Source organism: Cytobacillus spartinae, assembly GCF_042865285.1.
GTDB lineage: Bacteria > Bacillota > Bacilli > Bacillales > Cytobacillaceae > Robertmurraya_A > Robertmurraya_A spartinae.
This window is the reverse complement of sequence record NZ_JBIACK010000008.1, coordinates 171,400-224,965: the sequence shown is the minus strand read 5'-3', so window position 1 is coordinate 224,965 and position 53,566 is coordinate 171,400. Positions and strand designations below refer to the sequence as shown.

At 36.6% G+C, this 53,566-nt stretch carries 56 protein-coding genes and 2 pseudogenes (1 of these 58 cut by a window edge); 48 read left to right on the top strand and 10 right to left on the bottom strand.

The window, feature by feature from the left end:
• The first annotated feature begins 261 nt into the window (after positions 1-261).
• The 7 genes from folE (at position 262) to ACFYKX_RS16680 (ending at position 5,605) form a co-directional block, all read left to right on the top strand.
• Positions 262-828 carry a GTP cyclohydrolase I FolE gene (gene folE, locus ACFYKX_RS16710; protein ID WP_389362199.1) on the top strand — a complete coding sequence of 189 codons (567 nt, stop codon included), beginning with the start codon at positions 262-264 and terminating at the stop codon, positions 826-828.
• A 197-nt stretch (positions 829-1,025) separates the two neighbouring features.
• The gene (mtrB, locus tag ACFYKX_RS16705; protein WP_389362198.1) at positions 1,026-1,262 is read left to right on the top strand and encodes a trp RNA-binding attenuation protein MtrB; all 237 of its coding nucleotides are present in this window, start codon (positions 1,026-1,028) and stop codon (positions 1,260-1,262) included.
• 221 nt (positions 1,263-1,483) lie between these two features.
• Positions 1,484-2,311, top strand: coding sequence for a heptaprenyl diphosphate synthase component 1 (locus ACFYKX_RS16700; RefSeq protein WP_389362197.1), 828 nt, complete (start codon positions 1,484-1,486; stop codon positions 2,309-2,311).
• 4 nt (positions 2,312-2,315) lie between these two features.
• Entirely contained in the window at positions 2,316-3,017 is a 702-nt protein-coding gene (locus ACFYKX_RS16695) for a demethylmenaquinone methyltransferase (RefSeq protein WP_389362196.1), read from the top strand.
• A 95-nt stretch (positions 3,018-3,112) separates the two neighbouring features.
• Positions 3,113-4,075 carry a heptaprenyl diphosphate synthase component II gene (hepT, locus tag ACFYKX_RS16690; protein WP_389362195.1) on the top strand — a complete coding sequence of 321 codons (963 nt, stop codon included), beginning with the start codon at positions 3,113-3,115 and terminating at the stop codon, positions 4,073-4,075.
• 89 nt (positions 4,076-4,164) lie between these two features.
• Positions 4,165-4,611, top strand: coding sequence for a nucleoside-diphosphate kinase (ndk, locus tag ACFYKX_RS16685; RefSeq protein ID WP_389362194.1), 447 nt, complete (start codon positions 4,165-4,167; stop codon positions 4,609-4,611).
• A 220-nt stretch (positions 4,612-4,831) separates the two neighbouring features.
• A complete protein-coding gene (locus ACFYKX_RS16680; protein WP_389362193.1) occupies positions 4,832-5,605 on the top strand; it encodes a CheR family methyltransferase in 774 nt (257 codons plus the stop codon).
• Between the two features lie 265 nt (positions 5,606-5,870).
• Here ACFYKX_RS16680 and ACFYKX_RS16675 read toward each other — a convergent pair.
• Together ACFYKX_RS16675 and ACFYKX_RS16670 are read right to left on the bottom strand one after the other, a co-directional pair.
• Positions 5,871-6,098: pseudogene (locus tag ACFYKX_RS16675) on the bottom strand (transposase); the annotation flags it as partial.
• Positions 6,076-6,310: pseudogene (locus tag ACFYKX_RS16670) on the bottom strand (IS5/IS1182 family transposase); the annotation flags it as partial. The pseudogenes ACFYKX_RS16670 and ACFYKX_RS16675, both read right to left, overlap by 23 nt.
• A 541-nt stretch (positions 6,311-6,851) precedes the next feature.
• Here ACFYKX_RS16670 and aroC point away from each other — a divergent pair.
• From aroC to ACFYKX_RS16590, 16 genes are all read left to right on the top strand, one after another.
• A complete protein-coding gene (aroC, locus tag ACFYKX_RS16665) occupies positions 6,852-8,024 on the top strand; it encodes a chorismate synthase (RefSeq protein WP_389362192.1) in 1,173 nt (390 codons plus the stop codon).
• Positions 8,024-9,112, top strand: a complete 1,089-nt coding sequence (gene aroB / locus ACFYKX_RS16660) for a 3-dehydroquinate synthase (RefSeq protein ID WP_389362191.1) — start codon at positions 8,024-8,026, stop codon at positions 9,110-9,112. Before aroC ends, aroB begins: the two co-directional genes overlap by 1 nt.
• 2 nt (positions 9,113-9,114) lie before the next feature.
• Entirely contained in the window at positions 9,115-9,480 is a 366-nt protein-coding gene (gene aroH, locus ACFYKX_RS16655) for a chorismate mutase (protein WP_389362190.1), read from the top strand.
• 200 nt (positions 9,481-9,680) lie between these two features.
• Positions 9,681-10,778, top strand: a complete 1,098-nt coding sequence (gene hisC, locus ACFYKX_RS16650) for a histidinol-phosphate transaminase (protein WP_389362189.1) — start codon at positions 9,681-9,683, stop codon at positions 10,776-10,778.
• Between the two features lie 186 nt (positions 10,779-10,964).
• The gene (locus tag ACFYKX_RS16645) at positions 10,965-12,071 is read left to right on the top strand and encodes a prephenate dehydrogenase (protein ID WP_389362188.1); all 1,107 of its coding nucleotides are present in this window, start codon (positions 10,965-10,967) and stop codon (positions 12,069-12,071) included.
• A gap of 24 nt (positions 12,072-12,095) precedes the next feature.
• Positions 12,096-13,385 (top strand): 3-phosphoshikimate 1-carboxyvinyltransferase, encoded by a 1,290-nt coding sequence (gene aroA, locus ACFYKX_RS16640; RefSeq protein WP_389362187.1) that lies wholly within the window; start codon positions 12,096-12,098, stop codon positions 13,383-13,385.
• Between the two features lie 138 nt (positions 13,386-13,523).
• Entirely contained in the window at positions 13,524-14,429 is a 906-nt protein-coding gene (locus tag ACFYKX_RS16635; RefSeq protein ID WP_389362186.1) for a hypothetical protein, read from the top strand.
• 19 nt (positions 14,430-14,448) lie between these two features.
• Positions 14,449-15,714, top strand: a complete 1,266-nt coding sequence (locus tag ACFYKX_RS16630; protein ID WP_389362185.1) for a tetratricopeptide repeat protein — start codon at positions 14,449-14,451, stop codon at positions 15,712-15,714.
• A 50-nt stretch (positions 15,715-15,764) separates the two neighbouring features.
• Positions 15,765-16,328, top strand: a complete 564-nt coding sequence (locus ACFYKX_RS16625) for a ReoY family proteolytic degradation factor (RefSeq protein WP_389362184.1) — start codon at positions 15,765-15,767, stop codon at positions 16,326-16,328.
• Positions 16,329-16,495: 167 nt separating this feature from the next.
• Positions 16,496-16,960: a YpiF family protein gene (locus tag ACFYKX_RS16620; protein ID WP_389362183.1), complete on the top strand. Its 465-nt coding sequence runs from the start codon at positions 16,496-16,498 to the stop codon at positions 16,958-16,960.
• Positions 16,961-17,111: 151 nt separating this feature from the next.
• Entirely contained in the window at positions 17,112-17,618 is a 507-nt protein-coding gene (locus ACFYKX_RS16615; RefSeq protein WP_389362182.1) for a QcrA and Rieske domain-containing protein, read from the top strand.
• A 3-nt stretch (positions 17,619-17,621) separates the two neighbouring features.
• A complete protein-coding gene (gene qcrB, locus ACFYKX_RS16610) occupies positions 17,622-18,296 on the top strand; it encodes a menaquinol-cytochrome c reductase cytochrome b subunit (protein WP_389362181.1) in 675 nt (224 codons plus the stop codon).
• A 53-nt stretch (positions 18,297-18,349) separates the two neighbouring features.
• Positions 18,350-19,117, top strand: coding sequence for a menaquinol-cytochrome c reductase cytochrome b/c subunit (locus tag ACFYKX_RS16605; RefSeq protein ID WP_389362180.1), 768 nt, complete (start codon positions 18,350-18,352; stop codon positions 19,115-19,117).
• 153 nt (positions 19,118-19,270) lie between these two features.
• Positions 19,271-19,864 carry a DUF1405 domain-containing protein gene (locus tag ACFYKX_RS16600; protein WP_389362179.1) on the top strand — a complete coding sequence of 198 codons (594 nt, stop codon included), beginning with the start codon at positions 19,271-19,273 and terminating at the stop codon, positions 19,862-19,864.
• Between the two features lie 522 nt (positions 19,865-20,386).
• The gene (gene ypjB / locus ACFYKX_RS16595) at positions 20,387-21,196 is read left to right on the top strand and encodes a sporulation protein YpjB (protein WP_389362178.1); all 810 of its coding nucleotides are present in this window, start codon (positions 20,387-20,389) and stop codon (positions 21,194-21,196) included.
• Positions 21,197-21,260: 64 nt separating this feature from the next.
• Positions 21,261-21,938: a zinc metallopeptidase gene (locus ACFYKX_RS16590; RefSeq protein ID WP_389362177.1), complete on the top strand. Its 678-nt coding sequence runs from the start codon at positions 21,261-21,263 to the stop codon at positions 21,936-21,938.
• A 36-nt stretch (positions 21,939-21,974) separates the two neighbouring features.
• Here the strand turns inward: ACFYKX_RS16590 and ACFYKX_RS16585 are convergent, their stop codons facing one another.
• Positions 21,975-22,847: a YitT family protein gene (locus ACFYKX_RS16585; RefSeq protein ID WP_389362176.1), complete on the bottom strand. Its 873-nt coding sequence runs from the start codon at positions 22,845-22,847 to the stop codon at positions 21,975-21,977.
• A gap of 339 nt (positions 22,848-23,186) precedes the next feature.
• Here ACFYKX_RS16585 and ACFYKX_RS16580 point away from each other — a divergent pair, with 339 nt between their 5' ends.
• The 19 genes from ACFYKX_RS16580 to ACFYKX_RS16490 all read left to right on the top strand — a co-directional run bounded on the left by ACFYKX_RS16580 (position 23,187) and on the right by ACFYKX_RS16490 (position 41,100).
• Entirely contained in the window at positions 23,187-23,510 is a 324-nt protein-coding gene (locus tag ACFYKX_RS16580; protein ID WP_389362211.1) for a nucleotide pyrophosphohydrolase, read from the top strand.
• Between the two features lie 5 nt (positions 23,511-23,515).
• Positions 23,516-24,319 (top strand): 4-hydroxy-tetrahydrodipicolinate reductase, encoded by an 804-nt coding sequence (dapB, locus tag ACFYKX_RS16575; protein ID WP_389362175.1) that lies wholly within the window; start codon positions 23,516-23,518, stop codon positions 24,317-24,319.
• Positions 24,320-24,334: 15 nt separating this feature from the next.
• Positions 24,335-24,754 carry a methylglyoxal synthase gene (gene mgsA, locus ACFYKX_RS16570; RefSeq protein WP_389362174.1) on the top strand — a complete coding sequence of 140 codons (420 nt, stop codon included), beginning with the start codon at positions 24,335-24,337 and terminating at the stop codon, positions 24,752-24,754.
• Positions 24,747-25,460 carry a bacillithiol biosynthesis deacetylase BshB1 gene (gene bshB1 / locus ACFYKX_RS16565; protein WP_389362173.1) on the top strand — a complete coding sequence of 238 codons (714 nt, stop codon included), beginning with the start codon at positions 24,747-24,749 and terminating at the stop codon, positions 25,458-25,460. Before mgsA ends, bshB1 begins: the two co-directional genes overlap by 8 nt.
• On the top strand, positions 25,460-26,605 hold the full coding sequence (bshA, locus tag ACFYKX_RS16560) for an N-acetyl-alpha-D-glucosaminyl L-malate synthase BshA (protein WP_389362172.1): 1,146 nt from the start codon (positions 25,460-25,462) through the stop codon (positions 26,603-26,605). The genes bshB1 and bshA overlap by 1 nt, the downstream gene beginning before the upstream one ends.
• Complete coding sequence (locus ACFYKX_RS16555) at positions 26,602-27,801, top strand: CCA tRNA nucleotidyltransferase (protein WP_389362171.1); 1,200 nt, start codon at positions 26,602-26,604, stop codon at positions 27,799-27,801. Before bshA ends, ACFYKX_RS16555 begins: the two co-directional genes overlap by 4 nt.
• Positions 27,786-28,766 carry a biotin--[acetyl-CoA-carboxylase] ligase gene (locus ACFYKX_RS16550; RefSeq protein ID WP_389362170.1) on the top strand — a complete coding sequence of 327 codons (981 nt, stop codon included), beginning with the start codon at positions 27,786-27,788 and terminating at the stop codon, positions 28,764-28,766. The genes ACFYKX_RS16555 and ACFYKX_RS16550 overlap by 16 nt, the downstream gene beginning before the upstream one ends.
• A gap of 321 nt (positions 28,767-29,087) precedes the next feature.
• A complete protein-coding gene (panB, locus tag ACFYKX_RS16545; RefSeq protein WP_389362169.1) occupies positions 29,088-29,924 on the top strand; it encodes a 3-methyl-2-oxobutanoate hydroxymethyltransferase in 837 nt (278 codons plus the stop codon).
• Positions 29,921-30,778 carry a pantoate--beta-alanine ligase gene (gene panC, locus ACFYKX_RS16540; RefSeq protein WP_389362168.1) on the top strand — a complete coding sequence of 286 codons (858 nt, stop codon included), beginning with the start codon at positions 29,921-29,923 and terminating at the stop codon, positions 30,776-30,778. Before panB ends, panC begins: the two co-directional genes overlap by 4 nt.
• Positions 30,779-30,795: 17 nt before the next feature.
• Positions 30,796-31,182: an aspartate 1-decarboxylase gene (gene panD, locus ACFYKX_RS16535; protein WP_389362167.1), complete on the top strand. Its 387-nt coding sequence runs from the start codon at positions 30,796-30,798 to the stop codon at positions 31,180-31,182.
• 332 nt (positions 31,183-31,514) lie between these two features.
• Positions 31,515-34,319, top strand: coding sequence for an ATP-dependent DNA helicase DinG (dinG, locus tag ACFYKX_RS16530; RefSeq protein WP_389362166.1), 2,805 nt, complete (start codon positions 31,515-31,517; stop codon positions 34,317-34,319).
• Between the two features lie 118 nt (positions 34,320-34,437).
• The gene (locus ACFYKX_RS16525) at positions 34,438-35,286 is read left to right on the top strand and encodes an ATP-dependent DNA helicase (protein ID WP_389362165.1); all 849 of its coding nucleotides are present in this window, start codon (positions 34,438-34,440) and stop codon (positions 35,284-35,286) included.
• Positions 35,287-35,568: 282 nt separating this feature from the next.
• A complete protein-coding gene (locus ACFYKX_RS16520) occupies positions 35,569-35,739 on the top strand; it encodes a YpmA family protein (RefSeq protein ID WP_389362164.1) in 171 nt (56 codons plus the stop codon).
• Positions 35,740-35,749: 10 nt separating this feature from the next.
• Entirely contained in the window at positions 35,750-36,223 is a 474-nt protein-coding gene (locus ACFYKX_RS16515) for a cell wall elongation regulator TseB-like domain-containing protein (protein WP_389362163.1), read from the top strand.
• A 26-nt stretch (positions 36,224-36,249) separates the two neighbouring features.
• Positions 36,250-37,443, top strand: a complete 1,194-nt coding sequence (locus ACFYKX_RS16510; protein ID WP_389362162.1) for a pyridoxal phosphate-dependent aminotransferase — start codon at positions 36,250-36,252, stop codon at positions 37,441-37,443.
• Between the two features lie 247 nt (positions 37,444-37,690).
• A complete protein-coding gene (gene asnS, locus ACFYKX_RS16505; RefSeq protein WP_389362210.1) occupies positions 37,691-38,983 on the top strand; it encodes an asparagine--tRNA ligase in 1,293 nt (430 codons plus the stop codon).
• Positions 38,984-39,165: 182 nt separating this feature from the next.
• Positions 39,166-39,876: a DnaD domain-containing protein gene (locus tag ACFYKX_RS16500; RefSeq protein ID WP_389362161.1), complete on the top strand. Its 711-nt coding sequence runs from the start codon at positions 39,166-39,168 to the stop codon at positions 39,874-39,876.
• Positions 39,877-39,938: 62 nt separating this feature from the next.
• Positions 39,939-40,604, top strand: a complete 666-nt coding sequence (gene nth / locus ACFYKX_RS16495) for an endonuclease III (protein WP_389362160.1) — start codon at positions 39,939-39,941, stop codon at positions 40,602-40,604.
• Positions 40,594-41,100, top strand: coding sequence for a YpoC family protein (locus tag ACFYKX_RS16490; protein WP_389362159.1), 507 nt, complete (start codon positions 40,594-40,596; stop codon positions 41,098-41,100). The genes nth and ACFYKX_RS16490 overlap by 11 nt, the downstream gene beginning before the upstream one ends.
• 41 nt (positions 41,101-41,141) lie before the next feature.
• Here the strand turns inward: ACFYKX_RS16490 and ACFYKX_RS16485 are convergent, their stop codons facing one another.
• The gene (locus tag ACFYKX_RS16485; protein ID WP_389362158.1) at positions 41,142-43,760 is read right to left on the bottom strand and encodes a transglycosylase domain-containing protein; all 2,619 of its coding nucleotides are present in this window, start codon (positions 43,758-43,760) and stop codon (positions 41,142-41,144) included.
• Positions 43,761-43,879: 119 nt separating this feature from the next.
• Positions 43,880-44,500 carry a Holliday junction resolvase RecU gene (gene recU / locus ACFYKX_RS16480; RefSeq protein WP_389362157.1) on the bottom strand — a complete coding sequence of 207 codons (621 nt, stop codon included), beginning with the start codon at positions 44,498-44,500 and terminating at the stop codon, positions 43,880-43,882.
• Positions 44,501-44,610: 110 nt separating this feature from the next.
• Between recU and ACFYKX_RS16475 the strand changes: the two genes are divergently transcribed.
• From ACFYKX_RS16475 to ACFYKX_RS16465, 3 genes are all read left to right on the top strand, one after another.
• A complete protein-coding gene (locus ACFYKX_RS16475) occupies positions 44,611-45,591 on the top strand; it encodes a DUF2515 domain-containing protein (RefSeq protein WP_389362156.1) in 981 nt (326 codons plus the stop codon).
• A gap of 450 nt (positions 45,592-46,041) precedes the next feature.
• Complete coding sequence (locus ACFYKX_RS16470) at positions 46,042-46,311, top strand: hypothetical protein (protein WP_389362155.1); 270 nt, start codon at positions 46,042-46,044, stop codon at positions 46,309-46,311.
• A 164-nt stretch (positions 46,312-46,475) separates the two neighbouring features.
• Positions 46,476-46,841, top strand: coding sequence for a YppE family protein (locus ACFYKX_RS16465; protein ID WP_389362154.1), 366 nt, complete (start codon positions 46,476-46,478; stop codon positions 46,839-46,841).
• 113 nt (positions 46,842-46,954) lie between these two features.
• Here the strand turns inward: ACFYKX_RS16465 and ACFYKX_RS16460 are convergent, their stop codons facing one another.
• On the bottom strand, positions 46,955-47,161 hold the full coding sequence (locus tag ACFYKX_RS16460; protein WP_389362153.1) for a YppF family protein: 207 nt from the start codon (positions 47,159-47,161) through the stop codon (positions 46,955-46,957).
• A 291-nt stretch (positions 47,162-47,452) separates the two neighbouring features.
• Here ACFYKX_RS16460 and ACFYKX_RS16455 point away from each other — a divergent pair, with 291 nt between their 5' ends.
• Complete coding sequence (locus tag ACFYKX_RS16455; RefSeq protein ID WP_389362152.1) at positions 47,453-48,091, top strand: YppG family protein; 639 nt, start codon at positions 47,453-47,455, stop codon at positions 48,089-48,091.
• 372 nt (positions 48,092-48,463) lie between these two features.
• Here the strand turns inward: ACFYKX_RS16455 and ACFYKX_RS16450 are convergent, their stop codons facing one another.
• Positions 48,464-48,934: an Hsp20/alpha crystallin family protein gene (locus tag ACFYKX_RS16450; protein ID WP_389362151.1), complete on the bottom strand. Its 471-nt coding sequence runs from the start codon at positions 48,932-48,934 to the stop codon at positions 48,464-48,466.
• Between the two features lie 214 nt (positions 48,935-49,148).
• On the opposite strand from ACFYKX_RS16450, the gene hcp reads away from it, so the two are divergent.
• Positions 49,149-50,450 carry a hydroxylamine reductase gene (gene hcp, locus ACFYKX_RS16445; protein WP_389362150.1) on the top strand — a complete coding sequence of 434 codons (1,302 nt, stop codon included), beginning with the start codon at positions 49,149-49,151 and terminating at the stop codon, positions 50,448-50,450.
• 68 nt (positions 50,451-50,518) lie between these two features.
• On the opposite strand, the gene ACFYKX_RS16440 is transcribed toward hcp, so the two are convergent.
• The 3 genes from ACFYKX_RS16440 to ACFYKX_RS16430 all read right to left on the bottom strand — a co-directional run bounded on the left by ACFYKX_RS16440 (position 50,519) and on the right by ACFYKX_RS16430 (position 53,096).
• Complete coding sequence (locus ACFYKX_RS16440; RefSeq protein WP_389362149.1) at positions 50,519-51,211, bottom strand: Crp/Fnr family transcriptional regulator; 693 nt, start codon at positions 51,209-51,211, stop codon at positions 50,519-50,521.
• A gap of 74 nt (positions 51,212-51,285) precedes the next feature.
• Positions 51,286-52,197, bottom strand: coding sequence for a peptide ABC transporter permease (locus ACFYKX_RS16435; RefSeq protein ID WP_389362148.1), 912 nt, complete (start codon positions 52,195-52,197; stop codon positions 51,286-51,288).
• Positions 52,198-52,202: 5 nt separating this feature from the next.
• Positions 52,203-53,096, bottom strand: coding sequence for an ABC transporter permease subunit (locus ACFYKX_RS16430; protein ID WP_389362147.1), 894 nt, complete (start codon positions 53,094-53,096; stop codon positions 52,203-52,205).
• Positions 53,097-53,342: 246 nt separating this feature from the next.
• Between ACFYKX_RS16430 and ACFYKX_RS16425 the strand changes: the two genes are divergently transcribed.
• On the top strand, positions 53,343-53,566 hold the beginning of the coding sequence (locus ACFYKX_RS16425) for a DEAD/DEAH box helicase (protein ID WP_389362146.1). Its footprint extends 2,056 nt past the window's final position; the window shows 224 of its 2,280 coding nt (coding positions 1-224); the start codon lies at positions 53,343-53,345; the stop codon falls past the right edge of the window.

Genomic DNA, 53,566 nt, shown 5'->3' with positions numbered 1-53,566 from the left:
TTGGTTTTAGGAGTTTTAAGCGTTTTAGAGCAAAGATATTATTGACACATAAGTATAAAAAAATGGGTGTTCATATTGGATAAGGGTGAAGTAAAATTGACTCCACCCCAACATTTGACGTTGAACCTTTTTTTTAATAAGATTCTATTTTTGCTTGTATGAAATTGTTTATGCTAAGATGTAAATGTTGTACTACGTAGGAAATTGTATGATTCCTCAAACTAAATAAACTGAACCCATAAGGTTATAGGAGGAAGTAAGATGTCAAACGTAAATCGTGCCCAAATAGAAGAAGCGGTGCGTTTAATATTAGAAGCTATTGGAGAAGATCCAAATCGTGAAGGTCTACTTGATACTCCTAAGCGTGTAGCCAAAATGTATGAAGAGGTTTTTTCTGGCTTAAACCAAGATCCTAGAGAATACTTTGAAACAATCTTTGGTGAAGAACACGAGGAGCTTGTGTTGGTAAAGGATATTCCATTCTACTCTATGTGTGAGCATCACCTTGTACCGTTCTACGGAAAAGCTCATGTTGCCTATATCCCTAGGAACGGCAGGGTGACTGGCTTAAGTAAACTTGCAAGAGCTGTTGAGGCAGTCGCGAAAAGACCTCAGCTTCAAGAAAGAATTACTTCTACAGTTGCTAATTCGATAATGGAAAAGCTAGAACCACATGGGGTTATGGTTATTGTCGAAGCAGAGCACATGTGCATGACCATGAGAGGCGTTAAAAAGCCAGGATCTAAAACCGTTACATCTGCTGTCAGAGGAGTTTTAGCTGATGATGCTAGAGCTCGCGCAGAGGTATTATCATTGATAAAAAATTAGGCCTCACTTATTCTTAAGCGCTCCACACATTTGTAGATGTTATGAGTTATTTTATTGATCTTGGTCTATAAGCAAAGGGTAGTCCAATTAATATTTCGTTTCTATTTTTCGTTTAATAAAGGAAACTAAACATATCGGAAAAGGCTAAAAGAATTCTTTTGGCCTTTTCAAATATTTTGAAATGGATGTGTCAAAATATGGAAAAGAAACAGTCGGTAACTAGTGACTATGTTGTAATCAAAGCCGTTGAAGATGGTGTCAACGTAATTGGATTAACTAGAGGTACAGATACAAAGTTTCATCACTCAGAGAAGTTAGATAAAGGGGAAGTTCTTATTGCTCAATTTACTGAGCATACATCTGCAATAAAGGTTAGAGGGAATGCTAAAATTATAACATCTTATGGAGAGATAGAAAGCGAACCTAAAAAATAGAGTTAGACACATTAACAGAATCTTCTTTATTTTATTTCATACAACCCATTATTGCCTCTTTTATGATATAATGGTGACTGCCTTATTTTACTGCTTAGAAGGGCTTAATAAAGATAGTTTAGGCCCTGTTTCATACATATAAATAGTTATAAATACGATAAATTCTAATTATCTCAACCGATATGGATAACAATATAGATAGAGACTTCGGGGATACAAGGGTGATCATATTGCAAGATATTCAAAAAAAATTAGCGAATGTGAGGGAAATAGTTGAGGGGCGCATCAATCACCCTTACTTATTTCAGCATATACAGGCACCAATAATAGATGAAGATAAGCTTCTTTTTCTTGTATCCATTCTTAATCAATTAGATCTTTCAAAAGATAAAACGGAAGCCTACATCATTTCTACCATGCTTATTCAAATTGCCCTTGATACCCATGACCATGTTAGAAATACTGTAACAGAAGATGAAACTCAAAAGAGCCAGCAGTTAACGGTACTAGCCGGTGATTATTATAGTGGATTATATTATAAAATACTGGCTGAATCTGAGGATATAGACTTGATTCGAATTCTCTCAGAGGGAACCAAGAACATCAACGACCATAAGATTTCCTTTTATCAGCAAGATGCTAAAGACCTTAGCAATCTTATGGAGAGCTTAAAAACAATAGAGTCCAATCTCTTGGAAAAATTAACGAGTTTTTTCCAAGTGAAATATTGGGATGATGTTGTTGTGAATTTCTTATTGATTAAGCGTCTACTCTCCGAAAGGGAAATGTATCTAAATATGGGCACTTCAAATCTTTTTGAGGCTTTGATGAGATTGACTTTTCCTAAACATAATCGAACGTTAAAAGAACTTTCAATAGAGCAAAAAAACTATCTTGTCATCGTGTGCGATCGCTATATAGATTTCTCAAGAGACCTATTAAATAGAGCTAAAAGTAAAATTCCATTTTTAAATGAATTAGTGGATGAACGAATATCTAAGTTATTGGGTCAAACACCTGTAGCCAAAACATTTGCGGAAGAAGGGTAAAGGAATGCAACAATCAAAAGAAGAACGCGTTCATGGCGTTTTTGAAAAAATATCTGAAAACTACGATAAGATGAATTCCGTTATTAGCTTTCAGCAGCACAAAAAATGGCGAGAAGACACAATGAAAAAAATGCAGGTAGAGAAGGGTAAAAAAGCTCTTGATGTTTGCTGTGGTACGGCGGATTGGACAATTGCCTTAGCCAATGAAGTAGGCAAGACTGGTGAAGTTGTTGGATTAGACTTTAGCAAGAATATGCTGAAAATTGGAGAGGAAAAAGTTAAAAACCTAAATTTGGACCAAGTTACCTTAATGCACGGCAATGCAATGGAGCTACCATTTCCAGACGACACATTTGATTATGTAACCATCGGCTTTGGTTTAAGAAATGTCCCTGATTATTTACAGGTTTTAAAAGAAATGAACCGTGTATTAAAACCAGGTGGTATTGCTGTATGTTTAGAAACTTCACAACCTACGATGATTGGTTTTAGACAACTTTACTTCTTCTATTTCAGATTTATCATGCCTATTTTTGGAAAGCTTTTTGCTAAAAGTTATAATGAATATTCTTGGTTACAAGAGTCAGCTCGTGATTTTCCGGGAATGAAAGAGTTAGCGAAGATGTTTGAACGTGCTGGGTTTAACAATGTCTATTACAAGCCATATAGCTTAGGGGCTGCTGCAGTTCATATTGGTCAAAAATAATAGGCGATTAACAACAATTTTGTAGATTTTTATGGAAACAATAAACAATTCCGTTTTCAATTCCCTGAAATATATTCAAGCTGGGTGAATATTAAATGAAGTTAAAAATGACCTATTCATTTTTGAATTCCGATATTGGAATAATTGAAAAGACACTTGAGGATACAATTGAAGCTCAATCGCCTTTATTACGTGAGGCGTCCTTACATTTATTACAGGCCGGGGGAAAAAGAATTCGCCCCGTTTTTGTTTTGCTCGCAGGAAAATTTGGTAATTATAATATTGATGTCATAAAAGATGTTGCAGTTGCACTTGAACTTATCCATATGGCTTCACTTGTGCATGATGATGTAATTGATGATGCTGAGCTTCGTCGTGGTAAGCCGACCATCAAAGCCAAATGGGATAATCGAATAGCTATGTATACGGGTGATTATATCTTTGCTCGTTCATTAGAATTAATGACGAATATACAGAATGTTGAGGCTCACAAAATACTATCTAATACGATTGTTGAAGTATGTGTTGGTGAGATTGAGCAGATTAAGGATAAATATCGTTTTGACCAAAATCTTCGAGACTATCTTCGTAGAATTAAAAGAAAGACTGCTCTTTTAATTGCTTCAAGCTGTCAATTAGGTGCAGTAGCTGCAAATGTGAGTGAAGAAATCCATAAGAAATTATTTTTATTTGGTTATTATGTGGGCATGTCTTTTCAAATTACAGATGATATTTTAGATTTCACTGGAACGGAGAAGACGTTAGGAAAACCGGCAGGTGGAGACTTACTACAAGGAAACATTACACTTCCTGTTTTATATGCGATGGAGCAAGAGCATATTAAGGCTGAGATTGTTAAAGTTCATGAAAATATGAGTCGCCAAGAGATCAACCACATTATTGAATTAATTAAAGCTTCTGGGGCTATTGAAAAATCAATAGAGATTAGTGATAAGTATCTAGAAAAAGCTTTATCTGTGCTTCAAGAACTTCCTGATAATCGTGCGAAGAAAACTTTTAAAGATATTGCACAATACATCGGTAAACGAAAATTTTAAATTGATAAATTTTTGAAACAATGTTAATATTTTTCGTGGATTGCCTATAAAGGTAATGTGATACATAAAAGACATAGGAGTGGATTTTCATGGAAAGAACTTTCTTAATGGTAAAGCCAGATGGCGTACAACGTAATTTAATTGGTGAAATCGTTGCTCGTTTTGAGAAAAAAGGATTTCAATTAGTTGGTGGAAAATTAATGAGCATCTCTAAAGAACTTGCTGAGCAACACTACGGTGAGCATAAAGAGCGTCCTTTCTTCGGAGAGTTAGTAGATTTCATTACTTCTGGTCCTGTATTTGCAATGGTATGGGAAGGCGAGAATGCTATCGCTACAGCTCGTTTAATGATGGGAGCTACAAACCCTAAAGATTCTGCACCAGGAACAATTCGTGGCGATTTCGCAGCTACAGTTGGAAAGAACATTATCCACGGTTCAGATTCTCCTGAAAGTGCTGTACGTGAAATTGGTTTATTCTTCAAAGAAGAAGAGCTTGTAAACTATTCTAAATTAATGAATGAGTGGGTTAAATAATACCACTTAAAAAGAACTTGTCTTTGTACAAGTTCTTTTTTTTGTAACCGTATGCAATATGTTTGTGAACAAATATAGAAGATTCCTTCTTGGACAAAAACTTTTTGACAAAAAATGCTCCGTTTTTCCTGATTTTCGCTATACTTAGAGTATATTTGACAATTATCATATAAATTACGTATTAAACTTAATTAGGAAGTTAATAGAGGAGAACAGGATTATGGTGGATGATTATCAACAATTTATATTAAATATTAAAAAGAAAACAGGGATTGATTTAGCACTTTATAAAGAAGCTCAAATGAAAAGAAGACTGGTTTCTTTATATGAAAAAAAGGGATTCAAGTCGTTTCAAGACTTCTTTAATGCGATTAGCAAGGATAAAGAGCTTCTAAATGAATTTCTAGATCGAATGACGATTAATGTCTCAGAGTTTTACAGGAATAATAAAAGATGGAATGTTCTAGAACAACAACTACTTCCTAAAATGCTTCAAAGGAACAAACGTCTAAAAATATGGAGTGCAGCATGCTCAACTGGCGAAGAACCATATACAATTGCGATGATCATGTCAAAATTTATGCCGCTTTCCCAGGTTCAAATTCTAGCGACTGATATAGATGACAACGTAATTGCTAGAGCTAAAGTAGGGATGTATCCAGAGAGATCCTTAAACGAAGTACCCGAGGATATGAAGAGAAAGTATTTTACCCAAGATGGTAGTTTCTTTAAAGTTTCTGATGAGATTAAGAAAACCGTCACGTTCAAGAAGCATAATCTTTTAGCAGACTCCTTTGGGGGACCATTTGATTTAATCGTCTGTAGAAACGTGCTTATCTATTTTACGGAAGAAGCGAAGGATATCTTGTACAAGAAATTTAGCAATGCTTTGAATAAGGATGGTATTTTCTTTGTAGGAAGCACGGAACAAATATTCAACCCTTCTTTATATGACTTTGAAACTGAAGACACATTTTTCTATCGAAAAAAGTAAGAGCCTGCATTTGGGCTCTTAGATTGTCGAAAAAAGGGCATCGAGACTGATGCCTTTTTTCTGTATCTATTTAATTGCAGGTAAAATGGTTGATTTCCGCTTCCGCTCCAGGCGCTTGCTTTCCGGGGGACAGGCGGTGAGCCTCCTGGGAAGAATTAAAAGCGAATTCTTCCTTCATCGCTCTCGCTCTTGCGGGGTCTCAACTGTTCCGCTACTCCCCAGGAGTCAAGCGCCTTCCGCTCCGATCAACCTAAGTTTTGTCATCTTAAGCAACTTTCCATGTCCATGTTGCTGGTTTTTTTAAGTTCATGGAAGCAAACGTAAGCATCGCCTGCATGGACAATTTTTTAATACCTCGTAAGGTTGTCCATCGCATATCATTCTTCTCCTTCAAATCAGCAAAGACACGTTGAATCGTTTCTTTACTTTTTGCATATATTTCTTTGATTTCATCCGTATGGCGTAAATGTTCTGCTGCTTCTAAGTAAGCCTCCAAATATGAATTGTATGAAAACCATCTTAAACAAACGACAGGATCAATACTTGGACGGCCGATCACTGAATATAAGTTTTCAACCATGGGATAGATGAACGTGAAATCAAGGGCTGACTCCAGCTTACGTACCAAATGATTTCAGGAACTAATAAATCCATAGTCAGCATTTCTAACTGTTCACGTTCATTGGATTGGTTTTGGGTCATCATAATTGGTCACCTCATGGGTTATACAGTTTACTAAGTTGATTGGAGCGGAGGGCGACGACTCCTGCGGGAATAGTGCGAAACTTGAGACCCCGCAGGGAGCAGAGCGACTGAGGAGGCTCAAGTCGCACCCCGCGGAAAGCGTTCGCTCGTAGCGTAAATCAACGGTTATTTAGATATAATTTATTTTAAATGAAAAAAACTGCAGGAAAACTCCTGAATTAATCGAGTTTGTCTACAGTCTGAGAGCCTACATTTGGGCTCTTTTTTTTGTGCAGTCAACATAAAAATCTTTCGCATAAACCATTTTTTGTTATTATAGAATGAATACCAATCTAGGATTTTTGAGTTTAAAAGCGAGCCTTTGTTAATCACAACATGGTCGTGATAAAATGACTTCAATCTAACATAAGTGTTTCTTTTTACAACGATGTAGTAGGTAATTATTATTTATAATTTTCAAACTTACACTGTTTTTATTTTTATGCTTATGTTATATTGGTACAAAACAAAATCCTTTAACGAGTTGAAGGGGGAAAGAGTTATGAGATATTTGACATCTGGAGAGTCCCATGGACCTCAGTTAACAACGATTATTGAAGGGTTACCAGCGGGTATGCCCATAACAGCAGAAGATATAAATGCAGATCTAGCTCGCCGCCAAAAAGGTCATGGCAGAGGTAGAAGAATGCAAATCGAAAAGGATACTGTTCAAATTGTTGGTGGTATCAGACATGGATACACGTTAGGTTCACCTGTTTCCTTAGTGGTAGAAAATAATGATTGGAAGCATTGGACAAAAATCATGGGACAAGAGCCGATTAGTGAAGATGAGGAGGAAGAAGTTAAAAGGAAAATCTCACGCCCACGGCCTGGACATGCGGATTTGAATGGTGCCCTAAAATACGGACATAGAGATATGAGAAATGTGTTAGAGCGATCCTCGGCAAGGGAAACTACCGTTAGGGTAGCAGCAGGAGCAGTTGCTAAGAAACTTTTAGCCCTATTAGGTATTCAAGTTGCTTCCCATGTGATTGAAATCGGGGGAGTAAAATCAAATGTATCTACATACGAATCCATTGAAAAGTTACAAGAAATCACAGAGAGTTCACCCGTAAGATGTTTAGATCCAGTCGCAGAAAAGGAAATGATGAATGCAATTGATGAGGCTAAAAAAAATGGAGACTCTATTGGTGGTATCGTTGAAGTGATTGTCGAGGGGATGCCTCCAGGTGTAGGGAGTTATGTTCATTACGATAGAAAACTAGATGCAAAATTAGCAGGTGCCATTGTAAGTATAAATGCATTTAAGGGAGTAGAATTTGGGATTGGATTTGACGCAGCTAGAAAGCCAGGGAGTCAGGTTCATGACGAGATCTCTTGGAATAAAGAAGATGGATATTATAGAAAAACAAATCGCCTTGGAGGATTCGAAGGTGGTATGTCCACGGGTATGCCGATTGTGGTACGTGGTGTAATGAAGCCAATTCCAACACTTTATAAGCCTCTTCAAAGTATTGATATTGAAACAAAAGAGCCCTTTTCTGCAAGTATTGAAAGATCTGATAGCTGTGCCGTCCCTGCAGCTGCTGTGGTTGCTGAGAGTGTAATCGCTTGGGAGCTTGCTTCGGCTATAGTGGATCAATTTTATTCAGACAGAATGGAGTCTTTAATTGAATCCGTTGAGAATCAACGCAAGTATGCGAGGGAGTTTTAATGGAAACAATCCTTATTCAAACTCCTTCAAAGAAGTACCCAGTACATATTGGATCTGGTGTAATTGAAGGACTTTCTAGTTACCTAATTAAATCATTTCCTTCTATTACAAACGTGATGATTATTACGGATGAAAATGTAGCAGATTTATATTTGAATAAATTAGTAAACACCTTAGCAACCATTGATACAGTTTCATATGTAGTGCCTAGTGGAGAAAAAGCAAAGACTTTTGATGTGTACTATCAATGTCTAACATTTGCACTTCAACAAAAGTTAGACAGAAAATCATTGGTCCTTGCTTTTGGTGGGGGTGCAGTCGGTGATTTAGCGGGGTTTGTCGCTGGAACATTTATGAGGGGGATTCCGTTCATTCAAGTTCCTACTACTATTTTAGCTCATGATAGTGCTGTCGGTGGTAAGGTCGCTATTAATCATCCTCTAGGAAAGAACATGATTGGTGTTTTTTATCAGCCCGAAGCCGTGTATTATGATCTAAACTTCCTTAAATCATTACCTTTAAGAGAGAAACGTTCAGGATTTGCTGAGGTCATTAAGCATGGATTGATTCAGGATGTTTCCTTTTATGAATGGCTATTGGAGCACATTCACAGTCTAGATGATTTAACAGAAGAACAACTAAGTTATTGTCTGGCTAGGGGAATCACGATTAAAGGTGCAATTGTTTCTCAGGACGAGAAGGAATCTGGAATAAGAGCATTCTTAAATTTAGGCCACACGCTAGGTCATGCTATTGAAGCGGAAGCTGGGTATGGGGAGATTTCACACGGTGAAGCTGTAATCATTGGTATGGTCTTTGCACTTCAGATTAGTAGTGATAAATTAGGCTTCACTTTTAATCATGAGAAATTAGTAAGTTGGTTAAACCAGCTTGGGTATGATACCGAAGTACCCTCTCATTTAAGTGTCGAACGATTACTAGAAAAAATGAAACAAGATAAAAAATCAGTCGGCCAGACTGTTCAGTTTGTCCTATTAAAAGAAATCGGTCAACCAGTTATGATGGGAATAGATGATGATTATATCGTTAACAAGTTGAAAGGCTTTCTAAAAACGGGGGAGGAATGAAGATGATTAGAGGGGTAAGAGGAGCCATCACCGTTCAGGAAAATAATGAGGAACAAATCGTAGATGCAACCAAAAAATTAATGGTTCAAATTATTGAAGAAAATAACATCCATGCAGAAGATGTTGCATCAGTTTTTATTTCTGTTACAGATGATATAACAGCAGCCTTTCCTGCGAAAGCATTGAGATTGCTTGAAGGTTGGACACATGTTCCGGTCATGTGTATGAAAGAGATACCGGTTCCGGGTTCGTTAAACAAGTGTATTCGGGTCATGATTCACCATAATACGACTGAAAAACAATCTGAAGTAAAGCATGTTTATTTAGAGGGAGCTGTCGGATTAAGACCAGATCTAAAGGCTTTATAGTAAGCAATGCTCTTAATCTAGGTAAGGGAATTGTTTAAACAAAAATAGCCTAAATCTTAACAATTATGATATAGTTAAATAAATCCTTTCGTACTTTAATTTGATAACAAGAGAAAGTGTTTGGGTGAAAAAATATTCTCTGCGTTCATTCGTTTTAAGAGTACAAAAGAGCCTAGAAAGAGTTATATGAGGTGGAAAAGATGAGATGGAAAGATCAAATACTAAAGCTTACACCATATCAACCTGGTAAATCTACAGATGAAGTAAAAAAACAGTACCAGCTAGAACGTATTGTAAAATTGGCTTCTAACGAGAATCCGTCTGGATGCTCTAATAAAGTCAAAGAAGCTGTTCAAAATATGGCGAAGTATGCGATTTATCCTGATGGGTATGCGACTAATTTGCGAAATGCTTTATCAGAATTTTTGAAGGTGAAACCTGAACAATTAATTTTCGGAAATGGTTCAGATGAAATTATTCTTATTATTGCGCGAGCACTACTTCGTCCAGGGTATAACACCGTTATGGCTACTCCAACCTTTCCTCAATATCGTCATAATGCCATTATTGAGGGGGCTGAGATAAGAGAGGTTCCGTTAATTAATGGTGAACATGATCTAGATGGAATGCTGAATGCTATTGATGAAAAAACCAATGTGGTATGGGTGTGTAGCCCGAATAATCCAACAGGTGCATATATCTCGGAATCGAAACTAATTGCATTTTTACAGGAGGTTCCTAAGGAGACTCTAGTTGTACTTGATGAAGCATACTACGAATATGTAGTTGCTCAAGACTACTATAATTCGATTCGTTTAACAGAGAACTTTGATAATCTTATTGTGTTGAGAACGTTCTCGAAAATATATGGATTAGCTAGTTTTCGAGTGGGTTATGGAGTAAGTAATGCAAATGTGATTCGGGCGCTAGAACCTGCACGAGAGCCATTCAATGTTAACTCGTTTGCACAAGTAGCTGCAATCGCTGCCTTAGGAGATCAGGAATTTGTTCAAGCCTGTAGCGAACAAAATAGGAAGGGACTAGAACAGTTCTATACGTTCTGCCACGACCACAATTTGTCGTATACACCATCACAAGGAAACTTTATCTTAATTGACTTTAACGTTGAGGGGAATGAAGTTTTCCAATACTTACTTGAAAGAGGATATATCGTACGCTCTGGAAATGCCCTTGGATTCCCAACATCTGTACGTATTACTGTTGGATCTGAGGAAGAGAACACAGGCATCATTGGAGTGTTAAAGCAATTCCTAACAGAAAAAGCAGCTCTTTCATAAGTTGTTGATCATTTGCTATACGGAATCTGGTTGTGAAAATATACTTTATGGTTAAAAAACAGACTTCCTTATGGTAAATAGTCATTTTTTGGCTAGTTGAAACTCATAAAAAAATATAGATAGAGAGGCTATTCACAAGCACTTGTGAACAGCCTCTTTAATAGCATCTAAAAGGCGGGTGATCCCTTGAAAGGCCATGTATTTGTAATAGGGTTAGGACTCATCGGGGGTTCATTAGCACTATGTATAAAACAGAAGCATCCTGATTCCACTATTATTGGTTACGATATTAATGATGAGCAATGTAAGCTCGCTAAAATGCTCGGTGTCATAGATGAAATAGCAGATACCATTGAAGCAGGAGCTGTTCAAGCTGATTTGATTGTTATTTCAACACCAGTGAAGGAAACAGAACATATATTAGAGCTTTTGAATGAACTTCCGCTAAAAAATAATGTAATTGTAACGGATGCAGGAAGCACAAAAGAAGAAATTGTTAAGAAAGCATTATGTTTGAAGGAAAAGAGGATCACATTTATTGGCGGTCATCCTATGGCTGGTTCCCATAAAAGTGGAGTGACTGCAGCAAAGTCCATACTCTTTGAAAATGCTTTTTACCTTCTAACCCCTCAAGAACATATAGAAAAAGACAAAATTGATATACTAAAAGAATGGCTTTCTGGTACGAAGGCAAAGTTTTTAATTCTTTCTCCAGAAGAGCATGATTACTTAACAGGTGTCATTAGTCATTTCCCACATGTCATAGCAGCTTCTTTAGTTCATCAGGCAGAGCAAACTAGCCAAGATCAAAATCTAGTTACTAGACTCGCAGCAGGAGGCTTTAGAGATATTACGAGAATAGCTTCTAGTAGCCCTGAAATGTGGAGAGATATTTCTTTACACAATAAAAAGGTACTTCTCACTCTACTTGAACGATGGCAAACTGAGATGGAAAAAGTCGTGACCATGCTAAAGGAAGAAAATGGTGAAGAAATATATAACTACTTCTTTGATGCGAAGCAATTCCGTGATGAACTCCCTATTAGAGAAAAGGGTGCAATTCCTGCTTTTTATGATTTATTTGTTGATGTACCAGACTATCCAGGTGTGATTTCTGAGATAACTGGCTACTTAGCAGAAGAAAATATTAGCATAACCAATATTCGAATTTTAGAAACGAGAGAAACTATATATGGCGTTCTAGTCATTAGCTTTCAAACAGAAGAGGATCGTGAACGTGCTGCTCAATGCATTAAGCATTACACGGACTACGAAACATCGATTGGACCATAAACGTGGGAAGGTAGGGTTGTAAAGATGACCTATGCTCAGCTAACAACAAATATTAAAAAGTTAGAAGGACAGATCACTGTTCCAGGAGATAAATCTATTTCCCACCGATCTATTATGTTCGGAGCCATTTCAAATGGCTTAACAACAGTAACAAATTTCCTAATGGGCGAAGATTGCTTAAGTACCATTTCGTGTTTTAGAAAATTAGGAATCGATATTCATTTGGAAGACGATCAAGTACTTGTTCATGGCAAAGGATTAGATGGTCTTAAGGAACCTTCTGACATATTAGATGTTGGGAATTCAGGTACAACCATACGATTAATGTTAGGAATCTTATCGGGTTGCCCTTTTTATACGACTTTAATAGGTGATCATTCTATTGGAAAGCGACCTATGACTAGAGTTACCAAACCATTAATGGAAATGGGTGCTCTAATAGATGGTAGAAATAATGGTGAATATACCCCTATTTCTATTAGAGGTGGTAGTTTAAAAAGTTTTCACTATACACTTCCAGTTGCGAGCGCGCAAGTTAAATCATGTTTACTTTTTGCAGGTATGCAGGCAGAAGGAACAACAACCATTATAGAGTCAGTACAAACAAGGGACCATACCGAAAGAATGATTAGAAAGTTTGGTGGAGAGGTGGTTGTGAAGGACCGGTCTGTAACCATTCAAGGAGGTCAATCCTTCCAAGGAACAACTGTGCATGTACCAGGAGACATCTCTTCTGCGGCATTTTTCTTAGTTGCTGGTGCAATCGTACCCAACAGTGAAATTCACCTAAAAAATGTAGGTCTAAATCCAACTAGAACAGGGATTATCGACGTTATGAAGGATATGGGTGCCGATTTACAGATTGTCAACGAACAGTATGATTCATTTGAACCTGTAGGAGATATTGTGATTAAATATTCATCTCTTAAAGGTACTGTAATTGAAGGAGAGCTAATTCCAAGGCTCATAGATGAAATCCCTATCATTGCCCTTCTAGCAACACAAGCTGAAGGGGTAACGGTTATAAAAGATGCTGAAGAGTTGAAAGTGAAAGAAACAAATCGGATTGATACGGTTGTAAATGAGCTTTCTAAACTTGGTGCTCGTATTGAAGCAACAAAAGACGGAATGGTTATTTACGGGCGAAGTACTCTACAAGGCGGAAAAGTGGATAGTCATGGGGATCATCGAATAGGTATGATGCTAGCAATTGCTGGCTTACTATGCCAAGGGGATGTGGCACTTACGAACAAGGAAGCAATATCCGTTTCTTATCCAACTTTCTTCTCCCATTTAGAAAGTTTAATTCAATAAGCAAACAAAAACTACAGTCAGAAAAGGCTGTAGTTTTTATATTGAGGGAATAGGAAGCAATGTCTAATTTGGGACAAACAGTCATATTTTCTAAAAAAATTCATAGCTTGTCATAAGACCGTAAAAGAGGGTGGTTTTATGGCGTATATCATAGAGAACGCAAATATCTTAAAGAAAAAGAAACTTGAAACAACATCACTCTTAGTTAAAGACAAACGTATATCCTCCATCAGATCTACCTTAAAGAGGTATTCTTACGTGAGGATGAATGCAAGTCCATATGTGATGACTCCGCCTTATACTGTTTTTGATCCACATATTCCATTTGATAAATCCTTTTCGGAAATGAAAGAGTATTACATTAGCCAATTTATTAAAAAAGGCTGTACCTCATTTTTAACATACACAGAAGTTGAACAAGAATATTTATTACGTGATAAACTTAAATCATTAAAAGCCCACCTACTGAATAGTCCTATTGATTTTGTAATAGGAGTAAAAATACCAATTCGATTATTAACTCCAGACTTTATTCGAAAAACAAAGAGGGAGAAAGTTCCGATTCTCTTTGTGGAAGTTGAACATTCGGACGAGCTCTTTGATATTCCTTGGGGGTGGATAAGGGAGGCTATGTTTCCTTATAATGCGCCAATTTCACCTGTTTTTAAGGGGGATAAGCCCAGGGATATAAACAAAAGTAAGTCCATATGGAAAGAAATTATGGAGAAAGAGAAAATCCCTTCTACAAAAGATGAGATCCGAGAACGCGAGCCGATTTCCTTTCAAAATCTCTGTAAAATTGGTATTCTTCCTCTAAAGTCAATTATTCATCAGGGAGGGGAAGTGAGCTATAACTTTTATGAACAGTCTCAAGAAATCAGTAATATTGAAGATTCCGAGTTATTTCTTTATCATAATGATAAACTATTGATTACTGTTCATAAGGATACTGTTATCCGTGCCGGGGATCATGTTTTGTATCGTCCAGGTTTTGGAGAACATGTCATAATAAACACCCCCTCTTTCTTTGTGTATGAGGAATAGGTAGGAAAGGATTTATCATATGGAAAAAATCGAGAAAATCATCACCCTTTTAGAAAACGGTCAACACGAAGAAGCAATTAAAGATTATAACCAAATTTTAATGAATGGAACAAACGAAGAAAGAATCGTATTAGGAGAAGAACTATTCCAGTATGGATTTCTAGAGGAAGCAAAGGCGTTGTTTCAAAAGCTTTTAGAATCATATCCTGAAGAGGGCGAACTATTGGTTCTTCTTGCTGAGACTTTTATAGAACTCGGTGATGAAGATCAGGCGATGCTAGAGCTTGAAAAAATTAATGAAAATGATGCTAGCTTCCCACAGGCACTTCTACTCTTAGCAGATCTTTACCAAATGGAAGGTCTTTATGAAGTTAGTGAACAGAAGCTTCTAAAAGCAAAGTCAATTTTACCCGATGAACCGATTATTGAATTTGCTCTGGGTGAACTTTTTTTAGAACAAGGGAAGTTCACAGAAGCAATCAAAGCCTATAAGCAGGTTATTCAAACAGATAATGAAATTGCCGGAGTAAATGTACATCAAAGGCTTGGAGATGCACTAAGTGCAGGAGGAGCCTTTGAAGAAGCGATTCCCTATTATGAGAAGGCGCTCGAGGACAAGCTGGAAATAAATACATTATTTAGCTATGCTTTTACTGCCTTACAAGCAGGCTATAATAAAACTGCTATTGAAAAATTTAATGAATTAAAGGAAATTGATCCTGAATATCATTCTTTATATCTATATTTAGCAAAAGCATATGAACGGGAAGAAGAGCTTGAAGATAGCTTTAGTGCTGTTAAAGAAGGAATTAAACAAGACGAATATAACAAGGATTTATATTTCTATGGCGGCAAAATAGCTTTAAAGATTGGCAAGGAACAAGAAGCAGAACAACTTTTTCGGGAGGCATTGGCACTAGATCCTGAATTTATTGAAGCTGCCATTACAATTAATAAGCTTTTCCTGAAGCAAGAGAAATATGAAGATGTGCTTGAGATTGTAGACTTGTTGCAACAAAACGGCATAGATGAACCTGAATTGTTATGGGATGAGGCTATTGCATTACAACATTTAGAAAAATATTCACAGGCATTAAACAAATATCAACTTGCATATAATTTCTTTAAGAATCAATCGGAGTTTCTAACAGATTACGGATATTTTCTCATGGAGGAAGGAAAAAGGCATGAGGCCGCCGAAATTTTTACTAAGCTTCTAGAAAATGATCCGTCTAATGTGGAGTATGAAGAAATACTCGAGAGGCTTACCGATGATTTAAATTAATTCTGGTGTTGATCATCAAAAAAAGTTGTATGCAGAGGAGGGAAGCTTCGATGACGACCCCTGTATCTGTCAACGAGAAAAAAGACTTTATTCGCTGGTTTTTAAATCACTATCAGTTAAAAAGACGGGAATGTGTATGGATCTTAAACTATTTAATGAGTCATGATCAGTTAATGGAAAGGGTACATTTTGTTGATCAAGCGCAGTATTGTCCACGGGGGCTAGTGATGTCGACTCATTGTGTGGATGAAGTTCCATTCCGTTTCTACAAGGAAAATGTCATGACGACTGATGCTGAAAAGTCTTTTCATGACATCCGTCTAAACAGAGAAGAAGAAATTTATATTCAACTAAATTTCCACGCATCTAACCAGGCACATCAGTATGCAGCAGTTCTCGAGGAAAATCCCTTTATGCCAAAGAATCTTCAAATTAGCGATAAGGATCGTTTAATCGCAGAGAAGTTCTTAACGACAAGTATAAAAAAATTTCAGAGAGAAAAATTACTGGAGTTGATCGATCAAGCATTGGATCAACAAGATGCGGTTGCCTTTGAACGATTAACAGAGCAACTAAAGAAAGTGGAAAAGGTGAATGATGGAAGCTTGCTGTAACAGGCAGGCTTTTTTATTTTGTTAGAAAACATACTTATATCTAACTGGAATATATGGAAAGATATGCATAGAAAATATAAAAACAGATTTTTGCACATTACCTATTTCCCTTTAATAGAAAGTGGTATGATAATGATGGATTTTAAAGAATAATTGGAGTGATTTAAATGAAATGGATTCCGCAGGATATTGATATGTTCTTAAATGCAAAAGAGTATGTAGATACAGCTGTTATACCATTACTTCCTATCTCTTTTAAAGATGATATAAAGCAAACAGCGTCAATGAGTGAATTTATAACACTACTGTCTATTCAACTTGAAAGACAATTTAAAGGTCGCCTTCTTATGTTGCCAGGTCTTACATATTTGAAAAATAGTTCGGAAGACAAGCTGTTAGAGAATGTCCTAGAGTGGGAAAAAGAACTCTCTGAAAATGGCTTTAAGCATATCTTTTACGTAACGAGTGATAGTGATTGGAAGGCTAAGGAACAGGATTTAGAGGGGGCTCTAATATGGCTTCCATCAATTCCACTTGAACATATGGAAGATAGCTATCGAATTTCTATTTTAGAAAATCAGGTAAAACAATTGATTAATTTATTTGTCCAAAAATGGCAAGCAAGTGAATAACAGAGATTTTAGTCACATTGTTGCCATCCTTTAGCAAAGGATTTTATTGACCTTGGCTAAAGATTGATATATCATGGTTATGTCCTAGTTTTATATTGTGTTGAATTTTGTCCGTTGGACTAGCACACTTCATAATAGAGGGGGGAAAAGTATGAGCAAACATCGCGTTTCTAGACGTCAATTCCTAAACTATACACTTACTGGTGTAGGTGGATTTATGGCTGCAGGAATGTTAATGCCAATGGTTCGTTTTGCTGTAGATCCAGTGTTGAAAGCGTCTGCAGGTGGTGACTTTATCGCAACACCACAAAAAGTAGCCGACATCACTAATGAGCCGACTCGAGTTGACTTTACATTTGAACAACAAGATGCTTGGTACACTTCAGAAGTTACGAACACTGCTTGGGTTTATAAGGATGAAAACGGAGAAATCGTTGCCTTGTCACCTATTTGTAAACATTTGGGCTGCGTAGTTGACTGGAATAAGGATAAAACGAATCCAGATCACTTCTTCTGTCCATGTCATAACGGTCTTTACACGAAAGACGGTACCAACGTACCTGGTACTCCGCCAATCGCACCGTTAGACGTTTATCCATTTGAAGAAAGAGACGGTTACCTATACTTAGGTAAAGCAAAACCGAGAGGGGGGGCGTAATAATTGTTAAACAAAATTTATGATTGGGTAGATGAGCGTTTAGATATTACGCCTTTGTGGCGGGATATTGCAGACCATGAAGTTCCTGAGCACGTAAACCCTGCACATCACTTCTCTGCATTTGTATACTGCTTCGGCGGACTAACGTTCTTTGTTACAGTAATCCAAATTTTATCTGGTATGTTCTTAACGATGTATTACGTTCCAGATATTAAGAATGCTTGGGAGTCTGTACATTACTTACAAAATGAAGTTGCCTTCGGACAAATCGTTCGTGGTATGCACCACTGGGGTGCAAGTTTAGTTATCGTAATGATGTTTTTACATACGTTACGTGTATTTTTCCAAGGAGCATACAAGAAGCCTCGTGAACTTAACTGGGTTGTTGGGGTTTTAATTTTCTTCGTTATGCTTGGACTTGGTTTCACTGGATATTTATTACCATGGGATATGAAAGCTTTATTCGCAACGAAAGTTGGTATTCAAATAGCTGAAACAACCCCATTAATAGGTACACAGCTAAAAATCTTATTAGCCGGACATTCTGAAATCCTCGGAGCTCAAACATTGACTCGTTTCTTTGCGATTCATGTATTCTTCTTACCTGGCGCATTGTTAGGTTTAATGGGAGCTCACTTCTTAATGATTCGTAAACAAGGTATCTCTGGTCCGTTGTAAGATTATCACATTAATAGATTTACGAGTTATAGTAAAAGGAGGGGGATTGCTCCATGCATCGTGGAAAAGGTATGAAGTTTGTGGGTGACTCTCGTGTACCTGCAGAACGTAAACCTAATATTCCGAAAGACTATTCGGAATACCCTGGCAAAACTGAAGCTTTTTGGCCTAACTTCCTACTAAAAGAATGGATGGTAGGGGCTGTATTCCTTATCGGATACTTATGTTTAACAGTTGCTCACCAACCGCCACTTGAAAAAATGGCTGATCCAACTGATACGGCATATCTTCCGTTGCCAGACTGGTATTTCCTATTTTTATATCAATTATTAAAGTATAGTTATGCTTCTGGGCCTTATAATGCAATTGGTGCATTTATTATTCCTGGACTAGCATTTGGTGCGTTGTTATTAGCTCCATTTATTGATAGAGGGCCAGAACGTCGCCCATCAAAGAGACCTTTAGCAACTGGTTTCATGTTATTAGCTCTAGCAGGAATTACTTATTTAACTTGGGAGTCTGCAGTTCAAACGGACTGGGAAGCTAAGAAGGAAATGGGTAAAATCGTAGCTGAAGCTGAAATTGACAAAGAATCAGATGGTTATAAAATCTTTGAACAAAATGGTTGTGTAAGCTGTCACGGTGGAGATCTTCAAGGTGGTGCTGGTTCACCAGCTCTTATCGACACAGGCTTAACGCCAGAAGAAGTTGCAGAAATCGCTAAAAATGGTCAAGGTGCAATGCCTGGTGGACTATTTAAAGGTACAGATGAAGAGTTAGCAAAGCTTGCTGAGTTCATCTCTACTTTAGAAAGTAAATAATGTAAAAGACTGACGTACTTTGCGTCAGTTTTTTTATTTTTTCTGATGATTCTAGAGTAGATAGCTCTTCGAAAATACCCCTTGGATTAGGACTTTCCTAGATTTTTTGTTAAAATATAGATTATATTTAATAGTAGAGATGAGGAAAACGAGATGATGTGGGTATACTCCATTTTAGCCAATCGGTCTGTTCTTTGGCTTCTTTTAATTACAAACTTCCTTGGTACGATCTATGCTTATTATTGGTACCGCTATCAATTAGTAGAAACACCACCTATATTCCTAGCATTTGTACCTGATAGTCCAACGGCATGTTTGTTTTTTGTATTTGTCCTAGTTGCCTTTATTTTAGGGAAGAATTGGCCATTATTCGAGGCGCTTGCAATGGTTACTCTATTTAAATATGGAATATGGGCTGTTGTCATGAATTTTCTCGTATTAGTAGTTACCGGTCATTTGGACTGGATCGGGTACATGTTAATGATTTCTCATGGGGCTATGGCCCTACAAGGAGTGCTCTATGCTCCATTTTACCGTTTTAAGATGTGGCATTTAGTAGTTGCCGGTATTTGGACCTTACATAACGATGTAATTGATTACGTATTCTTCATGCTTCCACAGTACCATATGTTAGATGACTATATCCCTCAAATTGGCTATTTCACATTTTGGTTAAGTATGTTGTCTTTAGGTATTGCTTATTATTTTGGATTACGGAAGAACAGGTTTACTCTTGAGTTAAAATAAAAACAATTTGGCTGTTCATGTTTAGTTATAAACAGCCTCGCAGATTATCAACAAGGGGCATCGAGAGAATTCTTGATGCCTTTTTGTAAATATTAATATGAAATTATACTATATAAGGTTGATTTTTCTCCAGGCGCTTGTTTTCCGGGGGGCATTCGCCGGGCCTCCTCGTCACGACAGAGGAGGCTAAAAGCTCACACCCCGCTGAAAGCGTTCGCCCGTAGTGGAAATTAACGGTTTATAGTAATTAAATAAATTTTTAATAGGAAAAACTGTAGGCAAGCTCAAAGCTTTTAGAATCCACAATATGAGGCTAAGTAGTAATAACCATGGGCTTATTCATGGGCATAAATGGATATTTGTAAATTATTGTTAAAAGGGATCATATGCTTCAAACTCAAACCTATAGATTATAAAGTCCTACTTAAAATAATTAAACCACCTCAGAATTCTATAATTATGGTCTAACCTTGTCCAACCTTTCATAACATTTTAATAGTAATGTGTGAGGGGGGACAAGAAATGAAGTTCAAGTTAATTATTTTTGTTTTCATAATGTTTTTACTAGCACCTTTAACTATAAATGCAAATCATCATCAAGCTCCGATTGATAAGCTTAATCAGATTTCTGATGAGGCACTCCAGATGGTAAAGTCTACTCGCTATGAGGATGCTAAAAAGCTGTTAGAGTATTTCTCTAATCAGTTTTTATCGTATACGATGGAAGACCACTCCTTTACAATGGATGAACTAAGAATTGTCACTGTCGCACATAATGAGGCAGTTGAAGCTACAACAAGTACAAGCATGGGACATAATGAAAGAATTAATAGAGTCACTAAATTTCGTCTAGTGATCGATGCTGTAACGTCTACTCATCAGCCACTATGGACAGAGATGGAAGGCCCTATAATGACTGTTTATGGTGGGGTCAAGGAAGCAGCTATAAACGGCGATAACGAGAATTTCCATACTAGATTTAATTCTTTTTTGTCACTTTATGAAGTGATTTATCCTAGTATGAAATTGGATTTAGAGGTAGAAAAAATACAGCAACTGGATGCGCGGATTAACTTTATCGACCATTACCGACCTCGTGTGCTAGCGGAAGCAGCTAGTCAGGCTGAACTTGTGGCTCTTGAGAATGATTTGAAAAACATCTTTGACGAAATGACGGAAGATGATGCTGATCCTTCTTTATGGTGGGTAATTATTTCAACTGGAAGCATTATTATTTTGACTTTATCTTATGTTGGTTTCAGAAAATATCAGGGTGAACGAGAATTAAGAAGAGAACGGGAAAAGAACCGTTCAAGAGAGTTAAAAGATTGACACATACTCTAAAGAACAATAAAATTATAGTAACATCATGTAGAAATAGGAGGACAAACAGTAAATGACTTTTCTCATTTATTTTGCCCTGATTATTATTATTCCTCTCTGGGCACAGTTTCGCGTAAAAGGTGCATATAAGAAATATTCTCAAGTATCTTCTTCGTCTCAAATGAGAGGTGCAGAGGTTGCTCGTAGAATTCTTGATTCCAATGGCTTATTCCATGTAGGCGTAGAAGAGACGAGAGGACACCTAACTGATCATTACGATCCTCGTTCAAAAACCGTTCGTCTTTCATCTCAAAATTATCATGGTCATAGTGTAGCAGCAGCAGCTATCGCAGCCCACGAAGTAGGGCATGCTATACAAGATGAAGAAGCTTACGCGTTCTTACGTTTCCGTCACGCATTAGTGCCTGTAGCAAATTTAGGTTCTAATTTTTCGTGGATCCTAATCTTAATTGGTATTTTCGCTCAATTAAGTGGATTGCTTCTACTAGGTATCATCTTTATGGCAGCAGCGGTACTATTCCAAGTGGTTACGCTACCAGTTGAGTTTAATGCATCTAATCGTGCCATGGACCAAGTAGTATCCATGGGAATTATCCGAAATGATGAAGAGAAAGAAACGAAAAAAGTATTAAACGCAGCAGCTTTAACATATGTTGCAGCAGCAGCCGTTGCGGTTTTAGAGTTAGTTCGTTTAGTGCTTATCTATACAGGAATGCAAAGCGAAGATTAAAAAAAGCCATGCTCGCATGGCTTTTTTCTGTTTCTTCTAACGCTCTATTGGTTTTTTGTTCTCATCTAGTGTAAAGCCTTCTCCTAACACATCATGGACAACACTTACAGAGACAAAGGAATGAGGGTCGACAGAGTTAATTATATTCTTTAGTCTTACTATTTCATTTCTCCCTACAACACAATAAAGTACTTCACGATCTTGCTTTGTATAGGAACCATGCGCCTTTAGTACTGTTACTCCACGTTCCATTTCATTCATAATCTTAGCAGCAATTTCCTCGTTTCTATCAGATATAATCATCGCCCCTCTAGCAGAATAGGCTCCCTCTTGCATGAAGTCGATAACCCGTGCTCCGATAAATACAGCAACTAATGTGTACATTGCTTCTTGATACGTTAAGTAGAATATTAAAGAAAGCGTAATTACAACAGCATCGAATATAAACATCGTTTTCCCCATACTCCATCCAACATACTTGTGGACAAGACGAGCGATTATATCAACACCACCTGTTGTACCTCCGAACCTAAAGATAATCCCAAGTCCGACTCCGATAAAAACTCCTGCAAACAATGCAGCAAGTGTTAAATCCTCTTTTAATGGCATGTCAATTTGGTAGCGTTGGAATATCCATAGAAACACAGATACGCTTACCGTTCCAATAATCGTATACAGGAAAACATTTCTACCAAGTAATTTCCATCCTATAAAGAATAAAGGGATGTTTAGTAGCAGGTTTACATATGAAGGATCCCAATTAAATAAAAAATATAATAGCAGTGTAATACCTGTAAAACCGCCCTCTGCTAAATTATTTTGCATATTGAAGTGAACGATGCCAAAAGAGAAAATTGCTGCTCCAATCAATATGAAAATAATATTCTTAATTTTAAGACCAAAAAACATAAGGTTATCCTCTTTCTATAAGATTTTTACTGATGTACGATCAGGGTTCCTATTTCAGCTTAGTTCTAGCATGTAAATTAATAATAATTTTTATAAGAACCTGTAACCCTAAAGCGATTTAATTATAAGGGATGCTTTATACATTATCAACCTATCAAGGGGGAATTAACCAATGATCATGTACAGAGTTTTTCTAAGAGGGTTATAATAAATATTATTTGTAAAAACTTCTCTATTTAGCTAACATGTAAAAAGGAATAGCGGTTTTTAATGGGTGAAATAATAAATATTTGCATGTAGTAGAAGAAAGAGGTGGACGCTTTGGAACAAGAGAAATCAATGAAACAACTTCAGAATGAAGTACATACATATATTAGCCAATTCAAGGAAGGGTATTTTAGCCCTCTGGCTCTTCTTGCGAGAATGACAGAAGAGTTAGGTGAGTTAGCACGTGAAGTGAACCATTATCATGGTGAAAAACCGAAAAAAGCATCAGAAGAAGAGAAAACGATAGAAGATGAATTAGGGGATATGCTGTTTGTCCTCATTTGTTTTGCGAATTCATTAAATATTGATCTTGAAACTGCTCACAATCGTGTGATGAACAAATTTAATACAAGAGATAAAGATCGGTGGACTAGAATAGATCATTTGGAGGAGTAATGTCGATGTCAAAAGTTAGAGTAGTAGTTGCTGGACCTAGAGGTAGAATGGGAAATGAAGCTGTAAATTTAGTAAAGAATACTGAAAATTATGAGTTAGTAGCTGTTTTAGATCATCGTCATGGAGGGAAGTTATTAAATGATATTGAGGGCTTTCATGGCTTTAGTTCTGTTCCGGTTTTTTCTAATATTGAGGACTGTTTTCAAAATGTTCAGGCTGACGTTCTAATAGACCTAACAATCCCTGAAGTCGGGATGCATCATACGAGAACTGCTCTACAATATGGAGTACGTCCTGTTGTAGGTACAACTGGCTTCACAAACGATGATTTACAAGAACTAGAAAATACTTGTAATGAAAAAGAACTAGGCTGTATCATTGCTCCAAATTTTGCATTGGGGGCAGTGTTGATGATGAAGTTCTCGCAAATGGCAGGGAAATACTTTAGAGATGTAGAAATTATTGAACTGCATCATGATCAAAAGTTAGATGCTCCATCGGGAACTGCAGTGAAAACAGCTGAAATGATCTCAGAGGTTAGAGAATCAAAGGTTCAGGGTCATCCAGCTGAGAAGGAAACGATGGCCGGAGCAAGGGGCGCTAACTTTGATGGGATGCACATTCATTCAGTGAGGCTGCCAGGGTTAATTGCTCACCAGCAAGTTATGTTTGGTTCAGAAGGACAGATGCTTACAATTCGCCATGATTCTTTCAATCGAGCATCCTTTATGTCAGGAGTTAAGTTAGCTGTAGATACCGTTATGAAAATTGATACGTTTGTTTACGGGTTAGAAAATATAATGGAATAGAAATGGGGATAAACCGTGAATATTGCCTTGATTGCTCATGACAAAAAAAAGGATGACCTAGTTCGCTTTACAATCGCGTATAAAGAAATTTTAGCCAATCATTCTTTATTTGCAACAGGTACAACAGGGCTTAGAATTATGGAAGCTACAGGCTTGCATATTCATAGATTCCAATCTGGTCCACTTGGAGGAGATCAAGAAATAGGTGCTAGGATTGCTAATAATGGCATGGATGTAGTGATTTTTTTCAGAGATCCTTTAACGGCACAACCACATGAACCAGATGTTTCAGCACTAATTCGTCTTTGCGATGTGTACTCGATTCCATTAGCGACAAATATGGGAACAGCTGAAATTTTAATAAAAGGACTTTCAAGAGGCGATTTGTCCTGGAGAGAAATCGTCGATACAAATAATGGTGAAGAAGATGAATAATACTAAATTACATATTCTTGCATTTGGTGCACATTCAGATGATGTAGAAATTGGCATGGGTGCTACTATTGCGAAATACAGCTCTCTGGGTAAGAGAGTTGGAATCTGCGACTTAACAAGGGCTGAACTTTCTTCAAATGGGACAGTTGAGATTCGAAAGTGTGAAGCTACAGATTCTGCAAACATATTGGGAACTTCAATTAGAGAAACACTAGGCCTTAGGGATAGGGGAATCTTTTTAAATGAAGAATCCATTAATCTAATCGCAAACGTTATTAGAAGATACCGTCCACAAGTTGTGTTTGCACCCTATCATGAAGATCGACACCCTGACCATGGCAACTGTGCACGATTAGTAGAAGAGGCTGTATTCTCAGCAGGTATACGTAGGTATGAAACAGCTGATCAACTACCTCCTCATAAAGTTAAAAATGTTTATTTTTATATGATCAATGGGTTTCATAAGCCAGACTTTGTAATAGATGTATCTGATTTTATGGATAAAAAAATTGCTAGTCTGAATGCTTATAAAAGTCAGTTTGTTAAAACAGAAGCTAGCTTTGAAACGCCATTAGTAAATGGGTATATTCCTACGGTTGAAGCCCGTGAAAAGCTTTTTGGTAAAGAAGTCGGTGTAGAATATGCTGAAGGATTTAAGGTGAAAGCACCGATTCTTCTAAATCGTGACCTATTAGGAGACGAATAATGAGTAAAAAACTTAAAATTGGTATAACTTGCTATCCTACTGTAGGTGGTTCTGGTGTAGTGGCAACCGAATTAGGAAAATTATTAGCTGAGAAGGGACACGAGATTCATTTTATCTCGTCTAGCCTGCCATTCCGTTTGAAGAAGATGTATCACAATATTTTTTATCATCAAGTGGAGGTAAATCAATATTCAGTTTTTCAATATCCTCCATATGACATTGCTCTTGCAAGTAAAATGGCAGAGGTAATCCAGAGAGAGGAATTGGATTTACTTCATGTTCATTACGCCATTCCACATGCTGTTTGTGCAATTTTGGCTAAACAAATGAGTGGGACAGATGTAAAAATAGTAACTACTTTACACGGCACAGATATTACTGTGTTAGGTTATGACCCTTCACTTAGTGATGCGATCCGTTTTGGTATTGAAAAATCGGATGTTGTTACTGCCGTATCAAATTCACTTATTTCGCAGACGTATGATCTACTAAAGCCAGATAAAAGACTAGATCCTGTATACAATTTTATTGACACAAGAGTCTATCAGAAATCGGACTCCTTACATCTAAAAGAGGTATATGGAATTAAAGATGAAGAAAAAGTTGTCATACATGTCTCTAATTTCAGAGCAGTCAAGCGTGTACCGGATGTTGTCAAAGCATTTGCTAAGATTGAACAAAAGGTGCCAGCAAAGCTCCTATTAGTTGGTGATGGACCAGAAATGAGTGTAGTTTGCAAGCTAGTAGGTGAATTAAATTTAAGAGGGAAAGTTCTTTTTTTAGGAAAACAGGACAACTTAGAGGAACTATATTCAATTAGTGATCTAAAGCTATTATTATCAGAAAAAGAAAGTTTTGGTCTAGTAGCCTTAGAGGCAATGGCTTGCGGCGTTCCTTGTATTGGTACAAATATAGGAGGAATTCCTGAAGTAATTCTAGACGGTGAAACAGGCTTCCTATGCGAAGTAGGAGATGTTTCAAGCATAGCCGATAAGGCCATTGAAATCCTATCTAACAAAACATTACATACCTATTTTTCTAGCAACTCCGTTCGACTGGTAAATGAAAAGTTCAATGCCGATATAATCGTGAAAGAGTACGAGGACCTTTACTTTAAAATTTTGAAGATTGGTGAAAAAGTATGATTCAAGCTTTTCAAGTGGCAGCTCCTATTTTAGCTAAAATTGAAGAGGCTGGCTTTGAAGCATATTTTGTTGGAGGTTCTGTTAGAGACTACTTGCTGAACAAAGACATTCATGATGTAGATATAGCAACATCGGCAACGCCACTTGAAATCAAAAGCATTTTTCCTAAAACGATTGATGTTGGTATAGAGCATGGTACTGTTGTTGTTTTATATGAAAACCAATCATATGAGATTACAACTTTTAGAAGTGAATCTGACTATGAAGATTTTAGGAGACCAGCAGAGGTTCAGTTTATTCGATCATTGATAGAAGATTTACAAAGAAGAGATTTTACGATTAATGCCATAGCTATGAATAGAAATGGGGACATTATCGATCCTTTCAATGGCAGAGACGCATTAGAAAGAAGAATGATCGCAACAGTTGGAATCGCAAAAGAACGATTTAATGAAGATGCCCTAAGAATGATGAGGGCCGTTCGATTTGTTAGTCAACTCTCATTTTCGATTGAGTCATCTACGTTCAGTGCTTTGTCTGACTATGGGGGCCTGCTAAGGGAAATAGCAATTGAAAGAATTTCCACCGAATTTGAGAAGCTTTTAAAAGGAACAAATAGAAAGCAAGCCTTACAAATTCTTCTTGAAACGGAAATTTATAAATACTTGCCTGGGTTTGATACTAAAAAAGACAAATTGCAAATGTTTGTTGATTTAAGTGATTCAAACCTTAAGGTTGAGGAATTATGGGTTTTACTTATCTATAAATTAAACCTGGCCAAAAAGGATATAGAGCCTTTTTTAAAAGCTTGGAAATTGTCGATGAAAACGATAAAGGGCATTGAGAAAATCTTCTCTTGGTTAGAGTACCGTATGAATCATGAATGGACTTTAGAAAGTATGTATTACGCAAAGATAGATAGTATCTTTAGTACAGAGAAGTTGTATAACGTCTTAACAGGTCAAGGAAATCCCAACAATTTAGACGACTTAAAACAAGAATATGAGTCGTTACCTATTAAAGAACGGAATGAAATGGACATAACCGGTACTGACTTAATGGAATGGTTTCAATTAGCGGGTGGCCCTTGGGTGAAGGAAAAATTAGAAAGTATTGAAAAAGCGATCATAATTGGAGAAATTGAAAATAGAAAAGAAACCATAAGGGAGTGGCTTATGAGGTGCAATCTGAGCTAAGAAAGAAATTACTTGATGCTTTTACGAATCATGATGATGACTATCTATCTGGGCAATACCTTGCAGATCTAATCGGGTGCTCAAGAACTGCCGTGTGGAAGCATGTTGAGGAGCTCCGAAAGGAAGGGTTTGAGCTAGAGGCAGTTAGAAGAAAGGGCTATCGAATTGTGAAAACTCCTGAAAATGTTACAGCAGATGATATTAGACTTGGGCTAAAAACTAAATTTATCGGCCAATCCATTCACTATAAAGAGAGCGTTGATTCCACTCAGAAAATTGCTCATCGGCTAGCATACGACGATGCTCCAGAAGGTACAGTAGTCATCGCTGAGGAACAGCTACTAGGAAGAGGTAGAATGGACAGAGCATGGCATTCACCCAAGTATTCGGGGATTTGGATGAGTATTATACTTAGACCTAATCTACCAATTCCTAAGGCACCTCAGCTCACTCTTTTGACAGCAGTTGCTGTAGTACAAGCGATCGAAGAAATCACATCTCTTTCACCTCAAATCAAATGGCCTAACGATATCCTGATGAATGGTAAAAAGGTTACTGGGATACTAACGGAGCTTCAAGCCGAAGCAGATCGTATTATTTCTATTATTATTGGTATTGGTATTAACGTAAATCAGAAGAGAGAAGAATACCCCGATGAACTAAAAGACATTGCAACTTCGCTTTCCATTGAGAGTGGAGAACAAATCAATCGATCAGTTCTTATTCGAGGAATTTTTAATCGTTTGGAACACTTATATGAGATTTATCTAGAAAATGGATTTTATCCAATTAAACTGCTTTGGGAAAGCTATGCAATTAGTATTGGAAAAACCATTACAGCAAGGACTTTAAATCATACAATTCGCGGGAAAGCTCTAGGTATTACAGAGGATGGAGTTTTGCAAATTGAAGATGAAGAGGGTAAAATTCATTCTGTGTATTCCGCGGATATCGATTTACAGTAATTAGTTATGGTGACAATCAAATTTTATAGTAACATGAGCTTTCATTTGATATAATTCAGGTGGGCAGTATCACTTATGGGGAACTGCACCAACAGATATTATTAACCAAATAACCAAAATTATCTGCCTAGATCCAATGGACCGGGACAGAGGGATGAAACAAAACATAGAATTTTCCAAGGAATCCTTCTGACGTTTAGGGATTCCTTTATTATTGTACAGAATTTCAGCGGTGATTATGTAAAAGGTTTACTATTTTTTATATAACACCTACAACCATGTTTTGTGTGTCTCCTCTTCCAAACTAAGGAGGAAAAAGCGATGAAGCAAACAACTGATTTTTTGAAAATGAAAAAGGAAAATGAAAAAGTAGTCATGCTTACCGCCTATGATTATCCTTCAGCAAAGCATGCTGAACAAGCTGGTGTAGACGTTATTCTCGTTGGAGATTCTTTGGGGATGGTCGTCTTAGGGTACGATTCAACAATTCCTGTAACAATGGATGACATGATACACCACACAAAAGCAGTTAGAAGAGGAGCACAGGACACATTTGTTGTTGTAGACATGCCGTTCATGAGTTATCATTTATCTGTTCGTGATACTCTTATAAATGGAGCTAAATTAATCCAGGAAACTGGTGCAAATGCTGTAAAGGTAGAGGGAGCGGATGACGTAATTGATCATATTAAAGCCCTCACAAAATCGGGTATACCAGTTGTTGCTCATTTAGGACTTACTCCACAATCAGTTGGTGTTTTAGGTGGCTACAAGGTGCAAGGCAAAAGTGCATCGGCTGCTAGAAAATTAATGGAGGACGCCAAAAAATGTGAGGAGGCAGGTGCATTCCTGCTTGTTTTAGAGTGTGTTCCAAAACAGCTTGCTAAAGAGGTTTCAAACGCCCTTAGTATACCTACCATCGGGATTGGAGCTGGCGTAGATGCTGATGGCCAGGTACTTGTATACCATGATTTACTAACATATGGAGTAGAACGGGTTCCTAAATTCGTTAAGCAATATACAAACCTTAACATAGAAGCTGAACAAGCGATAAAGTCATATGTATCTGAAGTAAAGAAGGGGACTTTCCCTGAAGATTCTCATAGCTTTACGATGAAAGAAGAGGAGCTGCAGGGACTTTATGGAGGAAAAGAATGAAAATCATTACTACAGTCTTAGAAATGCAAACCGAAATGCGAGAAAAAAAGAAGTCATTGAAATCAATTGGCTTTGTTCCAACAATGGGATTCCTTCATGAAGGTCACATTCGTTTACTAAGAAAGGCCAGAGCCGAGACTGACATAGTAGTTTTAAGTATCTTTGTAAATCCACTACAATTTGGACCAAATGAGGACCTAGATAAATACCCGCGGGATTTTGATAGAGACAAAGAAATTGCTTTACGAGAAGAAGTAGACTATCTATTCTTTCCGTCTAATACTGAAATGTATCCGAAATCCTCTTCTGTAAAAGTAGTGGTTCAAGAAAGAACAGAAGTATTATGTGGTAAATCCAGACCAGGTCATTTCGATGGGGTTGCAACCGTTCTGACAAAACTTTTTAATATTGTACTTCCGGATTCTGTTTATATGGGGATGAAAGATGCACAGCAAGTAGCTGTAGTAGATGGTCTTATTTCCGACTTTCATTTCCCTATCACCCTTGTACCCGTTGACACAGTCCGTGAAGAAGATGGTCTTGCTAAAAGTTCTAGAAATGTTAACCTTTCTCCATCTGAGCGGTCCGAAGCAACCGTTTTATTCGAAAGTTTAAACATGGCAGGATCATTAATCAATCGGGGAGAAAGAAGCCCTAAAGTTATCGTTTCTGAAATAGAGAAACTTATTTTATCCAAATCAAGAGGGAAGATTGATTATATAGAAGTACTATCTTATCCTGAATTGAAACAGATAGAGATATTAGAAGGCAAGATTATTATTGCTCTTGCTGTTAAGTTCGAACATGCGCGATTGATTGACAATATCGTCTTAAATACACATGAACTATCATAAGAGTTGGAGGGGATATTATGTTTCGTACAATGATGAATGGAAAAATTCACCGTGCCCGAGTTACAGAAGCAAATTTGAATTATGTTGGAAGTATTACAATTGATACGGATATTTTAGATGCTGTTGGAATGGTTGCAAATGAAAAAGTACAAATTGTGAATAACAATAATGGAGCAAGATTTGAAACGTATATTATTCCTGGGCAACGAGGCAGTGGAGTGATTTGTGTCAATGGTGCTGCTGCAAGACTTGTGCAGGAGGGTGATGTAGTTATCATTATTTCGTATGCTTTAGTGGGTGAGGAAAAGCTTCCTTCTCATCAACCAAAAGTAGCGATCATGAATGAAAATAACCAAATTGTTGAACTTCTACACCAAGAACCTGAGCGAACGGTAGTCCTATAACCCCCTAATATGGGGGTTTTTCGTTTAGTTTAGGTTCTTTTCCAAAACTTTGTTGCACTCAATACACTAAATAAATGTTGACTTTAAACTATAATTTGGTGCTGTCCCTTCATTTTGCGTCACGAATAGTTATAATATTTCATACCGGAAACAAGATTCGTTTAACAACTTATAAAAACGAAAGCTAACCTAGCTTATTATTATAGCTTCCCAAAAGAGTGTCAAAAATAATTAATACAAGATTGGGGAAATTGTAGAAAAAGACATTATAACTTTTTCTTTTCCCTATTTTATGATACCGTTTGAATGACTGAATGTTTGAGGTGTATAACATGACTACAAAATTCGTTGTGATTGATCTAGAAACAACCGGAAATTCTCCTAAAAAGGGAGATAAAATTATACAATTTGCAGCGGTCGTTATTGAAAACGGTAAAATTGTCGAGCAATTTTCTTCTTTAGTAAATCCACAGCAACCTATACCGCTTTTTATTGAAGAATTAACAGGACTGAATGATGAAATGGTAGAGGATGCACCCATTTTTTCAGAAATTGCACCGAACGTGCTTAAGATGTTAGATGGTGCGTATTTTGTTGCGCATAATGTGCTCTTTGACTTGACCTTTCTTCAAGAAGAACTCATTGAGTCAGGATACGAAGGCTTTTATGGCCCTGTCATTGATACGGTTGAATTAGCTAGAATTCTTTTTCCAACCGCTGATAGCTATAAATTAAATGATCTAGCTTTCATGCAAGGACTAGAGCATTCACGTCCGCATCAGGCTGATAGTGATGCCTATGTAACTGCTGAGTTATTACAATTGTTTATTTCTCGTTTACATACATTGCCTCAAGCTACTTTACGTCAGCTTCTTAAGCTTTCTGGAGGTTTAAAGAGTGATATTTCCTTATTATTAGATGAGTATGTTCTTGCAATGGAAAGAACGGTTGAAGAACTTCCAGCTCATTTAGAACTATATAGGGGGATTGCCTTAAGAAAACAAGATGAGTACGGAGTGACAACAGGGGATAGTGACACCGTCTATCCAGCTAGCCATGATTCAAAAGAGCAGCTTTTCAAAATGGTTTTTCCAACCTTTGAGAAACGCTTAGGGCAGTTTGACATGATGGATGCTGTTTATCATTCTTTTTTAGAAGATAAACATGCTGTTATTGAAGCTGGAACGGGTGTAGGGAAATCACTAGCCTATTTGTTACCTGGTGCTATTTTTTCAAGAGAAAACAATGAACCCATTATTATAAGTACTTTTACCATACAGCTTCAAGAACAACTTCTAGCAAATGACATTCCATTACTACAGAAGATGCTCCCTTTCCAGTTACGGACCGTATTATTAAAGGGGAGAAATCATTATATAAGCTTATCTAAGTTTGAACAAACGTTAAAGGATGATGAGGATAATTACGATACGAGTCTAACAAAAATGCAAATTCTCGTATGGTTAACTGAAACAAAAACGGGTGATATAGATGAACTAAATTTATCTAGCGGGGGTCTTCTTTATTGGAATAAAGTTAAGAATGATGAAGCCGTTATCCTTCAAAATAAATCCTGGATGCAATATGACTTCTATTTAAGAGCTAGGAAGGCTGCAGAGAAAGCAGATATCATTATCACGAATCATTCTCTTCTATTAGCTGACTTAGTTTCAGAGCACTCTATTCTTCCGAAAAATGATTACGTCATTATAGATGAAGGTCATCATTTTGAAAAAGCGGCTGGAAAGTACTTTGGCTACTCGTTAGATTACTTGTCTGTTCGATTATTATTAAGCAGATGCGGACTAATGGAACAGAAACAATTGCTATACCAGTTACAACAGCTTTTAGAGGAAATAAAGTGGAACCAAAATAATGAAGAGGTCTTGCATACGTTTGAGTTAAATCAACTCATTTCTGAATTGCAATTTGAAATGGATGAGCTTTTTAGAATGATTAGTTCATTTGTGAAAAAGAAGGCCAAAAGGTCGTATACAAACCGAATGAACTGTTCATTGCAAAATTATGAGGACACAAAAGAAGGAAAAGCTATATTTAATAGTGGTGAGAGATTCTCCTTTTTACTATATGATTTGATTTCTTATTTTGAAAAATGTTTGTCAGGTCTAGAATCTGAAAGTGAGCATTTTACCATAGAGCAAAGGAGAGTATTGACCGACATTTCTTCTCTCCAGTTGGATCTAAAAGGAACGAGAGAAAAAATCAAAAATGTACTGTTAAACCCGTCTAGTGATTATGTAACTTGGGTAGAAATGGATGCAAGGGCAGTGCAAAATGCAACTACGGTTTATGCACAACCGGTCGCCATTTCAGACCATCTATCTGAGCAATTTTTCCACAAAAAGAAGAGTGTGATCGTCACTTCTGCAACTCTTACGGTCAACAACTCCTTTGACTATATAATTAATGAGCTCGGATTGAATACTTTACCGCTAAACGTAGAGAGAATTAGTTCACCGTTTAACTATAAGGAACAAGTTCAGTTACTAGTTGCAAATGATCTTCCAGAGGTAAACGCTGTTCCCTTGGATGAATATGTGGCTGCGATATCAGAACACATTATTTCAATAGCTGAGGCGACGAGTGGAAGGATGCTTATTCTATTTACTTCCCATGAAATGCTCCGCAAAACTCATGATTTAATGAAGGAAAGTGGTCTTCTAGAGGATTATGTATTGATTGCTCAAGGCATTACTGCTGGAAGTAGAACAAGATTGACTAGAAATTTTCAACGTTTTGAAAAAGCCATTCTTTTAGGAACTAGTAGTTTCTGGGAGGGGGTAGACATTCCAGGAGAAGACCTTTCGTGTTTAATAATCGTTAGACTGCCGTTCTCAGCACCAGATGATCCACTTACAGAAGCGAAGTGTGCGCGTATTAAAGAAATTGGAGGGAACCCATTCTCTTCTCACTCCCTTCCTGAAGCCGTTATCAGATTTAAACAAGGTTTTGGAAGACTGATAAGATCGAGTAAGGATAGAGGGATTGTTGTTGTTTTTGATAAAAGAATCATATCGACGAGATATGGAAAGGCGTTCCTAGAATCCATTCCTGAAGTCCCTATACGAAGGAATAATATCAATGAAATGGTGGAATTAATAGAAGGCTGGTTGTAATAGAAGGAATAAGCGGGTGTTAGCCTATCTGGGCTAAGAAAAATCTACTTTTGAAAAATCAGCATGTTTTTTTGCGAATAACACACTCTATACTTTAGAAGTTATTGGAGGAATGCAGATGAAGGTGTTGTTCGCCATCCTTTTGGCGTTTACAAATTGGTATTATATTCCGTCTGAATCATCCGTTCCTGTTGAAGTTGAGAATATTGATTTGAACTTAAAGACGAACGAGTTAGCGATAACATTTTTATCATTATCAAGTGGAGAATCCACACTAATTCAGCATGAGAATGGTGAAAATATCTTAATAAATACTGGAAGCAGCGGAACGGAAATTGAATTAAAAAAACTACTCGAACTGTATAATGTAAAAAACATTTCAACTGTCATCTTAACTAAGGACGATCCTTACTTTAATGGGAATTTATCATGGGTCCTTCAAAATTACGATGTTAAACAGTTAATTGTTGGAGAGAGTACGAGTAATCATTTAAAAAGAAAAAAAGAAATTTTTGATGATGTTAGTGTTCATGTATGGAGTAATGGAACAAAACAGCAAATTCTTCCTGGATTGCATACAGAAGTATTATTTGAAGGGGCTCAAGTCCATGAGGGGATGGATTTATCTTTAAAATTTTTGAGACATCGGTTATTAATCCTTACATCAATGAGTGATCGAGCAAAAGCTCAATTGATGGAGAAGAATTTATCAGATGCAAATATTTTTAAAGTACCTCAATTTGCAATAGAGAATTCTTTGAGCCATGAAATGATAAAGCATATGGACCCCCAGATAGCGGTCATATTTTCAGGCGATAATATCAAACCAAGTTCTGATATATTTGAGCTTTTACATGATGAATGGATTGATTTGTATTATACAAAGAAGCACGGTACCATTACGATCAAATTCACCGATATTAATTATGAAGTGATTACGATCTCTCATGGGGAAGAATTTAAGTAGGAAATGAAGGATTATCATAAATAAGATGGGCTACCGCAGATACCATACAGCTTTTCACCGGATACACTGTCTCAAAAAGAACCGCGCATAAAGCGCGGTTAACAGTGTGTGTGTGGACCAGAATGATTTTTGGTTTAAAATATAACAATAAACGTCGATTTATTGAATGTAGCTGTTATAATAATGTTTGAATATGCGGTAACTGTTACGTAATCTTATTTTGTCCTTTTTTGATTAGCATATTAATAACAATTTTTGTCGAGGTTGAGGAGGAATAACCTAATGGAAAGTAAAATAGAAGTATTGTCTACCATAAAGATACAGCACAGTCCTGATTTATATAAGGTTGTAGATGCTTTAAATCGTACACTTAAAGAAAAAGACTTAATGTTTGGTCTTGCCCTTGATCAAGAAGACCAGAATAAAGCTGTTTTTACAATTTATCGTACATAGCGGTGTCAATGTGAAAAAATGGATTTTTATTGTTAGTATCGTAATTGTTATCTTGATAGGTATTATGGTAAACGTTTATTTAAACGCGGTAGAACCGATTAAAACGGCTAAAGAAAAGGCAGAGAACATAGCTATACAAGAAACTTCTCTTGTTACAATGACTGACTTTTCTTTGTACAACGGGTCTTATACATATTACGTTGTAAAGGGTTTAAATGAGGATAAAGAAGAGATTATCGTTTGGATTAATGAAGAGGAACGAACGTTTACCGAAAGAAAGGTTAGTGATGGTATTTCAAGGGAAGAGGCCATCCAGAGGTTATACGAGGAAAAGAGCCCTGAAAAGGTCATGAGAGTACAATTAGGCATGGAAAATGGGGTTCCATTGTGGGAAATTTATTATCGTACTGAAAAAAATTTAATAAATTATTATTATGTAGACTTTAAAACAGGGGAATGGTTAAGGGATATTCAAAACCTGTAAACCAAGATAAAAATGGAGGCATCGGAATGGAGATTAGATTAGCACAAAGAGTTCAAGCTTTAACACCTTCGTCAACTTTAGCAATAACTGCTAAAGCAAAGGAGTTAAAGTCAAAAGGCTATGATGTCATTGGTTTAGGTGCTGGGGAGCCAGACTTTAATACTCCTCAACATATTATAGATGCTGCGTCTGCTTCAATGAATGAAGGCCAAACGAAATACACACCTTCTGCAGGACTTCCTGCACTTATTAAAGAGATCATTACGAAATTCAAAAGTGACCAAGGAATTGACTATAGTCCTAACGAAGTGGTTGTACAAAATGGTGCTAAGCACGCTCTCTACACTCTTTTCCAAGTAATCCTTGATGAAGGGGACGAAGTCATTATTCCTACACCATACTGGGTTAGTTATCCTGAGCAAGTGAAATTAGCAGATGGTGTCCCTGTATTTGTAGAAGGGTCAGAAGAAAACGAATTTAAAATTACGCCAAAGCAATTGCTTGATGCTACTACAAATCGTACGAAAGCTGTCATTATTAATTCTCCGAGTAATCCAACGGGAATGCTATATAGTGAAGAAGAGCTTCTAGAATTAGGGAAGATTTGTCTAGAAAAAAACATCCTAATTGTTTCGGATGAAATTTATGAAAAACTTGTATATGGTGAACACAAACACGTTTCAATTGCCCAACTGTCACCGGAACTTAAAGAACAAACTATCATCATAAACGGGGTTTCTAAATCGCATTCCATGACAGGTTGGAGAATTGGTTATGCTGCTGGAAATCAATCCGTTATTGAAGCAATGACTAATTTATCCAGCCATAGTACTTCAAACCCTACGACTACTGCACAATTTGGGGCCATAGCAGCGTATGCGGGGTCTCAACAACCAGTAGACGAGATGCGAGAGGCTTTTGAAGAGAGACTAAATATTATCTACAATCAATTAATTGATATCCCTGGTTTCACTTGCGTTAAGCCACAAGGTGCTTTTTATCTATATCCTAATGTAAAAGAAGCTGCAAAGTTAACAGGCTATAAGGACGTAGACTCATTTGTTGAGGCATTATTGGAGGAAGCAATGGTTGCTGTAGTTCCTGGCTCTGGTTTCGGAACACCTGAAAACATTCGACTTTCATACGCAACTTCATTAGATTTATTGGAAAAAGCCATTAAACGCATGCATGACTTTGTTGAAAGTAAAATGAAAGCTTAAGAAATTATTAATAGGGTAACACGGCTTTGTTACCGTGATTTCTTTTTAAGACAGTCTTATATTAAAACAGAAGAAAGCGGAAGGACCACCATACTGTCTTTCCGCTTTTAGTTGAATGTCCTATTACTGAACGGTATAATAAATTGATGCTTTTCTTTCTTAGTATGATCGTAAGCAATATAAAATTTTATTGAATGAAGTACATATCTGAGCTTCGCTTAAAGTTTTTGGAGGGAACATAATAGTGATTAAAACAACCATTTCACAAGTATACAAATATGTAGATCAAGAAGTAAAAATAGGCGCGTGGATTGCAAATAAACGTTCTAGTGGTAAAATTGCTTTCTTACAATTACGTGATGGGACAGGCTTTATCCAAGGTGTTATCGTAAAAGCAGAAGTACCAGAAGAAACATTCCAACAAGCTAAATCTGTTACTCAAGAATCATCAGTGTATGTAACAGGAGTTGTACAAAAGGACGAGAGATCTCCTTTTGGTTATGAGTTACTTGTTAAAGAGGTAGAAGTCTTACATGCAGCAGTAGACTATCCAATTACTCCAAAGGAACACGGGACTGAATTCTTAATGGACAACCGCCATTTATGGTTACGTTCTCGCCGCCAACATGCTGTAATGAAAGTGCGTAACGAAATTATTAGAGCGACTTACGAATTTTTCAATGAACAAGGTTTTACAAAAGTAGACCCACCTATCCTAACGGGAAGTGCTCCAGAAGGAACTACGGAGTTATTTGCAACAAAATACTTTGATGAAGATGCATATCTTTCACAAAGTGGACAGCTATACATGGAAGCTGCTGCAATGGCTCTAGGAAAAGTATTCTCTTTTGGACCAACATTCCGTGCAGAAAAATCGAAAACTCGTCGACATTTAATTGAGTTCTGGATGATCGAGCCAGAGATGGCGTTTGTTGAATTTGAGGAAAACTTAGTTGTTCAGGAAGAATATGTATCGCATATTGTTCAATCTGTACTTAAAAACTGTGCTCTAGAGTTAAACACTCTAGGAAGAGATACAAGCAAATTAGAAAACATTAAGGCACCTTTCCCAAGAATTAGCTATGATGATGCAATTAAGTTTCTACATGAAAAAGGATTTGAAGATATCCAGTGGGGCGATGATTTCGGAGCTCCTCATGAAACAGCAATCGCAGAAGCTTATGACAAACCTGTTTTCATTACAAAGTACCCAACAACACTAAAGCCTTTTTACATGCAGCCAGATGCAGAAAGATCAGATGTAGTATTATGTGCCGACTTGATTGCTCCAGAAGGCTACGGTGAAATAATAGGTGGATCAGAACGTATTCATGACTTTGATCTATTAAAACAACGTTTAGAAGAACATGATCTGCCATTGGACGCTTATAAATGGTACCTAGAGTTACGTCAGTACGGTTCTGTACCTCATTCAGGATTTGGATTAGGTTTAGAAAGAACGGTAGCTTGGATCAGTGGTGTGGAGCATGTACGTGAATCTATTCCGTTCCCTCGTTTATTAAACAGACTATATCCTTAATATAGTAAAATGGATGCCCGAGTGTTTTATTTATAGTGCAATATAAAAAAGAGTTCGCTTTGAGCGGACTCTTTTTATGTTGAAAAAACCTTTACGCTTGAAAAAATTTCATGATAGAAACACCCCTCAAAACCTAACTAGTTAAAGTTGCTTCATGTTATACTTATATAGAGGTGTCCACTATGAAAGATAATATTTTACAATGGTTCCAAGAAGGCAATATAACTTTTCCAGGCGCCTTGTTGGCAAATTATAAAAAGATGAATATAGATGAAACGGAACTTGTACTATTGTTACAAGTACACTCATTTATTGAAAAAGGAAATGGTTTTCCAACTCCTAACGATATTTCCTCTAGAATGACAATATCTGTTCCTCAATGTAATGATATGCTTCGTAAGCTCATACAAAAAGGACTAATTGAAATCCAAGATGGCCATGGTGCTGATGGAATACGTTTCGAGAAATACTCTCTTATACCTCTTTGGAATAAGCTTATCGAAAATTTCTTATTAACCCTAAAGGGAAAAGATATGGAAAAGAAACAAAGGGAAGAATCAGATGTGTATTCTACTTTTGAACAAGAATTTGGAAGACCGCTCTCACCATTTGAGTGCGAAACGTTGGCCATGTGGATGGACGATGATCGACATGATCCAATCATTATAAAATCTGCTTTAAGAGAAGCAGTAGTATCGGGGAAATTAAATTTCAGATATATTGACCGAATTCTTTTTGAATGGAAGAAAAATGGCATAAAAACGATTGAACAAGCAAAAAGTTATGGTAGAAAATTTAGGCAATTTCAAACTCAACAACGTGTGAAAATTGATGAAGAAAAGACCCAAACGCCATCTGTTCCGTTTTACAATTGGTTAGATCATAAAAGTTAAGAATTCGAGAGGCGATGTTTCTCTCTTTTTTTTGTATAAAGTAATTAAAATGGGGTGAACACATGTTAAACAAAACTCAAATAAGACATTGCTTAGACCAGATGGGTGAGATGTTTCCAGATGCACATTGCGAATTAGTTCACTCTAATCCATTTGAATTGGTAATTGCAGTAGCCTTATCTGCTCAATGTACAGATGCATTAGTGAATAAAGTAACTAAAAACCTTTTTGAAAAATATAGAAAACCTGAAGACTATTTGAATGTTCCCATAGAGGAGCTTCAAAATGATATACGTTCAATCGGACTTTACCGAAATAAAGCCAAGAACATTCAAGCTCTTTGTCAAATGTTGCTTGATAAATATGATGGGATTGTCCCTAGAGATCGTGATGAATTGACAAACCTTCCTGGGGTTGGTAGAAAAACGGCTAATGTTGTGGTTTCTGTAGCTTATGGAATACCTGCGATAGCGGTAGATACTCACGTTGAAAGAGTAAGTAAGAGGCTAGCTTTTTGCCGATGGAAAGATTCAGTTTTAGAGGTGGAAAAAACCTTAATGAGGAAGGTTCCAGAAGAGGAGTGGTCTGTAACGCATCACCGTATGATTTTCTTCGGTAGATACCATTGTAAGGCACAGAACCCACAATGCCCTTCTTGTCCTCTTTTAGACCTTTGTAGAGAAGGGAAAAAGAGAATGAAGGGGAAGGAACTTGTAAATGAGGGGTAAGAGTAGCATAGAAGTTTCAGCCAAATTAAAACATTCGTTTTTATTTCCTGATGAGTATTTAGATTGGGCTAATGAAACTGAAAACAACTTTTACGTTGAAAGTCCACTTATTTATGAAGTCGCTTTTTATAATGGCATTAAGGCACTAAAGCCTTGGGAAACAATTGAATATATTCCAGTGGTACTAACAGAATGGAAAAAAGTAAAACTAGAAATCGAAAGTAAGTTTGAGAAAAGAGACGCTAAAGGAGCAACTTTACCAATGAGAGTTGGAATTGGGCTCTTTCTAGAACTGTTATTTTGGACGAATGGACAACCAGTAGAGTTAAACCCTATCATCCCCCTGGAGTCCTTGAAAATAAAGCCAGTGAACATTACAGAAAGATTTGCGTTTATCCTCGCTAGACCTAATCTTTTTCACTCCTATAAACAACTAGCAGAGCTAATGGTAGAAATGGAAAAACTGTACGTAAAATCAATCATCGTAAGGAAATGAACAAAAAGAGCGCTTAGCAAAATGCTAAGTCGCTCTTTTTGTTAATCATCAGAATCGGAATCCGATCCCCCGGAATTATCATCTCCAGAATTTCCTCCATCAGAGTTATCCCCTCCGGATTGGCCACCTTGACCAGAACCGTTGTTGTTTCCACCTTGGTTTCCGTTATTATTTCCTGATTGGTTGCCTTCACCTTCGCCATCCTGTTGATCATCTTCATCGTCTTGACCGTCGCCAGCACTATCATCTTCATCGTCATCCCCTAAGTTGAATGGGTCTGGTACCTCAATCATAGTGGTTGCTGGGTCACTCTTTTGTTCTTCACGGACTGCGATAACTTTAAACGAATAATACCCGCCAAATTCAGCTCTTAATCGCAACTCAGTGGATGGTGTAATCGTCAATGGTTGTTCAGCACCATCATTTAATGCAGCAAGAACCTCAAATTGAATATCTGAAGCTTCCTCACCATCTCCATCTAGTGCATATTCCCAAGTAAGGACAATTTCCCCTGTCTCTTCTTCGTATACCGCACTTAGATTGCTTGGTGTTTCTGGTTTATCGTATTTTTCAGATACTTCTGTTGGAGCATGCCCTTTCACAGCATATTCATTCGCTACTTGATCTTTAGGAGTAAATTCACTTGCAAGTTTGGCTGGAATCGTACCTTTTTCAATCTGAACTCTTTCTACGCTGCTTGGAACGGTAAAGTCTGGTGTTTCGACCCCTTGTGAAACATGAGCCATTAAATTCTTAAATATTGTTTGCGAAATTTTTTGTTCTTTACCGATTAGGTAGTTCTTAGTCTGGTTTTCATAACCGGTCCAGACAGCAGCAGTGTAATTCGTTGTATACCCTACGAACCATGAATCTGGAACTGCACCATTTGGTATTCCGTATTTATCTTTGTCTTCTTTAGAATAGTTTGTCGTTCCAGTTTTTCCGGCAACATCAAGTCCTGAAACATTTGCCATTGTACCGGTACCCCAATCAACAACACTTTTAAGCATGTCTGTAACCATAAAAGCCGTATAATCCTGCATAACAACTTCTGTCTCTGGCTTCATGTTTAATTTTGTGCCATCTCGAAGTTCAATTTCTATTACTGAATGGGGAGGTGTAAAGAACCCATTGTTACCAAAGGCACTATATGCTCCTGCCATTTCAAGTGAGGAGACACCTTTATCGGCTCCACCTAAGCCCCCAATAGAGTACGCTTCATGAATTTCCTTTAGTGGAATTCCTAGATTTATGGCAAAGTTTTTTGATTGATCTAGTCCTACCGCCTGCATAGCTTGGAGCGCTGGAATATTTCTCGATAATGCTAGAGCAGTTCTCATGCTCATTGGTCCCATATGTTTGTTATCCCAGTTATTAATCTTCTTACCGTTAGAGTACGTATAAGGCTTATCATCTAGAGCGTGGTACGTACCCCATTTTAGATGCTCAATAGCTGGACCATAATCTAATATTGGTTTAATGGTAGATCCGGGTTGTCGTTTCGAATCGGTTGCATAGTTAAACCCAAACGTCACGTCTTCTTGATCGCGTCCCCCACCTAATGCACGGATTTCACCCGTTTTAGTGTCTAGAAGGGTAATCCCAGCTTGGAACTTTTCATCTGGGAATTGGACAATTTCATTACTGTTTAACATATTTTCAACATAGCCTTGTGCATTAGGATCTAAAGTTGTATAGATTTTTAGCCCTTCAGAAAAGGGATCAAGATCCGGATATTTTTTATTGATTTCTTTAATCACTTGGCCGATAAAGTCATCGTATGGGATTTCTCCGTTTTTACGATTTTTTTCTTCAACTAGACTTGCAGTTACATCAACGCTTTTTGCTTCATCCATTTCCTCTTGAGTGATGAATCCGTGGTGTTCCATTAAAGTGAGAACAATGTTTCGTCTTTTCTCAGCTTTTTCAGGGTTTTCAAACGGATCGTAATTTGCAGGGCTTTGTGGCATTCCAGCTAGTAAAGCAGCTTCGGCTAATGTTAATTCGTCTAGCTCCTTACCATAGTAAACCTTTGCAGCTGTAGCAACACCATGTCCACCGCTAGCCATCCAAATTTTATTCACATACATCTCAAAGATTTCTTGTTTCGTATATTTTCTTTCAAGTTGAAATGATAGCCAAGCCTCTTGAGCTTTACGAGACAAGGTTTTATCATGTGTTAAAAATGAATTCTTAACTACTTGTTGAGTGATGGTACTTGCACCTTCAGAGCCGAATCCATCTGTTACGTTAGCAATTACAGCTCCACCTAAACGAATAACATCAATTCCGTTGTGCTTATAAAATCTAGAATCTTCAACTGCTATAAATGCGTTTTCTACTAGTTTCGGGATATCTTCATATTCAACATAATCCCTGTTCGACGAGCCGACGGTTCCAATTTCCGTTATTAAGTTTTTGTCCATATCGTATAGTTCAGAAGAAATTGGGTCCTTCAACAATTTTTCATCTAATTTTGGTGTATCTTTTACCATAAACGCGAAAGTGATGACACCAGTAAGCAATCCAACAATCCCTAAAGCTATAAGAATTAAAAAGATCCTTTTAAAAAGTCCTTTTGAATTCCTTTTCCCTTTTTTCCCTTCTTTATTGGCAATCTGCTTACGGCGCTCCTCTCTAGATTGATATTTTTCTGCCATATATATGTCCTTCCTTTCTAACAAACCCAATATAAATTTAGAAAAATGAACTTTAAGAGTATATTAACAAATCATTTGTAACATACTAATTAAGTTGCTACGTTCATTTTTTAAAATCATCATGTAAGACTATAAAGGTAATCGATTATTTTAATATAGTCAATCCTCGGTTGATATCCTAGAGGGATATGATGACCATTTTGAATGATTTCCTCTTTTGTAATGGATTTTCTGCCACCACTATTCATTCTCTCCCAAAATTGGAGTAGATGTATAGCCTCGAGTAGATACACTTCTTCAACAGAAGAGAATCTTAGAATGACAAAACAAATTCCACCTTGGGCTACGACATGTGTCATATGTTTTATTTGGTGTTCATGGAAATTACTCAGAGGAAATGAAGTAGTAAACTTTGTTTCTTTTGCTTCAAAATCAATGTATTTTCCTTTGTAAACTCCATTATAATCGGTTGTTGATGCTTGTTTAAAATAAGCTTCCTTAATAACAGCGGCACTTCTCCTAGGATAATCAACGTTAACGATTTGCACAGGTGTTGGCTTCTTATGAATCACGGCTTTCCCACTTAACAAATAGTACTCGTTCGTTTCATTTAAGTCCTCTTCTAAGGTCATTCCTCGATTGCTATACGTAAAGTCTTTTTCTTTTTTATTTCTATTCTTCAGAACAGCTTGTTTCTGTTCCGGAACAAACTTTTTTCCGTTTGGATAATGGAAACTCATATGATAGACACCTCACAAACTAATACCTATCATACCAAATGTCGCCCGTTTTTGGTTGAATAAAAAGCACCAATTAACGAACTATAAAAATACAGTTGTAAATAGGAAGGGTGAGGCGTATTCACTCTTATCAAACGTTAACAAAACGAGAGTTTCATCTGATACATCAAATTAAAGAGCGTACTTCTACTGGAAATCTAGATAATATTTCTAGAACAGAAGCCTATTTTTCTTATTATAAACAACATCATGAAATTCCATGGGCATTTTTAGCTAGTATGGTATCTAGAAATGCAGGGTGGAATATGTGCGACTTGGAAGGTGCATGGTTCCCAAGAGTGATTGATCCAGAGCTGAGAAAGAGTTTATTTCTCACATATGAGAGAGCGAATTGGTTAATCTTCCAAGATGCTTTTCCTCAATTATTGCTCTATCATTATTCGACGAAAATAAATGAGCCAATGTTTCACTTATTAAAATTTTTTCATGTTTCATCCTTTATGGAAAAGGAGTGGAATAGATTTTGGCATCATAAAAATATAGAAAGACTGATGATTGCTCTTATTATAAATGAACAAAATGTCATCCAAAAGCCGGTCATAAAACATCCAATTTATCGGAAAAGAGTTTTTCACTCATTCTTGTTTTACGTACAAGATTGGTTTCATTTCAGTACAGTGTTATTTCCTACTTGTGAAGGAGAGCTTTACGGGGCAAGTGTCTATGGTTTTCAATCGATAGATAATAGGATAAACCTAGGTAAGAGGTTGGCTAGCATTTTATTTCATCCAAATTTGTACGCTTCCTTTTATGATTTCTCAAAAAGGACCGTTCATACTGGTTCCAGAAATGATTATGAGAGGTATCTACATACAAGGCACCAACGGACAACACCGTTTTTAAGAACGACTTATCCGGTTATCGATCATCATATACGCGAATTTGAAGACTGGTCTAAGAAAAGAAAGGTGGCTAAGAAGTGGTTTGCTGAACCCGTAAAACATAAGCACCCAATCCACATAAATGACTGGTTCGAAAAAAAGCAAAAACAGCTCCATTCTTCGATTTTACTTAAGGAAATTTTGACGTGACATAAAGATAAAAAAGCAAGGGCTATACCTTGCTTTTTTACTGTCAGTAAATTTACGTAGACGATCAATTGTACTTTGAATTAAGTAGAAGGACGGTCTGGGCCTTCAAGCTTTTTATCACCATACCCAGCTTTTTTTTCTTCTAAGTTTTTGGGTTGAACCTTGTTTTGTTTTTCTTTATTTCCCATCTTGCATAACACCTCCGATTTTAGTTTGTTCAAGCAAAGGAATTTGCATTCGATGATATTTCACCTGAACTGTATTCTTGTCGAAAATAATCCTTAAAAGTTGAAAAAATCTTCTTTCTTTGCCGAATCTCTTCTAGTTTTGTCAGGGGTGAAGGAACTAGTTTTTAAAGAGCGAATTTAGTGTTATCAGAAGAAACGTAAAGTATCTACAGTGCTAGTAAGCGAACCATTTTAGTGGATAAGAAAGAGGAGGACAATGAACATGGGACAATCACAAGCTCAAAAGGAAGAGATATTATCACTATTAACAGAAATCTATGATCAGCTAGAAGAGTTAGAAAGAGCCATTGATACAAACCTAAGTAAGGAAAGAAAAGAAATGGTAAATCATCAGTCAGAAAAATTGTCAAAGTGTGAGGTACAACTTAAAGAACTAGAAAATAATATGTATAACGTCGTCCCTTTCCATAAAGGAAAAACCAAAATGAATCTCCCGCAGAACAAAAAATTAAATCTAGAATTAGGTTTTTAATAGATAGTTGTTTGTTGAAAGCTAGGTGTCTTTCAAAAAAATGAGCGGTGTTATTTCTCCTTTCTAAACAATACATGATAAAATAATCTAAGTAGCTTTGATTCTTTCATTGCTGCTTTTTGTTTTGAATGGAAACAAGAATCCTTAAGAAGGTGAATATAGTAATGGATACTGTGAAATTAAACAACTTATCAGAAAAGCTCCTTTCATACATGGACTTTATTGAAGGGAGATATCAAGAAGCAAGAAAATCTCAAGAAAAAGGTGATTTTTATACAGAGGTCAAGCCTTTTGCTGATGAGGTAAAAGCTATAAATGATGCGTGGAAGGAAGAAGCAGCCTCTTGGGTAAGAGTTGAGCGACCAAAGCATATTCATTTTAAACAGATTGAGTCTGCTTATGATCAAATTGAAATGTTATCTGTTCAAGCTTTTTACCCAGAAACTAGTCGTACACGCTTCATTAATTATCTTCAATCCGTTAAATATATATTAAAGGTTATGGTGGATGAGCTAAAATTAAACCTTTAACGTGGTAAATTGTCCTGAAACGAATAAAAAAATAGACTGAAAACGAACTCGAGTATTCGAGTCTGTTCTCAGTCAAAGAAACTCACTCAAGGAGTTCCTTTTCATTTTAGTCATTAGTTCTCGATGAGGGAATTTTCTTTATACTCGTCTGGGATTGTAGCACCTTGAGATTCTAAGTCACGAACAAGCTTCCTATAATCACTAGTTGAAATTTCGTTGTAGATATAAGCTTTTTTCGCAAAGTCTAACAATTCATTTACACTTTCTGGTGAGTAGTTTTTAAGCTTAATAAATTTTTGATTTAGTTCGTGAACATTCATGCTAGTATCCTCCTCATCTTTTCTGAAAATAAAATTATGATATAAACATAAAAAGATATTATGTGTATACATCGTAACATGAAAAAATAATTATCCTCGTTTTTAAAAAATTGAAACTTCCGACAAGATTTACTCTTCTATGACAATATTCTTTTTCCATTTCTAACTTATGTTTAACTATTTCCCTCAGCATCCACTTCCTATTGAAACAGTAGCCCATCTCTCATTCACCTTTTAGGCGTTTCACTCATATTCTAAAGTAGTGAAATAGATGAAGGAGGAGGTCTGTCCATGTTTGGCCGAAGTAATAGAAAAGCCTATTTTACTCCCATACAATATCCGATCTATAACGACGGGTATGTACAACAAATAAAAAGTCATGGTCAGAATTACGTAAGACAATCGCCTTATTCAAATTATTCCTTTAATCAGCAGCAGGGAGCTCACCCATACTATTTTCAACAAAATCCTTACAATCAAATGCAACAAAGTAGCTTTCCTAACTCGAATATGCAAAATCACATGAACTATATGTATCCTCCATTTGGTGGGGGAAATCAGCCATTCCCTCAAGCTGGTGGAGAAATGAACGGGTATCCTCAGAATGGGATGAATTCATATTATCAACAGTATCAAGGAGGAAAAAAACATTCTCAGTCTGTACTACAAAACCCACTACAAGAGGAGGAGTCTTACTTTGGTGGGGGAAATACGTATTATGAGAACCAAATGCCCTATATGAATCCATACCCTAAAGCATCATTTATCCCAAGACCACCGTCAGGAATTCAATCGATCATGAATTCTTTTAAGGGTCAGGATGGTTCCTTGGATTTTAATAAAATGATGGACACTGCAGGAGCGATGATGAATGCAGTTAATCAAGTCTCAGGGATGGTGAAGGGGCTTGGAGGAATATTTAAGGTATAGGGTCCCCTATACCTTTTTGCATTTTATTAAGTTTGTGATTGTTCATTATGAATGAAGGGACCTTCAGAAGATGGCAGGTTATAACAATCTCTGTCAAAAAAATGGGATTGTTAAAACATCTGATTTTGCTCTTTTGTTGTAAACAAAGGCTCTTTTCGTAAACTTTGTTACTATTTAGGTACTTTAAACAGCTTTTAAACTGATTATGGTGCTGTTTTCTCTATTTTGGGAATAATAGGTGCCACCAAGCCGCATATAATTCGTGTTGAAGACCATATACGAATAGCAACAACTTATGCAAAAACAGCCTAAACAAAAAAGCAGGGAAGATCCTGCTAGATATTAATGGGATAAACTCTCATTAAAGGAGCGTTAGTCCGTGCTAATATTAATTCTTTTTCCTTTTTGTCTTGGAATACGAATTTTTAACAACCCATCCTGATAGGAGGCTTTTACTTTACTTTCATTGATAGGCTGTGAAAGACCAACAGATCTACTCATTTGTTGCATCGATTGCTTTCTTCGATAAACTCGATTCACATCATCTTCCTCAGTGACTATTTCATTGTTTTTTACGGTAATCGTCAAATAATTATCTAGTACATTGATATATATTTGCTCTTTTTTAATACCTGGAAGTTCAGCTGTCACCACAATTTCATTTTCTTGCTCAATAACATCAATCGGAAATGATGCAAAGGGAGTTCTGAAAAAATCATCGATACTTTGTAAAAAGCCTTTAACGGGCTTTTCATGAAAGAAATCATTCATAGATTTCATTAAATCCCCAAAAGGCTCATGTTTATTTCTCTTATTAGGACCACTTGGAAGATTTGAAGACATCCTATCCACTCCTCTCAACACAAAATCATTCACCATATTGTATGCAAAAATACATAGGCGGTTCATCATTGGCATTGGAAAGAACATAAGATAAGGGCTTTTAAATTTTGAACAAATTTTGACAACTCATAATAATGTGATTTGCATCACACTTAGAAGTTAGAAAGGAAGGTATGCTGTAACAGTAATAAAGATTTGAAAGAGGGGATATGAAATGTTTTGTTATCAATGTGAACAAACGCCAAGCGGGGGATGTAAAGTAATTGGTGTTTGTGGTAAAGATGAAACCATCGCTAGTTTACAAGATACAATTATTTTTGGTTTAAAAGGGATTGCAGCTTATCGTACACATGCAAACCAACTTGGCTATACAGATCCATTCGTTGATGCAACAACACATGAAGCATTATATATGACATTAACAAATTCAAATTTTAATGTACAAGAGCATATTGATATGGCAATGAAGGTTGGTCAATCAGCTGTTCGTATCATGGAAGTACTTGATGAAGCACATACGAAACTACTTGGAATTCCTCAACCAATCCGTGTATCTCAAAACAAGGTGGAAGGGAAGGCCATTATTGTAACGGGGCATAACCTTTTTGCACTAGAAGAGTTACTAAGACAAACAGAAGGTAAAGGAATTAATATCTATACTCACTCTGAGATGCTACCAGCTCACGGCTATCCAGCTTTGAAGAAGTATTCACACCTAAAAGGGAATATTGGAAAAGCTTGGTATGACCAACGTAGATTATTTGAAAAGTTTAATGGAGCTATTTTGGCGACAACAAACTGTGTAATGCCAATTAAAGGTACGTATGCTGATCGCATGTTCTCATATGAAGTAGCAGGATTAGAAAATGTTCAAAAAATTGTAAATGATGACTTTTCTCCATTAATTAATCGAGCATTAGAACTTCCAGAAGCGAATATTGAGTCAGACGAGACTTTATTAACAGGATTCCATCACGAAACTGTCCTTGGGTTAGCACCTGAAGTGATTGCAGCTGTCAAAGAAGGCAAAATCAAGCGTTTCTTCGTTATCGCAGGATGTGATGCACCGGGGAAAGGTGGAGATTACTATCGTGAGTTAGCTACGTCTTTACCACCAGAGACGGTTATCTTAACAACATCTTGTGGTAAATTCCGCTTTAACGATGTGGACTACGGGACAGTTCCTGGGACAGACATCCCACGTTATATTGACTTAGGACAATGTAATAACTCAGGATCAACTGTTAAAATCGCAATGGCACTTGCAGATGCATTCGAGTGTGAAATAAAAGATCTTCCTGTAAGCATTGTTCTTTCATGGTTTGAACAAAAGGCAGTAGCTATTTTACTTGGATTATTTAGCTTAGGAATCAAAGATATCCGTATTGGACCTAAGCCTCCAGAGTTTATCTCAGAAGGAGTTATGCAGGTTCTTCAAGAGACATTTAATTTAAAGCTGATTGGAACTGCACAAGAAGATATGGCTGATATGCTTGGCTTAACTAAAACCGAATAACAAAAAAGAAACCGTAGATGTTCATCTGCGGTTTCTTTATATGTGAAATCTAACAGAAGCGTATCCTTCTATAATAACTGCTCCAGCAGAACCTCAGGATTAAATGTCATATCCCCACTCCCGTCTACTTCAATCAGACCATCTTTTTTCATCTTAGTGAGGGTTCGACTAACCGTTTCTCTAGTAGTGCCAATCATATTTGCTAAATCTTTATTGGTAAATTCCCCTCGTAGCAATAATTGCCCATCGCTTAGCTCAATTCCATGCAATCTAGCGAGTCTAATAAGAAGTTTGATGATTTGTTCGTACGTATTATTAAGAACTTGAGCTTCTAGACGTTCCTGAAGGTCAACAATTTTTTCCCCTAACACTTTAAAAACCTTGATACAAAGCTCTGGGTTCTCCAAAAGAACTTTTTCGAATTGAAGAATCGGGACTGCGACAAGGCTTGCATTTTCAATTACCTCAGAGTACGCAGGATAACCTCCTTTTCTAAAGAAGCCTACGTGAGGAAACATTTCTCCTTGTTTTAATATAGCGACAATCTGCTCTTTCCCATTGATATCACTTTTATATACTTTAATTTTACCGTGGTGAATAAAGTAAACATTTTCAATGGGCTCGTCTTGCATAAATACATGACTACCTTTTTTATAGTCCCTTGAAATGGAGATTTCCACGATTTTGTCCATCTCAGAGGGACTCAAGTTTTTAAATAAGGAAAACTCTGATAGTACTCGTTTAATTTCATCTATTTTCATCGTACACCTCTAGCTCTATTTACTATATTTATTCTATCAAAAAAAGCCGTTTATAACGGCTTTCCATGAAAAAATTAAATATATTGTACTTTTTTCTTGAAAAAGTTTTGTAACCCTTGTGCAAATAGATTGAAGGTAAAAATAGCATAAGTCATAGCAAGAGCAGAATAGAATGGGATCCAGATCGGGCCCCTAACATCTTCGAATGCCTCCATCAACATCATCGGCCAAGAAATTGATTCGTTTATAACCTTATACATTCCGCTTTCAAGTTGGATTAACTCTTGTAGAATATAAATTCCGATAAAGCCAAGTTGGCCCAATAAAAACATAACTCTTCCTAAGTCAGAAATCATATACACTAGTATTTTTCCATACAGAAAGGGCAAATAATAAGTTCGGAATAATGTAAATGAAGAGGATCCAGAACTAATTCCACCTTTTATATACTCTTTTGACGATATTTCATCAAACTCAAGTTTAATCATATCTGCAGCCCTTGCTACTTCCACTAAAGCGATGATCATAACTAGATAATGTGGCCTAAAATCATTAAATAGAATCGGTGGAAGGGTTGCAATTAGAATGACAATGATGATGGTTGGAATATAAGAGAACAGCCCATTCATCCAATTTAAAAAATGATGAGTTCCTAGTATTTTTTTATGAGCAAAATAAGATAAAGGAATGGCAAATAGGTAGCGAATGACCGTAATTAATACAACCATAAGCAAGGTTTCTTTTGCCCCCAGAATGAGTAGACTTAACAAGTCACGTCCCGTTTTGTCTGTTCCTAACAAAAACTCATCAGATGGAGGATAAGGGGGGATTATTGGCTTTCTGTTTTCATCTAGTACATACGTAATGGTCTCTAATTCGCGATCAACAATGGGAGTATAAGGCCCAATAAAAGTGATAAATAACAAAAGTATTAATAAAATTGAACCTACACAAAAGAGATAGTGCTTTTTTAAAAAATTCAACATTTTTTTCATCTCATTTCTTTTGGAACTAAAATGGCTTTAATACTTTGAGAAATTATGATGGTTGCAAACATAATAAACAAAAACGGTAGCATAAACGCCAAGGCTCTTACCTCATCATTGTTTAATATACTATTTAGTAATTGTATACCTGCCCCATTAAAACCAGAGAGTTTCTCTATAATCGGTAAACTAGATAAGATATAAAGCATGACTAGCTGTGCTTGATTTAAGATCGTTGGCCAGCAGTTCCAAAGCATATGTACCAATGCTTTCACATTACCAAGTCCTTTTGCATACGCAGTCCTTAAGTACTCCTGCCCTGTTTCATTTTCCAATGAAGCTGCTGTAAATCTTGTCATGTGAATAAATGGGAAAAGCAGTAATGATAATAATGGGATAATGAAGCTATACCAATTTTCATGTCCATATAAATTAAAATGCGGCAGACCAGCATGGATAAGTTTTATTAATAAGAACTGAATGGCAATGTAGAGAAAGAAATCTGGGATAGACGAGAAAAGCCATGATACAAATGCACTAAACTTCCCTCTTTTTCTATTACGGTAGTAAAATTGCAAAATACCAACGAATGTTCCAAGAATCATGCTTATTAAAAATGCAGGAATAATTATCTTTAAACTGCGACCTAAAAATGTATTAACTTCCTCAGAGATGGGGACACCGGTCCTAGATATTCCAAACCCTTTTTCCTCTTGAAAATATGTAATGAATTGTTCAATTCGTTCCTTATACACTTCTATCCCAAAGGGGTACTCTACATCTATTTCAAAGGCGTCTATCACATGAATTTCCTGTTCTCTAGGTAAGAGTAGGATGAGCATGAAACCTAATAAGATAAGCAGAAAAATCAATGTGCTCCTAACTAATTGCTTTACCATTTCTATCCTCCAATGTAATTGTTTAAATTTTTGAACAATATTGAAATTTTATTGTTACAAATGTTTTAGATTGTGTCAAATTTTCCCTTTTATAACTAGATAATGAGATTGATAGTTTTATATTTAATTAGACGATAACCATTTACATTTTTGTTCAAAAAAAATTACCATAAAAAAATAAAGTTAATATCTTTTTTTGCGAACGTTTATTCGATATGATAGAAATATCGAGAGGTGACAGGAAAAATGAAAGTGAAAAAGTCTCTACAGGATTTTTTACAAGGGCTGAAAATAGAAAATACTTTTAAAGAAAATGTTGTTCATTGGAAGACAATAGAGGAGAGAGAAGCTAAAACGGCTGATTTGCCTTCTAATATTCATCCACAATTAAGGGATGCGTTACAAAAAAGGGGAATTAATCAGCTATATACTCACCAAAAATCAGCTTACGAGGCGGTTCAAAGTAAAAA

What these genes read in the sequence shown, in the direction of transcription:
- folE (WP_389362199.1), top strand. Translation starts at nt 262, where the DNA reads ATGTCAAACGTAAATCGTGCCCAAATAGAAGAAGCGGTGCGTTTAATA.
- mtrB (WP_389362198.1), top strand. Translation starts at nt 1,026, where the DNA reads ATGGAAAAGAAACAGTCGGTAACTAGTGACTATGTTGTAATCAAAGCC.
- ACFYKX_RS16695 (WP_389362196.1), top strand. Translation starts at nt 2,316, where the DNA reads ATGCAACAATCAAAAGAAGAACGCGTTCATGGCGTTTTTGAAAAAATA.
- hepT (WP_389362195.1), top strand. Translation starts at nt 3,113, where the DNA reads ATGAAGTTAAAAATGACCTATTCATTTTTGAATTCCGATATTGGAATA.
- ndk (WP_389362194.1), top strand. Translation starts at nt 4,165, where the DNA reads ATGGAAAGAACTTTCTTAATGGTAAAGCCAGATGGCGTACAACGTAAT.
- ACFYKX_RS16680 (WP_389362193.1), top strand. Translation starts at nt 4,832, where the DNA reads ATGGTGGATGATTATCAACAATTTATATTAAATATTAAAAAGAAAACA.
- aroC (WP_389362192.1), top strand. Translation starts at nt 6,852, where the DNA reads ATGAGATATTTGACATCTGGAGAGTCCCATGGACCTCAGTTAACAACG.
- aroB (WP_389362191.1), top strand. Translation starts at nt 8,024, where the DNA reads ATGGAAACAATCCTTATTCAAACTCCTTCAAAGAAGTACCCAGTACAT.
- aroH (WP_389362190.1), top strand. Translation starts at nt 9,115, where the DNA reads ATGATTAGAGGGGTAAGAGGAGCCATCACCGTTCAGGAAAATAATGAG.
- hisC (WP_389362189.1), top strand. Translation starts at nt 9,681, where the DNA reads ATGAGATGGAAAGATCAAATACTAAAGCTTACACCATATCAACCTGGT.
- aroA (WP_389362187.1), top strand. Translation starts at nt 12,096, where the DNA reads ATGACCTATGCTCAGCTAACAACAAATATTAAAAAGTTAGAAGGACAG.
- ACFYKX_RS16635 (WP_389362186.1), top strand. Translation starts at nt 13,524, where the DNA reads ATGGCGTATATCATAGAGAACGCAAATATCTTAAAGAAAAAGAAACTT.
- ACFYKX_RS16630 (WP_389362185.1), top strand. Translation starts at nt 14,449, where the DNA reads ATGGAAAAAATCGAGAAAATCATCACCCTTTTAGAAAACGGTCAACAC.
- ACFYKX_RS16625 (WP_389362184.1), top strand. Translation starts at nt 15,765, where the DNA reads ATGACGACCCCTGTATCTGTCAACGAGAAAAAAGACTTTATTCGCTGG.
- ACFYKX_RS16620 (WP_389362183.1), top strand. Translation starts at nt 16,496, where the DNA reads ATGAAATGGATTCCGCAGGATATTGATATGTTCTTAAATGCAAAAGAG.
- ACFYKX_RS16615 (WP_389362182.1), top strand. Translation starts at nt 17,112, where the DNA reads ATGAGCAAACATCGCGTTTCTAGACGTCAATTCCTAAACTATACACTT.
- ACFYKX_RS16605 (WP_389362180.1), top strand. Translation starts at nt 18,350, where the DNA reads ATGCATCGTGGAAAAGGTATGAAGTTTGTGGGTGACTCTCGTGTACCT.
- ACFYKX_RS16600 (WP_389362179.1), top strand. Translation starts at nt 19,271, where the DNA reads ATGATGTGGGTATACTCCATTTTAGCCAATCGGTCTGTTCTTTGGCTT.
- ypjB (WP_389362178.1), top strand. Translation starts at nt 20,387, where the DNA reads ATGAAGTTCAAGTTAATTATTTTTGTTTTCATAATGTTTTTACTAGCA.
- ACFYKX_RS16590 (WP_389362177.1), top strand. Translation starts at nt 21,261, where the DNA reads ATGACTTTTCTCATTTATTTTGCCCTGATTATTATTATTCCTCTCTGG.
- ACFYKX_RS16585 (WP_389362176.1), bottom strand. Translation starts at nt 22,847, where the DNA reads ATGTTTTTTGGTCTTAAAATTAAGAATATTATTTTCATATTGATTGGA.
- ACFYKX_RS16580 (WP_389362211.1), top strand. Translation starts at nt 23,187, where the DNA reads ATGAAACAACTTCAGAATGAAGTACATACATATATTAGCCAATTCAAG.
- dapB (WP_389362175.1), top strand. Translation starts at nt 23,516, where the DNA reads ATGTCAAAAGTTAGAGTAGTAGTTGCTGGACCTAGAGGTAGAATGGGA.
- bshB1 (WP_389362173.1), top strand. Translation starts at nt 24,747, where the DNA reads ATGAATAATACTAAATTACATATTCTTGCATTTGGTGCACATTCAGAT.
- bshA (WP_389362172.1), top strand. Translation starts at nt 25,460, where the DNA reads ATGAGTAAAAAACTTAAAATTGGTATAACTTGCTATCCTACTGTAGGT.
- ACFYKX_RS16555 (WP_389362171.1), top strand. Translation starts at nt 26,602, where the DNA reads ATGATTCAAGCTTTTCAAGTGGCAGCTCCTATTTTAGCTAAAATTGAA.
- panB (WP_389362169.1), top strand. Translation starts at nt 29,088, where the DNA reads ATGAAGCAAACAACTGATTTTTTGAAAATGAAAAAGGAAAATGAAAAA.
- panC (WP_389362168.1), top strand. Translation starts at nt 29,921, where the DNA reads ATGAAAATCATTACTACAGTCTTAGAAATGCAAACCGAAATGCGAGAA.
- panD (WP_389362167.1), top strand. Translation starts at nt 30,796, where the DNA reads ATGTTTCGTACAATGATGAATGGAAAAATTCACCGTGCCCGAGTTACA.
- dinG (WP_389362166.1), top strand. Translation starts at nt 31,515, where the DNA reads ATGACTACAAAATTCGTTGTGATTGATCTAGAAACAACCGGAAATTCT.
- ACFYKX_RS16525 (WP_389362165.1), top strand. Translation starts at nt 34,438, where the DNA reads ATGAAGGTGTTGTTCGCCATCCTTTTGGCGTTTACAAATTGGTATTAT.
- ACFYKX_RS16520 (WP_389362164.1), top strand. Translation starts at nt 35,569, where the DNA reads ATGGAAAGTAAAATAGAAGTATTGTCTACCATAAAGATACAGCACAGT.
- ACFYKX_RS16510 (WP_389362162.1), top strand. Translation starts at nt 36,250, where the DNA reads ATGGAGATTAGATTAGCACAAAGAGTTCAAGCTTTAACACCTTCGTCA.
- ACFYKX_RS16500 (WP_389362161.1), top strand. Translation starts at nt 39,166, where the DNA reads ATGAAAGATAATATTTTACAATGGTTCCAAGAAGGCAATATAACTTTT.
- nth (WP_389362160.1), top strand. Translation starts at nt 39,939, where the DNA reads ATGTTAAACAAAACTCAAATAAGACATTGCTTAGACCAGATGGGTGAG.
- ACFYKX_RS16490 (WP_389362159.1), top strand. Translation starts at nt 40,594, where the DNA reads ATGAGGGGTAAGAGTAGCATAGAAGTTTCAGCCAAATTAAAACATTCG.
- ACFYKX_RS16485 (WP_389362158.1), bottom strand. Translation starts at nt 43,760, where the DNA reads ATGGCAGAAAAATATCAATCTAGAGAGGAGCGCCGTAAGCAGATTGCC.
- recU (WP_389362157.1), bottom strand. Translation starts at nt 44,500, where the DNA reads ATGAGTTTCCATTATCCAAACGGAAAAAAGTTTGTTCCGGAACAGAAA.
- ACFYKX_RS16470 (WP_389362155.1), top strand. Translation starts at nt 46,042, where the DNA reads ATGGGACAATCACAAGCTCAAAAGGAAGAGATATTATCACTATTAACA.
- ACFYKX_RS16465 (WP_389362154.1), top strand. Translation starts at nt 46,476, where the DNA reads ATGGATACTGTGAAATTAAACAACTTATCAGAAAAGCTCCTTTCATAC.
- ACFYKX_RS16460 (WP_389362153.1), bottom strand. Translation starts at nt 47,161, where the DNA reads ATGAATGTTCACGAACTAAATCAAAAATTTATTAAGCTTAAAAACTAC.
- ACFYKX_RS16455 (WP_389362152.1), top strand. Translation starts at nt 47,453, where the DNA reads ATGTTTGGCCGAAGTAATAGAAAAGCCTATTTTACTCCCATACAATAT.
- ACFYKX_RS16450 (WP_389362151.1), bottom strand. Translation starts at nt 48,934, where the DNA reads ATGTCTTCAAATCTTCCAAGTGGTCCTAATAAGAGAAATAAACATGAG.
- hcp (WP_389362150.1), top strand. Translation starts at nt 49,149, where the DNA reads ATGTTTTGTTATCAATGTGAACAAACGCCAAGCGGGGGATGTAAAGTA.
- ACFYKX_RS16440 (WP_389362149.1), bottom strand. Translation starts at nt 51,211, where the DNA reads ATGAAAATAGATGAAATTAAACGAGTACTATCAGAGTTTTCCTTATTT.
- ACFYKX_RS16435 (WP_389362148.1), bottom strand. Translation starts at nt 52,197, where the DNA reads ATGTTGAATTTTTTAAAAAAGCACTATCTCTTTTGTGTAGGTTCAATT.
- ACFYKX_RS16430 (WP_389362147.1), bottom strand. Translation starts at nt 53,096, where the DNA reads ATGGTAAAGCAATTAGTTAGGAGCACATTGATTTTTCTGCTTATCTTA.